The organism is Flavobacterium terrigena, from assembly GCF_900108955.1.
In the GTDB taxonomy this organism is placed as follows: domain Bacteria; phylum Bacteroidota; class Bacteroidia; order Flavobacteriales; family Flavobacteriaceae; genus Flavobacterium; species Flavobacterium terrigena.
The window spans coordinates 403,701-461,371 of sequence record NZ_FNYA01000002.1; the positions used below are offsets into that span (position 1 = coordinate 403,701).

Here is a 57,671-nt window from a genome sequence, read left to right on the forward strand (position 1 = left end):
TCTTTAATTAAAAAATTAGATAAAGTAGAACGAATTGAAGTTGATGAAGACGATAATTCGGTAATGAATATTTCGTTTCCTGTTTCAAAAGTTCCAGGAAGAGTAGTTATTGAAGCGGAACATGTAACCAAAGCCTATGGCGACAAAACCATTTTAAAAGACATTTCTCTTTTAGTAGAACGTGGAAGTAAAATTGCTTTTGTGGGTCAGAATGGTCAAGGAAAATCGACTTTTATTAAAGCGATTGTGAACGAATTTGAATATGAAGGTGAAATTAAATTAGGTCATAATGTACAAGTTGGCTATTTCGCTCAAAATCAGGCGGAATATTTAGATGGAGAAATTACCTTACTTCAAACTATGGAAGATGCGGCAACTGATACGAATCGTGCGAAAGTTCGTGACATGTTAGGTTCGTTTTTATTCCGTGGTGATGATGTGGAGAAAAAAGTAAAAGTACTTTCTGGAGGCGAGCGAAATCGTTTGGCTTTATGTAAGTTGTTGTTGCAACCTATCAACGTTTTGGTGATGGATGAGCCAACAAATCACTTGGATATTAAATCGAAAAATGTATTAAAAGCCGCACTTCAAAAATATGAAGGTACCCTCCTACTCGTTTCTCACGATAGAGATTTTTTACAAGATATGTCGAATTTGGTATACGAATTTAAAGACCAAAAAATTAAAGAATATTTAGGCGATATTAATTATTTCTTAGAACAACGCAACTTGGAAAATATGCGTGAAGTGGAGAAAAAAGATATTGAGAAAAAAGAAGTTTCTGCAAACAATAATTCTAAAGCTTCTTACGAAGATCAGAAGAAAAACAAATCGTTATTAAATAGATTATCAAAAATTGAAAGTCAAATTAAGCAATTAGAAATTGACATTCAGAATGACGATAAAGAATTGGCTTCTAATTACGATAAACACGCTGAAAATGCCGCTTTTTTTACTGCCTACAACAAGAAAAAAGCAGAATTAGACAAGTTATTAGAAGACTGGGAAGTAGTTCAGGAAGAAATAGATAATTTGTAGAAATTATTTTAGCATTAAAAAAAATCCCAAACAATTGTTTGGGATTTTTTTTTGAGGATGGTTTGTTTCGGTTTGGAAGATGCTTATTTCGATTGAGAACATGCTTTGTTCGATTGAGAAGATGCTTTGTTCGATTTGGAACATGCTTTGTTCGATTTGGAAGATGTCTTGTTCGATTGAGAAGATGCTTTGTTCGATTTGGAAGATGTCTTGTTCGATTTGGAAGATGTCTTGTTCGATTGAGAAGATGTCTTGTTCGATTTGAAGTATACTTCCTTACGTCAGTATGTGAGAATTGTGGTGAATTTTGAATGTTGAATTTGGATGACGTGATTCACCAGCAATGTTTTTTTTAACCTTGTAGGTGTTACTATAAATACTTACAAGGTTAAAAAAAACATTGCTGGATTATCAATTACAAGACAATTAAGTTTTGAAAACCAGATTTGCGTTAGTGATGGGAACGGCATCCTTTTTTGTTTTATTGCCTGAGGCTCTCGAAGGCAAGAAAGCAAAAAAGATATAGTGGACAGCACGGCCCAAAGGGAAACGCCCAAAAAATAAAAACCTCGTAAAACAAAAAAGAGTCCCGATTTCTCGAGACTCTTTTTTTATTCTTAAAACTTGAATGAATTATTTCACTAAAGTCATTTCATCAACGATGTGTTTTGCACCAGAGAAATTTTCAATTACCCAAAGTACGTAACGAATATCTACGTTAATTGTTCTTTGTAAGTTTTTATCGAAAATAACGTCACCAGCCATTGCTTCGATGTTTCCATCAAAAGCTAAACCGATTAATTCTCCTTTTCCGTTTAATACTGGAGAACCAGAATTTCCACCTGTAATATCATTATCAGTTAAGAAACAAACGTGTAAAGAACCATCTTTATCTGCATAACGACCGTATTCTTTTTTAGCGTTCATGTCTATTACTTTTGCAGGTAAATCAAATTCTAAATCACCTTTTTTGTATTTTTTAACTTGTCCAGCTAAAGTAGTATAATTGTTAACTTTTGCGTCATTTCTTTTGTCAGCTGGTAAAGAACGAACTTTTCCGTAAGTTAAACGTAACGTTGAGTTAGCATCTGGATATAAAGTTGTACCAATTTTAGATTCTCTTAAACCTTCTACTAATAAACGGAATGAAGCACCGAAATCGTTTTGAGCTTTCATTAACTCATCGCTTCTTTTACCCATGTGAGCAATTAAATCGTTAGATAAAACATATAATGGATCGCTAGTTAACATTGACTCGCTTGGTAAATCTAAGAAAGCTTTAATTCTGTCTTTAGAAGTAAAAATACTTAAATCGAAAGCAGCGTTTACATATTTAGTGAAGTCACCGTTATTTTCCTTAGCTAATTTTTCAACCATTGGCGCTAAAGTATAACCTGCTTTTTTAGCATATAAACTTAACTGTGCAGCTAAGATATCTTTTTCTGCAGGAATGTGTAATTCTTTAAACATTTCATCAGCTTGTTCTAAAATAGCTGGAGCCATTTCAGTACGTTTTGCAGCATCAGCTTTTGTATAGTTCTCTAATTGTTTTCCTAAAGTTCTGCTTACAGCACCGAAAGCAGACGTTCTGAATAATTGAGTTAAGTAGTTATCATGACGAGATTTTTCATTCGTCATTGCGTAAAACTTGTTAATTGTAGGAACTACATTACCATATTTTGCTTTGTTAGCTGATTGATTAGCCCATTTATGGAATTTAGCTTCTTGAGCTGCTTTAGATTTAGCAGTTCCAAATTTAGTTAAAGCATCAATCATACCTTGACGGTTTTTCCAGTAATTCGCAACACCTGCAAATTTTGAAGCATAAATTAAGTTTAAAGCATCAGATTGAACCATGTATTTTTTCATGTTGTCCATTCCTGTTTTAGAACCTTCCACCCAAGCTGGGTAAGCAAATTTTACGTTTTGCTCAATTCCACCTGCTGGCATCCAACGGTTTGTTCTACCTGGATAACCTAAAATCATAGCGAAATCATTTTCTTTTACTCCACTTAAATTAACTGGTAAGTGGTGTTTTGGTTTTAATGGTACATTGTTAGCTGAATATTCTGCTGGATTACCGTTAGCATCTGCATAAATTCTGAACATAGAGAAATCTGCAGTATGACGAGGCCATTCCCAGTTATCAGTATCTCCACCAAATTTTCCTAAACTTTCAGGAGGAGTTCCTACTAAACGTACATCTTTATAATCTTGGTAAACGAAATAGTAATATTCATTACCTTGGAAAAATGGACGAACAGAAACGGTATATTTTCCACCTTCGTTATTTTCTTTTTCAATTTTTGCAATTTCTTGATTGATTGCTTTTTCTCTATCAGCTTCACTCATACTTGGGTTAACCACTGATAAAATTCTTTTTGAACAATCGTCCATACGAACGAAGAAACGTACAAATAAACTAGAAGGTTTTAATTCTTCTTTTCTGTTTGCCGCCCAATAACCATCTTTTAAATAGTTTTTTTGTGCAGTAGATAATTCGGCAATAGCATCATAACCACAGTGGTGATTTGTTAATACTAATCCGTCTTTAGAAATTAATTCAGCTGTACAACCTCCATTAAATTGCACGATGGCATCTTTTAAACTGTGATTGTTAATACTGTAAATTTCTTGTGGCGTTAATTGTAACCCCATTTTTTGCATATCGCGGTGGTTTAATCTTTCGATAAACATTAAAAACCACATTCCTTCGTCAGCCTTTACACTAAATGGAATTAGCATAAATGCAGCCACTAAGGATACAATAAATTTTTTCATAATTAGTTAATTTAAATTTAAAAACCTGTGTCTACAGATTTCATAAAATAGTTTGTTATTTGCGATGCGAATATACTTTATTTTTAAAAAAAAATCTAAAATTTCAGTAATCAATAGAGGCAGTTACCTAAATTTTAACTTTTAGTTATAAAAAAAGCGTCCTTATAACAAGAACGCTTTTAAATATATAAAAAATTACCTATTCTATAATTATTTTTTTAGTGATCAAACCATCATTAGTTTTAATATTCATGAAATAAATTCCTTTGCTAATTTCCTCTTGAATCTTAATTTCTTTTACTAAATCTGAATTTTGGTAAAACTCATTAATGTAAACCATTTTACCTGTTACATCAAAAATCTCTACATTAAAATCTGAAACCACTTCTTTAAATTGTAAGTTGAAAGTTCCTTTATTTGGATTTGGATAAAACGCAAAATTTGATTCTAAAAACGAAGTATTACTTAAAACATTTGGTTTAAATTCTGGAAGAATTGTATTGATATAAGCCAAAGCTCTTGTTGCTTGACCAGCTGTAAACATGTACATACAAGGATCATTCACATAATCCATATAATTCATAGTTAAGGATTTCAAAGTTCCACAAGCATTAAGAGAACCAGCAGCAGGACAACCATAAGATTCAAATGTTAATCTAGGCGTATCACAAACTCTATCACCTTCAGTAGCACAATTTGCATTTGCAGGGTTACAACCATTTGATGCAAAAGTATGATCTAAATTAAAAAAATGTCCTAATTCATGCGTAACAGTTCTTCCTAAATGATAAGGTGATTGAGGCACATAACCTGTACAACCAGCACCACTTCCAAAACAAATAGTATTCATAACAACAGTATTTCCTGCTGCTGGAGAACCACCAAGTGGAGAATATCCTAAAATTTGATTTCCTTCATCTCTGACTACAAAATTCATGTAACCAACCCAAGTAGTATCACTATCAGCTCCGCCTAAAAAATCAGTACCAAAAGTTACAGCAACTGTACCATTTGCAATACCAGTTCCGGCAGGATGATTTTGAGTTGCAATAACAAATTGCACATCTAAATCTCCAACATTTACACCTGGATAAAAGGCGCTTGCTGCAGTCCAATTTGAAATATCTGTGTTAGCAGCATTATAATCTGCATTAATTACATCAATTTGAGATTGAGCTAAATTTCTAAAACAAGTTTTAGTAGCTGCATCACTAGCATTTGAAACTGAAGGGAAATGCACTGCTACGGGAATATAAATTGTAGCATTTGGACTCAATAAACTATTTTCTGAAGCTTTTTTGTTCAATAATTTTTGATACTCAACTTCAAATTTAGCTTGTTTTTCCTCGTACTGTTTTTTAAGTACTGGATTGAACATAATTTTGTCCATGTGTTCTTGCATACCGCAAGTTCTTTGTTGTCCAAAACTTATTTGGGAAACAACAAAGAATAATAGTAGTAATTTTGTTTTCATTTTTGGGGATTAATTAAAGTTAATCCCCAAAAATATAAAAAAATTGTTATTATTTGTTAAATGTTTAACATTTTCCACAATTTGTCTTTCAATTCTGTTAAACCTTGTTGGGCAACTGAAGAGATAAACATATAATCAAGACCTTTAAGTTCTTTATCTAATTGTTGTTTCATTTCATTTTGCAATTCTTCATCTAACATATCACATTTAGAAATTACTAACAATCTATCTTTGTCTAACATTTCAGGATTGTATCGTCTTAATTCATCTAAAAGAATTTCATATTCTTTTTTAATATCGTCAGCATCAGCTGGAACTAAAAACAATAAAGTTGAATTTCTTTCGATATGACGTAAAAAATAATGACCTAAACCTTTTCCTTCAGCTGCACCTTCAATAATTCCAGGAATATCAGCAATTACGAATGATTGAAAATCACGATACGCTACAATTCCTAAATTTGGTTTTAAAGTGGTAAAAGCATAATCAGCAATTTTTGGTTTTGCAGAAGTTAACACAGATAATAAAGTCGATTTTCCAGCATTTGGAAATCCAACTAAACCAACATCTGCTAATACTTTTAATTCTAAAATTACGTCCACTTCTTCACCAGGAATTCCAGGTTGTGCATAACGAGGTGTTTGGTTGGTAGAACTTCTAAAATTCCAGTTCCCTAAACCACCTTTACCTCCACGAGCTAAAATTTTAGTTTCTCCATCTTCTGTGATTTCGAATAAAATTTCACCTGTTTCTTTATCTTTTACAACAGTTCCTAATGGAACCTCAATGAATTTATCTTCTCCATCATGACCAGTACTTCTACTGCTTCCACCATCTCCACCATGACCAGATTTAACATGACGCAAGAATTTTAAGTGGAATAAGGTCCACAAATTTTTACTTCCTCTAATAATTACATGACCACCACGACCACCATCTCCACCATCTGGACCACCTTTTTCAATAAATTTTTCTCTGTGTAAGTGAGAAGAACCTTTCCCGCCTTTACCAGATGCAACATATATTTTTACGTAGTCTACGAAGTTACCCTCTGTCATTATATTTTATTTTAAGTATTATTGACTCCGATTTAAAATACCTAACAGCCAATGGCTGTTCTCCTTTTAATTTCAAATCTTCTGTCATTTTGTAATTTTGTAATTAAAAATTAAGATGTAATTCTTAATACAATCAATCTCTGTTTATATTTTTTTTCAATTTGCAAAGATACAATTTTTAGTGTATCTATAAAATAAAGAACAGCTTACTAATGAATTAACATTTTAAGCTGTCCTAATTTATTTTTTATTTTACGATAAAATTATTCCTTATAAGGCTTAACTAAGACTTTATCTATTATTGTGCCTTCCATTTTTAGCACTTCAAATTCTAGCTTATTCCAAATTAGTTTTTCGCCTTGCTTAGGGATTTTACCTAATTCTGTTGCTACGAATCCACTAACTGTAGTAACTTCATAATCATTAGTTAAGTCGTCCATATCAAAATAAGTTAAAAAATCGTGTAATGAATACTGGCCATCAACAGTCCATGTTTCATCCTCATTAACACTAATTTGATATTCATCTTCATCAAAATCTGATGCTTCACCAACTAATGCTTCAAGAATATCATTCAAAGTGATAATACCTTGAAAAATGGCATGTTCATCTACAATAAATGAATTATGCATTTTGGTTTTCTTGAAGTTTTCTAATGCTTTATAAGCAGAAGTTTGTTCAATTAAATAATCAGGTTGCTTACAAAAATCTGATAAATTAAAATTGTTTTTTTCAAAATTTGAAAACAAATCTTTTAAGGAAACAACACCAACAATATTATCTAAATTTTCACTGCAAACGGGATAAAAAGAGTGCAGATCTACAAGTACTTTTTCTTTGATTTCTGTAACAGAATCTGAAAGTAATAGATAAACAATTTCACTTCTGTGTGTCATTAAAGAATTCACTTTTCTATCACCAATATGGAAAACACGTTCCACAATATCTTGTTCAATTTCTTGAACTTCCCCTACTTCTGTTCCTTCTTTAATAATCGCTTTAATTTCTTCTTCGGTAACTTTACCGTCAGCCGTTGGTTTGATTTTAAAAACTTTTAGGATAAATTCTGTAGAAGTCGTTAATAACCAAATAAAAGGCGCTGTGACAATTGACATCACTTTCATTGGAACCGCTACTGATTTCGCAATAGCTTCCGGATAATTTAAACCAATTCTTTTCGGTAATAATTCTCCAAAAACAAGAGAAAAGAAAGTTAAAATAACTACCACCACACTTACTGCTAAAGAATGTGCGTATGGAAAAGTTAATTCATAAGATGTAAAAAAAGTTTCCACATCTGTTGTGATTTTTGCACCAGAATAAATACCAGTTAAAATACCAATTAAGGTAATACCAATTTGCACCGTAGACAAAAATTTGTTTGGTGAATTAGCTAAATCTAATGCGGTTTTTGCACTCGTGTTGCCTTTTTTGGCGGCGGTTTCTAACCTGTTTTTTCTTGCTGATATGAGTGCGATCTCTGACATGGAGAAAATTCCATTGAGCAGTATCAACAAGAATATTATGACTATTTCCAATTTTTATATAGTTGAATTAAATGCAATATAATTAAAATTTATCGATTATTGTGCTTAATCGCTCTGTAATTTCTTCAATTGTACCAATTCCGTTAACAGCATAAAACTTACCTTGTGACTTATAATAGTCCATTAAAGGTGCCGTTTTTTCGTTATATTCTTGGTATCTGTTTCTTATTTTTTCTTCATCTTGATCGTCTGGTCTTCCAGAAGTTTTTCCTCTCTCTAACAAACGTTTTACTAAAATTTCATCATCTGCTTCCAAAGCAACAGTTGCTGTAATTTTATCATTTTTAGATTCTAAAAACGCATCCAAAGCTTCTGCTTGTGCAATAGTTCTTGGAAATCCATCGAACAAAAACCCTTTAGATTCAGGATTTTTTTCCACTTCACTTTGTAACATTTGAATCGTTACAGAATCTGGAACTAAATCACCTTTATCCATGTAGGTTTTTGCTAAAAGCCCTAATTCTGTTTCATTTTTGATGTTAAATCTAAAAATATCACCAGTTGACAAATGTGTTAAAGTGTATTTTTCTTTTAAAAATTCTGCCTGTGTTCCTTTACCAGCGCCCGGTTTCCCGAATAAAACAATATTAATCATTATGTTGTTGTAGTTAAAATAAACGGCAAATTTACAAACTAATGAACATATAAAAATATAAATATTGCTTTTTTTAAAAAATGATTATTTTTACACATATGAATAAAGCATTTTATAAACTTATAGAAGAAAGTACCGCTCATCGATTAAATAGAGAATTTATTCGTGATTATGTATTTCAAAATCCTGATAAACTACAATTTCTAATGCAAATTGGATTGAACGAAAACGACAAAATTCATTTTAAAGCATGTTGGATTTTAGAATTAATTTTCGAACTAAAACTAGAACTTATTCTCCCATTTTTAGATGATTTTATTGCAAAAATTCCGTTTTATAAAAATGATTCTGCAATTAGACCAATTTCAAAAATATGCTTATTTTTATCTAAATCGAAAACCATAAAATTAACCGAAATTCAGGAAACAAAAATCATTGAAACCTGTTTAGATTGGTTAATTCAAGATGAGAAAGTAGCCGCAAAAGCGTATTCCATGAGAGCTTTGCACAATTTTGGCAAAAAACATCAGTGGATTAATGAAGAATTGAAAATGATACTTTCACAAGATTACCCCAATCATTCTGCAGCTTACAAAGCGGCGGCAAAAGATATTTTACGAAAACTAAAATAATTGTCAATTGGCGAAACAATTTCAAATTAGTATCTTTGCGCAAACACAACAATAACAACTAATGACTCGAGCGAAGCGACTGCATGAGACAAATAAAAACAACAACGACGAAATGAATTATTTTTCTTCAGATTTTAAATTAGGAATTTTAGGCGGTGGACAATTAGGCAAAATGCTTTTGACTGAAACCCGAAAATTCGACATTACAACTCTTGTTTTAGACCCAAGTAATGAAGCGCCAGCACAATTTGGTGCAAATAAATTTTACACAGGAAGTCTTTTAGATTATGAAACGGTTTATCAATTTGGTAAAATGTGTCATGCCATAACTATTGAAATTGAAAATGTAAATTTAGACGCTTTAGATAAATTAGAAGAAGAAGGCCATATTGTTTTTCCTTCGCCAAAAACATTGCGATTAATTCAAAACAAAGGAAAACAGAAAGATTTTTATGTAGAAAATAACATTCCGACTTCAAAACATCAAAGATTTGTTGATTTAAATGATTTGAAAAAATCTTTAGAAAAAGACGAATTAGAATTTCCATTCGTTTGGAAATGTGCCCAATTTGGTTACGATGGAAATGGCGTGAAAATTTGTCGTTCTACCATGGATTTAATGCATTTACCGGAAGTGGAATGTATTGCGGAAGAAATGGTTCCTTTCAAAAATGAATTAGCCGTTATTGTTGCCCGAAATGCAAAAGGTGATGTGAAAACCTATCCTGTTGTGGAAATGGAATTTCATCCAGAAGCGAATCAGGTGGAATATGTAATTTGCCCTGCCAGAATTGATGAAAAAGTAGCACAATTAGCAATTGAAACAGCTTTACAAGTTTCGAAAGCTTTTGATCATGTTGGATTATTAGCTGTAGAAATGTTTCAAACAGAAAACGACGATATTTTAGTGAATGAAGTCGCACCAAGACCTCATAATTCAGGACATCACACGATTGAAGCAAGTTATACTTCGCAATTTGAAAATCATTTGCGTTCGGTTTTAAACTTACCTTTAGGAAATACTGATAGCAAAGTCGCTGGAATTATGGTAAATTTGGTTGGTGCAGAAGGTTTTTCTGGTCCAGTTATTTATGAAAATATTGAAAAAATAATGGCAATTGATGGTGTGACACCTCATATTTACGGCAAAAAAGAAACACGACCATTTAGAAAAATGGGACATGTGACTATCGTAAACGAAGATATGACAGAAGCCAGAAAAATTGCTGAAGAAGTAAAGAATAATATTAGAGTGATTAGTTAAAAATAATTATAAATTATGAATTTTAAATTTTGAATGTAATCCGTTTGAGATAATCTAAAATTTAGAATTCAAAATTCAAAACAACAAAATGAGCAAAGTAGCCATAATAATGGGAAGCATTTCGGATATGCCGGTCATGCAAGAAGCCATAGACATTTTAAAAGAATTTAATATTGAAACGGAAGTTGATATTGTTTCGGCACATAGAACGCCAGAAAAATTATTCGATTTTAGTAAAAACGCCCACAATCGTGGTATTTCAGTAATTATTGCTGGAGCTGGTGGTGCGGCGCATTTACCAGGAATGGTAGCATCAATGAGTCCACTTCCAGTCATTGGAGTTCCTGTAAAATCTAGTAATTCTATTGATGGTTGGGATTCAGTTTTGTCAATTCTACAAATGCCAGGCGGAGTTCCGGTTGCAACTGTAGCTTTAAATGGTGCGAAAAACGCTGGAATTTTAGCAGCGCAAATTATCGGAAGTGCTGATAAAAACGTATTAAACAAAATTGTTACTTATAAAGAAGGTTTACGTGATGCAGTTTTAAAAGCTTCTGAAAACTTGAATAAATAAAAAACTCCGACTTATCACTAAGTCGGAGCCAAAAATCTATTCACAATTAAGTGACAACTATAAAAAAAATTCTTACTTGGGGCAAAAAGGGCGATTGTTTTTCGCTCATTTCTTTTACAAATATACACACTTAATCGGTAAAAACAAGCATTTCATCGGATTTTTTCAAAAATTATTCAAGATAATTCAATGAATCTACCGAAACACTAATAAAATAAGGGCTTTCATAATTTATGAAATTTTCAAAAAAATATAATAAAAAGCAATAATTCTAAAAAATATGTCAATTTTAACTCAAGTTTTTGATACAAAACACAATACGGCTCCATTCTCAAAAATAAAAATTGAAGAATATTTGCCTGCTTTCGAAAAAAACATTGAAAAAGCAAGAACTGAAATCGATGCAATTATTCATTCGACTGAGAAGCCAACTTTCGCAAATACGATTGAAGCTTTAGATTTCGCTGGAGAACAATTGGATCGTTTATCAAGTGTGTTTTTCAATTTGAATTCGGCTGAAACTTCAGATGAAATGCAAAAAATTGCTCAAGAAGTTACGCCGTTAATTACTGAATTCGGAAATGACATTGCTTTAAATGAGAATTTATTTAAAAAAGTCAAAGCCGTTTATGAAGATAAGGAAAACTTGAATCTGACCACAGAACAAGCGACTTTATTAGACAAAAAATATAAAGGTTTTACTCGAAATGGAGCCTTACTTTCCGAAGATAAAAAAACACGTTTACGTGAAATTGATACAGAATTAGCCAAATTACAACTGACCTTTGGCGAAAACACTTTAGCGGAAACTAACAATTTCCAATTACACATTACCAACGAAGCCGATTTAAAAGGTTTGCCTGATGGCGCGAAAGAAGCTGCGGCCGATTTAGCGAAATCGAAAAATGAAACAGGTTGGATTTTTACATTAGACTTTCCAAGTTATATGCCGTTTCTAACTTATATTGAGAATAGAGAATTACGAAAAAATATGGCGATTTCGTATGGTAAAAAAGCCTTTCAAAATAACGAATACAACAACGAAGAAATTACCAAAAAAATTGTCGAACTTCGTCATGAACGTGCGAATTTGTTAGGATATGAAACACATGCTCATTTTGTTTTAGAAGAACGAATGGCTCAAAATCCGACAAAAGTATTATCTTTTTTAAATGATATTTTAGAAAAAGCGAAACCAGCTGCTAAAAGAGAATTCGAACAATTATCGGCTTTTGCGAAGGAATTAGACGGAATTGAGCAATTAGAAAAATGGGATGGTGCGTATTATTCGGAAAAATTGAAACAAAAATTATTCAATTTAGATGATGAAGTATTGAAACCATATTTCAAATTAGAAAATGTTTTAAATGGTGCTTTTACAGTAGCAGAAAAACTTTTTGGAATTACATTCAATGAAGTTTTTGATATTGACAAATACCATCCAGATGTACAAACTTTTGAAGTTTTAGATGAGAACAAGAATTTAGTAGCGATATTTTATACCGATTTCTTTCCAAGAAAAGGCAAACGAAATGGAGCTTGGATGACGTCATTCAAACCACAATATATTAAAGGAGGAAATAACGAAAGACCACATGTTTCTAATGTGTGTAATTTCACACCGCCTACCGCTACGAAACCCTCTTTATTAACGTTTAATGAAGTCACAACTTTGTTTCACGAGTTCGGTCATGGTTTACATGGTATGTTAGCGAATACTACCTACCCTAGCCTATCTGGAACTTCAGTTTTTTGGGATTTTGTAGAATTACCTTCTCAAGTGATGGAAAACTGGTGTTACGAACCTGAAGCGTTGGCTTTATTTGCGAAACATTACGAAACTGGCGAAATCATTCCACAAGAATATGTGGAAAAAATTAAAGAATCGGCGAGTTTTTTAGAAGGAATGGCCACTTTACGTCAATTGAGTTTTGGATTATTAGACATGGAATATCATGGAAAAAATCAAACTATTGAAAATGTAAAAGCTTTTGAAAAACAAGCGATGGGCGATACGTCTTTATATCCAGATGTTGCTGAAAACTGTATGAGTGTTTCTTTTTCGCATATTTTTCAGGGAGGTTATTCTTCAGGATATTACAGTTATAAATGGGCGGAAGTTTTGGATGCCGATGCGTTTGCGTATTTCCAAGAAAACGGAATTTTCAATAAAGAAATCGCAACCAAATTTAAAGACAACGTATTATCTAAAGGAGGAACGGATCATCCAATGACATTGTACAAACAATTTAGAGGTCAGGAACCAAAACCAGATGCATTGTTAAAACGAGCCGGTTTAATATAATTTACAATCCCAAATAAAAAATCCTGTTTCGAAATTCGAAACAGGATTTTTTTATTAAACTTTAAAAATATTTATTCTAATTATTCTATAATAATTCTTTTTGAAACTTGTTTTCCTTCTGTTTTCACATTTAATATATAAACTCCAGCTTGAGTCGCAGAAAAATCAAGTTCTTTTGTAAATAAAGCGCCTTGAGCTTCAAAATTATTTTGATAAATTGATCTTCCTCTTAAATCGAATAATTCAACAGCAACTTTATCAGAAGTTGGCAATGAAATATTTAATTTACCTTTTGTTGGATTTGGATACAATGCAAAACCATCAATTTGATTAGATTGAGAAGATAATGCACCTTGAATTATAAAATTATCAATCATTACACCTTCTTGATTTGCTGCATCATCAGAAACAAAAGTAAATCTAAAGATAGCATTAGAAGTGCTTCCCAAATCTGTTAATGAATGTGTATAAGTTCGCTTATTACCATTAACACCTGTTCCACCTGTAGGTGCAGTTGCATAATTACCTGTCCATTGTTTTCCGATACAGTTGAAACAATCTGTTCCATCTGGTAATCTTGAACTATTGTACCAACTAGCATCATTAGAAGTCCCTAACACATTCCAAGTTGCACCTGAATCTGTAGAATATTCAAAATAAATAATATCCCAATTAGATTCTAAATCGAAAGCCATGTCAAAACTAACAGTAGGGCTAGATAAGTTTGTTAAATTATAGCATTGAGAAACTAAATAAGAAGTTGTCGCATCAGGATAATTCCCAGTTAATTTAGTTGCATAAACATTTGATCCAGCAACTGTATTTGTCAATAAAGTCTTGTTTACAGCACCACGTTGCCAAACAGAATTTGTTTTCCCATTTTGATCAATTGAAACTAAAACATCTGAAGCTGAATTAAATGTATTGGTAACATTTATTGTTCCTGCGTCATTGACAACAATTAAAATTGATTTTGTATTATTGGCTGCATTTCCATCACTTGTAACAGTTGTTGTAACATTTAAAACATGAGTTCCTCTTGTTAACCCTGAAACAGGAATTGTATAACTTTGTACTGCACAATTTGACAATGTTCCTGTCCAATTTGCAGTAGTATTTGCACCACCGTCAATATTATATGAAATAGAAACACTATTTATAACTGCAGTTCCTGAATTTTCAAAAATAATAGCTGGACTATAAGTTGCACCACAAGCTACATTTACATTTCCACCAGAAATCGATTTTAATGCAACATCATTTGCGTAACCAACATAATTAGCACCTACATTTACTGCTTTCCAAGCTTTAGTTACAGATTGAACTTCAGGACTTGTAGCACAATATAGTGAACTTGCAACAGCAATTGTAGCATTTCTCATATCCATAAAAGTTGCGTTAGAAGTCAAATAATCTCTTTCTGCATAATATGTAATTTGAGAAGATTTTGCCATTCCAATACCACTTACATTATAAGCAAATGGACCACCAGATGAAGCTGGAGCATTGTTTGTTCCCGCTTTTCCTGCTGTTACTATATAAAACCAATGGTTTAATACACCACTATTATTATGAACACCACAATTATCATTTGCTTGAGATGGAGTACAAGTTCCATCATCAGCTGTAGCTGAATAAGATGTTCCTTTAAAAGTATCTGGATTTCCTTTTGATCTTGGATAACTTACAGAACGTAATGCGGTTGAAGTTATATCTTCTCCAATTTTCCAAATAGCTGAAGTTCCTGGATTTGCTGTATCAACTGGAGAATTTAGATTTCCATTTCTACCATATTGTTCAATACAAACTCCCCAAATATCAGATAAACCTTCATTCATTGCTCCTGATTGATTTTGGTATGCTAAATTAGCTGTGTAAGAACAAACGGCATGTCCAATTTCGTGACCACAAACATCAATAGCTGTTAATACATTCCAAGTACTACCGTCTCCGTATGTCATAACACTTCCATTCCAAAATGCATTTTGGTAACCAGCTGTAGTTGCTGGAGTATTGTCATAGTGTACGTAACTTTTTATTTGAGCACCTTCATCATCAAAACTATTTCTGTTAAAAATTTCTTTCCAAAAATCATATGTTTTTTCAGCTCCCCAATGTGCATCTAAAGCTGCATTGTCTTTATTTGTATTGTTATGTTCTATCCAATTATTATCATTATCAACAAAATTTGTTGTTGGATACGTGTCTGTTTTCTCACAGTTATATGTCACTATTCCGTTACCATTTCCTCTTGTAGCTTCGTTTAAAACATAAGAATTCGGACCAGTTTGTGTTGTCTCAATTGTTCTTGTTCCGCTATATCTTGTTGCAGCACTAGCCGCAACAAAAGGAGTAAAAAGAGCATTTTCTTTATTCAATGCAATTTTTTCGAATTTTTTTGCATTTTGTTCCACCTCATATTCAGAAACCAAATGAGTTGCATGCTTAATAATTGGATTCTTATAAAGAATTTCCCCAGTATTAGCATCTACAAAAATTTCATCTCTAGAAATTGGTGTTTTTGCATAAATGTCAAACTTATACGCTAGCCTAACTTCCCCACTATTAACTATAGGAAAAACAACTAACTCACCTTTAGGTTTTGTATAGTTCATTGCTTCAGCAGAAACTGAATCTTCCCACAAATAAGTTTGTGCGTTTACGAAAGTTAGTGCTTTATTAAAAGCTTCTGTAGCTAAAAGTGTTGAATTTAAATTCAATCCCTCGGCATTATACAACTCACCATTTACAGAAACGATATTTCCATCTTTCATATGAGTTATTAATGTTCCGAATTCAACCTTTATTCCATTATAGAATTGTTGAAATCTTTGGTGTGTAAAACCCGCTTCATCTGAAGTTGATTTTTTTGGCACGAACGAATTCAAGTTATTTAAAGAATATAACTTAGAGAATTCTTTAATGGCAGTTTCACTTGAGTAAAACCCATTTAAGTTGATTGTTTTTTGGAAGGCTTGATCTCCATTGTATTTCTCATTCTTTTGAGAATACGCAGATGAAGATAGCAATAATGCCAATCCAAAGGCTTTTAAGTAGTTAATTTTCATAATTTTAGTAAATTTGGTTTACAATATTAATTAATTTAATTTAAATAAAAAAATTCACAATAAACTTTCATTTATTTTTGAAAGTTTAAAAACTTTTATATATCTTTGTGGTATCAAAATGAAATTACTTTCAAAAATGGAATTCAAAGAAGCTAAAAATAAATTCGTACAAACTTGGGGAGCGTTAGGTTCTCAATGGGGAATTAACAAAACGATGGCGCAAATCCACGCTTTGTTAATGGTTTCTAGCGAAGCAGTTTCTATGGAAGACATTATGGAAGAATTACAAATTTCTCGTGGAAATGCCAGTATGAATATTCGTGCATTAATGGATTGGGGAATTGTATATAAAGAATACAAAGTGGGCGAAAGACGTGAATTTTTCACAGCTGAAAAAGATTTGGACGAATTAGCCGTAAAAATCTCCAAAGAAAGAAGTAAAAGAGAAATTAAACCAGCTTTAAAAGTCTTAAAAGAAGTTTCTTCAATTAATGCGAACGCAACTTCAGAAGAAAAACATTTCGTAGATCAAACCAAAAAATTATACGATTTCGTTTTAAAAGCCGATAACGTTTTAGATAAAATTACAGAATACAAAGACAATTGGTTGGCGCAGATTTTAGTTAAGTTTATGAAGTAATAACTTGAATTAAAAAAATTTAATCAGAACTTTCATTTTTTTCTGAAAGTTTAAAAATAAAAAGAATCGTGAAAACCTTAAAATATATAAACACTTTCGCAATTGGTTTCCCAATAACATTACTACTTATAGGAATTATAATAAATGATGCCGCAGGAAACTGGATTGGGTTTGCATTATTCTCAACAATGTTAACAGGATTAATTCAAGTACTATTAGGATTGTTTCTTTTATACAAAAATCCAAAAAACAAACATTTAAGAATATATATCATTTCCGTAATTCTGTTTTTTCTTTTATGGTTTATAAATGCACAAATCAATTATTTGAACATTATAACATTTATCTTATTTCCAATTCCGTTGATTTTAGCAACTTACTTATCATTAATAATCTATAAAAAACTTTATTTATGAACCTCAACATCATCGGATATATTATTTATCTAAGTCTCACCAGCATAATCATCATCAAAGTTGGGAAATTATGCTACGATAACGGAAACATATTTGTGTCGCAATTGATTCCGAATCATGAAGAATTGTGTCTCCAAATAAACAAAATGCTTTTAATTGGGTACTATTTATTGAATTTAGGTTATTGCGCCATGACCATCATTTCCTGGGAAAAAATTCAAACCATAAATCAGCTTATTGAAATCATAGCAACCAAATCGGCAATAATCATTCTTACCATCGGCATTATGCATTACATCAACATAATATTATTAACTAAATACATTAAAAAATTAATTTAAACATTCAACATTATGGAAACTACAAAAATTCTAGTCGGATATGCAATTTACTTACCAATTGCTTTATTTTTAACTTATTACGTAAGCAAAACATTATTCAAAAACAGTAAAATATTCATGTTAGACATTTTTAAAGGTCGAGAAGAAATTGCTTTTGCAACTAATAAATTATTTGAAACTGGGTTTTATTTACTTAATTTGGGTTTTGCTTTGATGATTTTAGAAATGACCATCTACAAAGACGATTATCAAAGTTTAATTGAAGCCTTAAGTTATAAAATTGGTGGATTTGACATTTATTTAGGAATTATGTTATTCATAAACTTATATTTCTTTTTCAGAGGAAAACGCAAAGCCAACCAAGCACAAGTAGAACAAAGAGTTGTAACTAACGGGTAATTTAAAATGAATAGTCTAAATCCAGTCTTTCAAATAAATAGAGTTATATATGTAATTAACCTATTACTATATTTAGCAATAACTCCTGGAATGGCATTTCAAATAATTTTAGGAATAACTCAATTAGTCAGTGCGATTTATTTGACAATAAACTTTTATAAAAAAGTGTCGAATTTTTTAAGAAATTTATTAAAAACATATTGGTTATTGACTATATTAATTTTCATTGCTTTAACATTTAATGAAAAAATGCATACAACTATAGGAATTATAATTTATTTTATTGTTCCAATGCTAACAGCAACTCTCTTTATGTTTATATTTTATAAATGCAGAAAAGAAATTAACGGATAAAATAAATAATCCTGACAGGTTTCTAAAACCTGTCAGGATTAAAAACATAAACAAAATGACAACTATAAAAATCACAACGCATTACTTCGCACCGATTGAAAAAGTTTTTGACACGAATAGAGATATTAGTATTCACCAACAATCGGCGAGTAAAACCAAAGAAATTGCCATTGCTGGAATTACATCTGGATTAATTAATAAAAATGAAACCGTGACTTGGAAAGGCAAACATTTCGGGGTTTATATTACGCATCAAAGTGTTATTTCTGAAATGATTTTTCCCACTTATTTTGTGGATGAACAACTAAAAGGAAAATTTAAAAAATTCAAACATCAGCATTTTTTCGAACAAAAAGAAAATTATGTGGAAGTCAGAGATCTTTTAGAATATGAAACGCCGTTTGGAGTTTTCGGAAAACTTTTCGATAAATTATTTTTAAAAAAACATTTAACTAATTTCATCGTTCAGAGAAATGCCGTTTTGAAAGATTTAGCTGAGAAAAATTAACCGCAGATTACTTCGTCGAATCGAACTTTGTTCTTGTGTCGCAAATTATTAAAAAGATAAAAAAATCCTCGAATCTGTGCCGATTATCAACTTAAAAATATCAATAAAAGCCACCAAAAAATCGGTATCGCTTCCACCCAAAAACTCGCATAATATCTCGATCTGTTTTGATTCGCAAAATATAAAAATATCGCAATGGAACCCGAAACTATAAATTTAAAAGCCAGTGGAATATAATGCTGATTGGTGTGATACAAAAATTCTAAAAGAAGTAGAACCATCAAAAGCATGTAGCCTAAAAATTTAGTTTTTTCAACACCTATTTGTTGTGGAACTGTTTGTAAATGTGGATCATCGGTATTAATATCAATAATTTCAAAAATTAAAACCAACACGAAAATCAGGATAAATCTTTGGATACTCATTAATAAAACATCGAGCGTAAATCCGACTTTAGCATTTATCAACGGAAGTATTACCGTAACGCCAACCCAACATAAACTCACTATATAAATTTTAATGCCTTTCCAATTTCTGGCATTTTGTTTATTCGGAAAAAAGGGCAAAGTATAAAGCAATACCAATACAAAAAACACCATCCCTAAAGATTTTGTTATCCATTGCAATTTCAGAAAATAATATAAACAGGCTAATGCACTAAAAATACTTAAAATGATAATCAGTCTTAATTCTTTTTTGATGTTGATTTTGTTTAATCGCGCTAATGCATCATATTTCACAAAATTATAACCTACAATAGTTCCGAAAAACGCAAAGGCTTTGACTTCAAAATTCTCTGAGATATTGAAAAAATACATTGTCATACAAACCAATGCATAAGCCGATAAAGCAACGTGTAAACTGCTTTTAATATAAAAATCTAATATTTTCTTCAATAGCATCATTTAACAAAATTAATCAAACTGTTAATAAGAAGACTTATAAGTTGATAAAAATCATAAAATTTCAACTCAAAAGCCATTATTTTTATCAGATTAATAATTACTTTTGTATCCAAATTATAACACAACATATTTTTATATATAATGAGAACAGATGCTTTTGCTTTAAGACACATTGGAACTGGTGAAAACGACCTAAGTCACATGTTAAAAACTATTGGAGTTGAATCAGTAGATCAATTACTTTACGAAACGTTTCCTGATGGAATTCGTTTAAAAAAAGAATTGAATTTAGATGAACCTATGTCGGAATATGAATACTTAACTCATATTCAAGAATTAGGCAAAAAAAATAAAGTTTTCAAATCATATATCGGTTTAGGATATCATCCTGCAATCGTACCAGCAGTTATTCAAAGAAATGTTTTTGAAAACCCAGGTTGGTATACTGCTTACACACCTTACCAAGCAGAAATTGCACAAGGTCGTTTAGAAGCGATTTTAAATTTCCAAACTACAGTTATCGAATTAACTGGAATGGAAATCGCTAATGCTTCTTTATTAGATGAAGGAACAGCTGCTGCAGAAGCAATGGCATTATTATTTGATGTTCGTTCTCGTGACCAAAAGAAAAATAACGTAAATAAATTCTTCGTTTCAGAAGAAATTTTACCACAAACACTTTCTGTTCTTCAAACACGTTCTACACCAATTGGAATAGAATTAGTAATTGGAAACCACGAAACATTCGATTTTTCTAAAGAATTTTTCGGAGCGATGTTACAATATCCTGGAAAATATGGTCAAGTTCATGACTATACTGCATTTATAGCTAAAGCGGCAGAAAATGACATTAAAGTTGGTGTTGCTGCAGATATTTTATCTTTAGTGAAATTAACTTCTCCAGGAGAAATGGGCGCTGCAGTTGTTGTTGGAACTTCTCAACGTTTTGGTATTCCAATGGGTTACGGTGGGCCACACGCCGCTTTCTTCGCAACAAAAGACGAATACAAACGTTCAATGCCAGGAAGAATTATTGGTGTTTCAATCGATGTTAATGGAAACCGTGCTTTACGTATGGCATTAGGAACTCGTGAACAACATATTAAACGTGAAAAAGCAACTTCAAACATTTGTACAGCTCAAGTTTTATTAGCGGTTATGGCTGGAATGTATGCGGTGTATCACGGGCCAAAAGGTTTACAATATATTGCTGATAAAGTTCATGCTTCTGCAAATACAACTGCTGAAGAATTAAATAAATTAGGTATTTACCAAACAAATACTTCTTTCTTTGATACGATTTTAGTAAAAGCGGATGCTGCTAAAGTAAAAGCGATTGCTGAAAGAAATGAAGTGAATTTCTACTATGTAGATGCTGAAACGATTTCAATTTCATTCAACGAAACGACTTCAATTGCTGATGTCAATCAAATTATTGGAATTTTCGCTGAAGCGGTTGGTAAGGAATTTACACCAGTTAAAATCCTTTTACCTTCTGGTAGAATTGCGGAAAGTTCAGTAAGAACATCAACTTTCTTACAACATGATGTTTTCAACAATCATCATTCTGAAAGTCAATTGATGCGTTATATCAAAAAATTAGAGCGCAAAGATTTATCGTTAAACCATTCGATGATTTCTTTAGGTTCTTGTACAATGAAATTAAATGCTGCTGCCGAAATGTTGCCTTTATCTATGGCAAATTGGAACAGCATTCACCCTTTTGCTCCAATCGAACAAGCAGAAGGATATATTACAATGCTTAAAAAATTAGAACAACAATTAAATGTTGTTACTGGTTTTACAGGTACAACTTTACAACCAAATTCTGGTGCGCAAGGTGAATACGCTGGTTTAATGGCAATTCGTGCTTATCACGCCTCTCGTGGAGACGAACACAGAACAGTTTGTTTAATTCCTTCTTCTGCTCACGGAACGAATCCAGCTTCTGCAGCTATGGCTGGAATGGACATTATCGTTACAAAAACAACTCCAGAAGGAAATATTGATGTGGAAGATTTAAGAGCAAGAGCGATTGAATTTAAAGATAGATTATCATGTTTAATGGTAACTTATCCATCAACTCATGGTGTTTACGAATCGTCAATTATCGAAATTACACAATTAATTCACGATAATGGTGGATTAGTATATATGGATGGTGCAAATATGAATGCGCAAGTTGGATTAACAAATCCGGCTACAATTGGTGCTGATGTTTGTCACTTAAACTTACACAAAACGTTCGCAATTCCTCATGGTGGTGGTGGACCAGGTGTTGGACCAATTTGCGTGAACGATAAATTAGTTCCATTTTTACCATCAAATCCTGTAATTCACGTTGGTGGAGAGCAAGCAATTACTGCTATTTCATCTGCTCCTTATGGTTCTGCTTTAGTATGTTTAATTTCTTACGGATACATTTGTATGTTAGGTGCTGAAGGTTTAACCAATTCAACTAAACATGCGATTTTAAATGCGAATTATATGAAGGCGCGTTTAGAAGCACATTATCCAATTTTATATTCTGGAGAAATGGGACGTGCGGCACACGAAATGATTTTAGATTGCCGTGCTTTTGAAGACAATGGAATTAAAGTTACAGATATCGCAAAACGTTTAATGGATTATGGTTTCCACGCACCAACGGTTTCTTTCCCAGTTGCTGGAACTTTAATGGTTGAACCAACTGAATCAGAAGACTTACCAGAATTAGACCGTTTCTGTGATGCTATGATTTCAATTCGTAAAGAAATTGAAGCTTCAACTAAAGATGACGTTCAAAATATTTTGAAAAATGCACCCCATACTTTAGCAATGGTTACTTCTGACGAATGGGTTTTCCCATACACAAGAGAAAATGCAGCTTTCCCATTAGAGTATATCGCTGAAAACAAATTTTGGCCATCAGTTCGTCGTGTTGATGAAGCGTATGGAGATAGAAATTTAGTTTGTAGCTGTGCTCCTATTGAAGCTTACATGTAATATTGATTTACGATTTAAGAAATACGATTTAAGATTTCGAAATTCATAATACTAAAAATCCCAAGTTCATTAAATTGAATTTGGGATTTTTTTATGAAACATGATAAATATCAATTTCTTCCAAAAGTATTGTTGTAAATTTGAATATTGAAAAATCAATACAATGAGAGATATAGAAACTCGAGAGGATATACTTTTAATCATTAGAAACTTTTACGATAGATTACTAAAAGATCAATCTATCAATTTCTTCTTTACACAAGCCACTCACGTCGACCAACATTTAGAAGAACACTTTGAAACTTTAGCCACATTTTGGGAACAAGGATTGTTTTTAAAAGGTGGATATAGTAACAACATGTTTCAAATTCATAAAAACATTCACGACAGACATCCTTTTACTCACGAACATTTTGAAATTTGGTTAGATCACCTTTACACTTCTATCACAGAAAATTTCGATGGTAATAAAGCGGATCAAATGAAAACTATGGCATTAAACATGGCAACTGTTATGCAAATAAAGTTTACATAAATTTGGATATCAATAAAAAAATAGAGAAATATTAACAATTCCGTAATAATTTTTTAATTTACAACATGTTAAACCATTTATGTTTATCATTTTAGTATTTTAGATTAAAATTTCCCGAAATGAATATTAAAATTACTGGCTCAGGAAGCTATATACCTACAGAAAAAGTTACCAATTTAGATTTCGCAAAGCATTCTTTTTTAAACGAAGACGGATCTCTTTTCCCATATTCAAACGAAGTGGTTGCAGAAAAATTCTTAGAAATTACTGGAATTCAAGAACGCAGATATGTTAGCGACAATTTACTAACTTCAGATATTGCCTTAATTGCCGCTCAACGCGCTATTGAAGATGCAAAAGTTGATCCTGAAACTTTAGATTATATTATTTTCGCACATAATTTCGGAAATGTTAAACACGGCGCAATTCAAGCGGATGCGGTGCCAACTTTGGCTTCTCGTGTCAAACAAAAATTACGTATAAAAAACCCATACTGTGTGGCTTATGATATGCTTTTCGGTTGTCCAGGTTGGGTGGAAGGTGTCATTCAAGCACAAGCCTACATAAAAGCAGGAATGGCAAAAAAATGCTTGGTCATTGGTGCTGAAACCTTGTCTAGAGTTGTTGATATTCACGACAGAGATTCGATGATTTATTCTGACGGAGCAGGCGCAACAGTAATTGAAGCTACCGAAGAAGAAGGTGGAATAATTAGTCATGCTTCTGCGACTTACGCAACTGACGAAGCCGACTATTTATATTTCGGAAATTCCTTTAATAAAGATTTAGATGAAGATGTGAGATACATCAAAATGCACGGTCGAAAAATTTACGAATTCGCACTAAACAATGTTCCAAATGCTATGAAATTATGTTTAGAAAAAAGCGGTTACAAAATTACAGATATTAAAAAAGTATTAATTCATCAGGCAAATGAAAAAATGGATGAAGCTATTATTCATCGTTTCTTCAAATTATACAACCAAACTCCTCCAGAAGGTGTGATGCCAATGAGTATTCACAAATTAGGAAATTCAAGCGTGGCGACTGTTCCAACTTTATATGATTTAATCATAAATGGAAAAATAGAAAATCAAGAATTAAACAAAGGCGATGTTATCATTTTTGCTTCTGTTGGAGCTGGAATGAATATTAATGCGATTGTTTATAAGGTTTAATTATTTTTGTTTAAAGTTTCAGGTTCGAAGTTTCAGGTTTATTTACTATTTTTACACTTTTGTTTTAAACTTGAAACATTAAACTTGAAACAATATTAAAATGTACGAAAAAACATATCCAAGCAAGCGCTTCAATATCACTTTAGAATTTCTAAAAAAACATATTTCCACTTCAGAAACCATTTTCGATTTAGGTGTTCCTAATCCGTTTTCGAAAATTATGGTAGAAAACAACTATAAAGTTATTAATACGAAAGGGGAAGATTTAGATGCAAATCAAAACGCTTTACGTGAAGAAAATTACGATGTTTTTACTGGTTTTGAAATTTTCGAACACTTATTAAATCCGTATACTGTTTTAGAAAACGTAAAATGTGATAAAGTTTTAATTTCTATTCCATTACGTTTATGGTTTTCATCGGCATATAGAAGTAAAACCGACAAATGGGACAGACATTATCATGAATTTGAAGATTGGCAATTGGATTGGTTGTTAGAAAAAACAGGATTCAAAATTATGGATCGCGTTAAATTTACACATCCGGTTAAAAAAATTGGTTTCCGTCCGCTTTTGAGATGGTTTACACCGAGATATTATTTGGTTTACGCTGAAAGAGTGACTAACAAATAGTAATCAGTCTGATGAAATATTACATTATCATTCCCGCCTATAACGAAGAAGCTTTTATGGCTTTAACCTTACAATCTTTGGTAGAACAAACTGTTTTGCCATCGAAAATTATTGTGGTGAATGATAGTTCTACGGATAGCACAGCTGAAATTGTGACTTCTTTTTCAGAAAAATATCCATTTATTACTTTGGTAAATAAAAAATCTGATGCAATTCATCTTCCAGGAAGTAAGGTAATTCAAGCTTTTCACGAAGGCGAAAAACATATTGATGACAATTACGACATTATCGTAAAAGTCGATGCTGATTTAATTTTTCCTAACAATTATTTCGAAACGATTATAAAGCATTTCCAATCTGATGCAAAAATCGGAATGGCTGGTGGATTTTGTTATATCGAAAAAAATGGCGATTGGATTTTAGAAAACTTAACCGACAAAGACCATATTCGTGGCGCTTTAAAAGCCTACAGAAAAGAAACGTATAAACAAATTGGTGGTTTAAAACCTGCTATGGGTTGGGACACGGTTGACGAATTATTATGTAAATTCTATAATTGGAAAGTGGTTACTGATGAAAGTTTACACGTAAAACACCTAAAACCAACTGGAGCAAGTTATAACAAAGCAGCACGCTACAAACAGGGTGAAGCTTTTTATAGTTTAGGTTACGGATTTTTCATTACTGCAATTGCTTCTTTAAAATTAGCTAGTAGAAAAGGAAAACCTTTCTTGTTTATCGATTACATCATGGGTTTTTGGAAAGCCAAAACTTCTGGAAAACAATTATTTGTCACACCTGAACAAGCCAAATGGATACGAAACTACCGTTGGAAAAAAATGAAAGAAAAGTTGTTTTAAACTTTTAAGGTAAAATTCAAACAAAAAATAGTATTTTTACTGCATACTATAATCTGAAAACTGAACACAAACAAATGATGTTGATTAGATATTTATCGCAAATTGGTCGCTATTTCATTATGCTGAAAGACGTTTTCAATCGTCCCGTGAAATGGAGCGTGATGAAACAACTTATCTTTAAAGAAATTGATGATTTAATTATTGATTCATTAGGAATTGTGTGTTTCATTTCGTTTTTCGTTGGTGGAGTTGTAGCTATTCAAACCGCATTGAATTTAACCAATCCTTTAATCCCAAAATATTTAATCGGTTTTGCTACGCGTCAATCGATAGTTTTAGAATTCGCTCCGACATTTATTTCTATCATTATGGCAGGAAAAATGGGTTCGTTTATTACATCAAGTATTGGTTCTATGCGTGTTACCGAGCAAATTGAAGCGTTAGAAGTAATGGGTGTAAATGCTTTAAATTATTTAGTTTTCCCTAAAATGGTTGCCGCAACGCTTTATCCGTTTGTGATTGGAATTGCCATGTTTTTAGGAATATTTGGTGGTTATTTAGCGGGTGTTTATGGCGGTTTTACTACAAGTCAAGAATTTATTACAGGTTTGCAAAATGAATTCATTCCTTTTCATATTGCCTATGCTTTCATAAAAACATTAGTATTTGCCTTTTTATTAGCAACAATTCCTTCTTTTCACGGTTTCTTTATGAAAGGTGGCGCTTTGGAAGTTGGTAAAGCCAGTACAGTTGCCTTTGTTTGGACATCTGTAGTGATTATTTTGATGAATTATATTTTAACCCAATTACTTTTAAGCTAATGATTGAAGTACACGACATTAAAAAAAGCTTTGGAGACCAAATGGTTTTAAAAGGTATTTCTACAAGTTTTGAAGCTGGTAAAACTAGCTTAGTAATTGGTCAAAGTGGCTCTGGAAAAACGGTTTTCATCAAATCATTACTTGGTGTTCATCATATCGATAGCGGACATATTTCTTTTGACGGCAGAATTTATGAAGAAATGAACAAAGATGAAAAACGTGATATCCGTACAGAAATTGGTATGGTTTTTCAAGGAAGTGCTTTGTTTGATAGCATGACTGTGGAAGAAAATATCGGTTTTCCATTGAAAATGTTTACCAATAAAACCCCAGCAGAAGTTAAAGAACGTGTAAATTTTGTAATTGACAGAGTTAATCTAATTAACGCTAATCATAAAAAACCATCTGAAATTTCGGGCGGAATGCAAAAACGTGTAGCGATTGCCAGAGCAATTGTAAACAATCCAAAATATTTATTCTGCGATGAACCGAATTCTGGTTTAGACCCGAAAACAGCTATTGTTATTGATAATTTAATTCAGGAAATCACTAAAGAATACAATATTACAACCGTAATTAACACCCACGATATGAACTCGGTAATGGAAATTGGCGAGAAAATTGTTTTTTTAAAAAACGGTTTATTAGAATGGGAAGGTACAAATAAAGAAATTTTCAAAACGGATAATGAAGCCGTTACTGACTTTGTTTATTCAAGTGAATTATTCAAACGTGTACGAAAAATGTATTTAGAAGATGATATTTAAAATCGCTTATCTTGTTACATAAACCCAACCCGTTTTTGATTCTCCTGAGTCCAATGTTATAGCGTAAAAATAAGTAGCATCTGGCAAAATATTACCATTATCAGCCTGACCATACCATTCTTTAGCATAACCATTATCTTTTGAATACACTATTTTACCATATCTGTTGTAAATTTTAATCGCATTTACATCAAATCCTGACAAATCGAAATACTCATTTAATCCATCACCATTTGGAGAAATTCCTTTTGGAATTTCACAAGCCATAGTTGCAACTGTAATATCCTCTGAAATATCACAACTATTTTTATCAATAGTTAGCAAATAATTACCTTCATCTTCTATTTGAACTGGATTTAATGAACTCGTAAAACCATTTGGTCCTGTCCAATTAAAATTGATACTTGAATCAAAAGTTCCAGTTAAAGGAATTGCAGCTAATGTTTTTATATTGTTTTCACAGGTTTCGCTAATATAAAATTCAGGTAAGCTTGTAACTTCAATGACAAAACTAAACGGATCTGAAAAACAACCATTATTACCTACTACTAAGCTATATTGTCCATTTGAAATACTTTGAATAACATTAAACTGTAAAAAACTATTGGTTGATGAAAAACTATTTGGACCTGTCCATTGGTAAGAATAATTCAAATTATTCAATCCTGGATTAACTAGTAAATCGTCACCACTACAAACTGAATAAGAAGGTAATAAAGCGCTAATAATAGGTTTTTCATTAATATTTATCGTAATAATAGCTTCATCTGTACTATTACAAAAACCAGTAACTGTATATTTAAATTTATAAACCCCGTAACTAACGGCAGTAACATCCCAAATTCCGTTACTTAATATTCCATTTGAAGTTGTTATTTCTTCCCAAGTTCCATTTAAATCAAATGTTCCAGATAAATGCGAATTCAAATTTATTGAACTTTGCAAACCACAAAAATTAACAGTATTATCTAATCCGGCCATTGGAGAAGCTTGTCCTGAAATAGTATAAGTCATAATGTTATTTAAACACGAAGTTGGATTTCCAATATGAGTTATTTTTAAATGATAAATTCCACTATGAGTTGAAGACAAAAATGGATTGAAAGTTAAAATATTTGTTGAACTTAAGATAGTTGAAGGACTTCCATCTTTCCACCATTCATATTGTAAAAAAGAATAATTATCAGCTGACAAATTAGATAATTGATTTTCACATAAATTAGGCGTAATTTGAATTGGAAAACTGGTATTAATTTGAATTTGATGGTTTAAAATATTACCGCAACTATCTTCAATTTGGAAATTATAAATCGCAGGTTGCAAATTAACAAACACATTATTTGTACCATTATTTACAAGAAATGGCTGATTATCTTTTAGAGTAATTCTATAAATTAATTGCCCAATTCCAACTGCATTTAACTGCACTACAGACACACCACTTCCGCAATTTACAACATTATGATTTAGAACTTTTGGTTGTCCTAACACTTCAAATTCTTTAATTGATTGAATACAAAAATCTAAATTTAATTTTCTGTACGATTTTATAATTCTGAATTTACCTAAAAAACTTAAATTTATATTCCATTGATTATGACTTAAAGAGTAAAAATTACTTGCGTCAATTTGATTGTTTATAATTTGAAAACCAGTAATTGGATGTTCCCAATTACCTGTTACTTCATTTAATTTTTGAAGTCCATATGCAACTTGAAATCCATTTCCTTGATGACTAAATCTTAAATTAAAAGAACTACAAAACTGTTGAATTTCTAATGTTGTACTAGTATTAACAAAACCTACAACATTAAAAATATTGGTTTGCACATTTCCACAATCCGTTGTCATTTGAATCGTATAACTACCTTCTGGCATATTTTCTAAAGTAAAAGCCGTGGTAGTAGCATTGGTAATCGTATATGGTAAAGGAAACGGAAAGCCACTTGGTGCATTTAAAACTTTTAAATCGGTAATTGTTACACCTGAATATGACACATAAAGCGAACCTCTACCTAATTCACACTCAGGATAGTACACAGTCGAAACACTAACCGATTGACCTGGTCCAACAGTGATATTTTTCACATGCAAAACACCACAAGAATCAAGTATATGAAAAACATAATTACCAGGTGGAAAACCAGAATGAAACCAGTTGTAACCATTCATATTAATATAAACAGATAAATCTTGTGGTAAATTACCCGAATAAGCAGGTGGTGCAGAAACTAAAGTTACGTTTTCAATGGTAACCTCGTGAATTTCATCAACTGAAAATGAAATTCCTCCACATCCATTATTTGCAGCAACAGCCAATATTGGTGTTTCAGGGTTTGATACTTGAAAATTAACAATATGTGTTTTTAAACATGCATCGGTTAATTTAATAGTAAAATTTCCTAACATTACATTTAATACTAAATCAGGTACAGAATATGGGCCTGGAAAACCAGGATTTACTGCCGCAGGGTTATAACCTGCAGGTGCGATTAGAAATTCTACAGTATAAGGATATATTGCATTTACTGTAGAAATATTAATTTTCGGAGAACAACCTTGTAAATTAGCTACAGAAAAACTAAAAACTATATTAATTAAGTTGTTATTTTTTGTAGTAACATTTCCACATGCGTCAATAATTTTAACATCGTAATAATAATCACCATCATATCTTGGAACAATTTGTTCAATACCTTGATTGTTATATGACGTTAAGGTTTGCGAATAAATTATCGGAGTTGCGTTATTTGGCGGATACACTTTAAATTCAACATTCAAAGGATATGCAACTCCTCCATTGGAGTAATTTGTACTTGCTATTAAGTTAATTGTACTACAAGTTAAATCTTCCTCACTAACTCCTTGAATCGAAAAAGGTGTATAGTTTCCAGTCAATGTAAAACTATTAACAACTGCATTTCCACAAGTATCAAATACTCGTATAGAGTAGTTTCCAATTGGCAAATTATTAAAAACATTTGAACTTTGAACAGGCGTAGTAACAGGTCCAGTTAATAATTGATAGCTAACTGCTGTTCCAGAAGTAACATTTGCTGTAAGAATTCCATCATTGCCACATTTAACTTTTTGATGAGAAATAGTGAATGTTAAATTTTGAATTTGATTAGAAATTGAAACATTTTGTTGTTGCGAATTAGTATCTGCTCCTAAAGATTGAGTAGCAACAACTTGATAATTCCCTGCACTCAAGCCTGTTAATGTAGAATTTGGAGTTATTGCAATTGGAGTAGTTGTATTTGGTAATAAATAAACACTATATACTATTGACGCGCCAACAGTAGTATTTGTTACTGAAAAGCTAAGAGCACCATTACCTGAACAAGTTTCATTAGTGGTTGTAACTTGTAAATTAAAATCTGGTAATTGGGAAAAACCTAATTGGAAAAACCCTAATAATATAAGTATGTAAAATTTCTTCATTGTAATAATTTCTTACAAGATACTGAAATACTGAAATAGTTGCGTAAAGCTTTAACTTTTTTAACAAAAAAAAGGAGAATAATTGTTTTTTAAAACAAAAACCCAACTTGCTTTAAATCATCCCAAAATGCAGGATATGATTTTGAAACCACCTCTGCATTTTTGATAATAATTGGAACTTTTAATGCTAAAGGCGCAAATGCCATAGCCATTCTGTGATCTTGGTATGTTGTAATGTTGATGTTTTTATTTATTTCTCCAGACGACTGAAGTGTTAGTGAATCATTTGTTACGGAAATATCAGCACCAAGTTTAGTTAGTTCTGTTTTTAAAGCTTCTAATCTATCTGTCTCTTTAATTTTTAATGTATGTAAACCTGTTAAATGACAACCCATTCCTAATCCGAAACAAGTAACTGCAATAGTTTGAGCAATATCTGGTGAATTTTTTAGGTTATAGATTATCTGTTTTAGGTTATGTGGTTCAACCTTTTTTAATAAGATGTTATTATTTTCAAAAGTAGTTTCAACTCCGAATTCTTTATAAATTTCAACCAAAACAGCATCGCCTTGTAAACTATTTTTTTTATAGCTTGACAATGTAATTTCTGTACCGATTTCTGATAAAGCTACGATGGAATACCAGTAAGATGCCGAGCTCCAATCTGATTCTACAACTAATTGAGATGTTGATCTCGTTTCATCTAACGAGACTGTGTGACTAACATTTATTATATTTCCTTCGAATGAAGTTTTTACACCAATTTCGTTCAATAAAGCTAATGTCATTTTGATGTATGGAACAGATGTAATTTCACCTTCAAGGGTTAATTCTAATCCGTTTTCCAATTTCGGAGCAATTAATAATAAGGCCGAAATATATTGACTACTCACATTTGCTGGTAGCGAAATTTTATTTTTAGCAATCTTTTTTCCTTTGATTCTTATAGGTGGAAAACCTTCATTTTCTACATACGAAATTTCCGCTCCCAATTGATTTAAGGATTCTACTAAAATTTGAATTGGGCGTTCTTTCATTCGAGAAGAACCGGTTAAAACCACTTCATTTCCTTCTTGAATGGCGAAATATGCTGTAAGAAATCGCATAGTTGTTCCAGCATGATGCACATCAAAAAGCTGGGAGTTGGAAGCTAGAAGCTGGAAACTATTTAACACATCCAACATTACTTCCGAATCATCTGAATTGGAACTGTTTTCTAAAACCAAGTTTGGATATAAAGCTTGTAACAACAACAAACGATTAGTTTCTGATTTAGAACCTGTTATTGAAATTTCAGATTTCAGCCTTGAGATTTGAGATTTTTTAAGTTGTAAGTCCATTAGTGAGATACAAATTTTAATCCTACAATAGAAGCAATTAAGGTGAACATAAAGAATATTCTCCAAAAAGTAGCTGGTTCATTAAATATCAAAATCCCAATAATGGCACTTCCAATGGCGCCAATTCCTGTCCAAACTGCATATGCCGTTCCGATAGGTAATTCTTTGGTAGCTTTCACTAATAAAATCATACTTATAGTTAAGCAAATTAAAAATCCGCCATACCAAAGTAAAGAAGTATTGCCTGAAGTTTCTTTAGCTTTCCCTAAACAAGTAGCGAAACCCACTTCAAATAAACCAGCAATTATTAGTAAAATCCAGTTCATATTATTTTAGTTTTTCGTTATTCTGATGACGATCGTGATCGCGATTGGTTTTTAAATCTAGTTTTTTATCAAATGCTTCTTGTAAATTGATTCCTGTTTGATTGGCCAAACATAAAACCACAAAAACCACATCTGCTAATTCTTCACCTAAATCTTTATTCTTATCTGATTCTTTTTCAGATTGTTCTCCATAACGACGTGCGATAATTCGGGCAACTTCACCTACTTCTTCTGTAAGTTGCGCCATATTAGTTAATTCGTTAAAATAACGAACACCGTGATTTTTTATCCAATTATCAACTTCTAGTTGTGCGTTTTGTATGTCCATTTTATTGCTTTTTTTTGAATTTTGGTAAGATAAAAGTATAAAAAATAGACATCGCTAATCCGAAAGCGGCTCCAAATTTTAATGATTTTATCCAATCGTGATATTGTAAAAAATTAATTAATACAGTACAAATTGTAGCGTTTAGTAAAAATTCTAGAAATGGTTTTTTAAGATTATTCATCATTACTATTGTTTTTTCAATACAATTTTTTCATTCATTTTTAAATACACATGATTAAAAAAACCTTTTAATGAATCATAATATTCTGAAGAAATTAAAGCCGAATTAATATAAAAATTAGAAACAATCTGTACTTTATTTCCCATATTTCCAGTTAAGAACGAGAATGAAGCTAAATTATCTTCCGTAGTAATATTTATTTTTTCTGGCATCGACTCTACAACATAACCTTGAGGCAAATTATAAGTAATGGTATAACTATCATGCATTGGATATTTAAAATCGATAGGATAATCTCTTTTATCTTGCTTAAAAGGGTTTTCGTCAATTGCAAAAAACATCAATGGTTTAAAAAATAGTTTATCATTAATTACTTCAATTTCGTTCGTTGCAGTAAAATAATAATCTTCTTTTAAAGGTTCTTTTTCATTAGTTTTGTTTTCAATTTTATATTCAGTTATTTCAAAACCTGTCATATTTTTTTCAATATTTTCTAAATAAGTATCTTCAGAAATTGAACTATTTTTAGTTCTGAAATTATAAGCTCTGTTTTCTGTTAAAGTTTCCTTTATATTTCCTTTAATAGTTTGATTATCTATAGAAGCAAAAATCATAACCGAGCTTTTGGCATGTAATTTTGGAGACAAATCTATTTCCAATGAAGTACTATTTTGTCTTACTAATCTTCCAATATAATTTAACGCTCTAGTTGGAAGCACATCTGGTTTTAACAATTTATCTGTAGCATCAAGAAACATTACTTTATCTCCAATTTCAACACCACAAATCACATAATTAAAAGCAGTTGTAGTAGGGAATAAATTGATAGCCTGACTACGTGTTGTTAATACAATTGGATTTGCATTTAAACCTGCTTTTCGTAACATGGCAATTAAGGTGAAATTAATTTCAGCAACATTTCCGACTTTATCTTTATAAGCTTTATTAACACCAACATCTGTATAAATACCTGTCATTTCATTCCACTTATAATGATTTTTAACGAAATCATAAATTTTATTTATTTTATCTTCATTCGTTAAATCTTTACCGTTAACTAAAGTCGCATAATCATTTTCAAAATAATTATCCTTCTTTAATTCTTCACCAAAACTATTATTCTCATTTATATTTTTCGCAACGTCTTCCCAAGTTTTTGAAAAAACCTTAACCAATTCATTTGGATAATGTGTTGACGCTAATTGATATTGAATACTGGAAAGATAGTTTTCAATATTATTTGCATAATCTTCTTCAATTAATGCTGGAACATTTTTCGCATCAATAATTGTAACATTTTCAATTAAACTAATTCTATCAACCGACTTTTCATATGATGTTACTCTTCCTTTTCTAACCAATTCTTTATTACTAATCTCGACAGTTCTGTTTTTTGTTTCTTTTTTGGTATTTAACACTAAACTACCTCTATTATAAAAATTATAATTATAATATTCAGGTATAATTGTTTCATAAACTGAATAATCAACTGGTATTGTTTGTTGAAATTTCCAATCTTGTAAATTAGAAAAATAAGGCGACTTAATTGTATATTTGTATTCAATTATAGAACCTTCTTTTACATTAGGCATAGTGATTTTTTTACTTACCCAAAATTTATTTACATTCTCTTTAAACTCACCGTCACTATTTAATTTTGTTTTTTCAATTTTACCATTTACTAAATTGTAAGTAATGGCTTTATTGACAATTACGTTTTCATCAGCTTCACCACCAACATAGTAGGCAATTTCTTTATTTGCCCAATTTAAACCCTCTTTTTTATAAATTTTAATTTTTACTTCTACTTCTGTTACCAAAACAAAATGACTATTTTCAACAAAATCAAAATAAGTTTTCCCTTTATTAAATAAAATTGCAGCAACTGCAGAAGTATCGGTTGGGTGCTGTTTTTGACTTAATTCTTGAATAGTTACTTTTCCCAATTCATAATCTTGGGCTAATGATAAAATTGGAAATAGTAAGGCTAAAATTAATTTTTTCATAAGTTGTGTTATTATTGTTTTACGTCTATTATTATTTTTATGTTATCTGATTTACTAATTTGCTCAATAAATTTTCTGTAAGTTTCATAATCCTCTTTGGCATAAACTCCATCATTGATTGTTAGCTTTCTTTTATAAATTAACTTATTATCTTCGAATACAATATTTGCATCATACTCTCCAAATTTTTCTTTTAAATTAATTTTTCCAGGTAATTGTGTAATTGAATAATTTTGAGGCAAAACTATTTCAATTTCATCAGAATCTATAAATCCATATTCTATTTCAAATGAAAACTTTTTATTTCTGTATTTAAATGGTATGCGAGAATACCTATTTAACACATTTAAAGGTAATACAATTGAATTTAATCCTTTTTCATAATAATTTTCAGCTTTAAAATTGAATATCTCCGAAAACGAAAAATGCTGTTTAATATTATTTAACTTAAGATTTGAAATTTCTAAATTATTTAAATGACCAAAGTGATTTTTATAATAATCCATCTGATCTTTTGCACTCTTTGTTTCTAAAAGAGAAACGTTTTTGTATTGTAAGTTTTTTGAAACAATTTCAGCATTCCCAGAAATAGTTCCATTTTCTAATACAACAATTTTAGATTTTGTTGCCTGGGTATTATTTTCAGTTTTATACTCGGATGTTTTTACAATTTCTGCACCTGTAGGCTTTATGATTAATGCATTTCTGTTTGACGTAAAATCGCCTAAATATCCAAAGGGATTAGTTTGACTAGTACATTCCAAAAAAATATAATTTTCATCATTAGGCACCGATAAAATCGCATGATTACCTTGCATAGAAACAACTTCTTCATCAAGCTTCCTCTTATCGCCACCATATAAAACGGTATAATAAGATTCAATATCATATGCTTTAAGAATTGAACGCGTGAAATTACTTAATGCTTTACAATCTCCATAGCCATATTTCTCAACGTCGGATACTTCCATTGGTTTCCAACCACCAACACCAACTTGAACACTTACATATCTGGTATTATCTTGAACGTATTTGTAAATCTTTTTTATCTTATCCAGTTTTGAATCATTTACAGAAATAATATTATCTAATTTTAGCTTTGTATTTTCTGAAATCGTACTATTATCTTTTATGAAATAATCATAATAAATTTTACCAAATTCAGCCCAAGAACTCATATTTAATTCATAACCCTCCAAAGAAGCTTTACGTAAATACATTTTAACCAATGGAAATTCATTGGAATAGTTTGTATAATTTTCTGGTTTGATAGCCATTATATTTTTAGCGATAAAAATAGTTTTAGTATCTGATTCCAATTTTTCAACATTAAACTCATCCAATTTTTGAAGCTTTAAACTAACTTCAAATTCTGGATTTTTAACAATTTCCAATGTAGCTTCCAAAACTGTTTCGTGTAAATTTGAAATAGGTGTCCATGCATTTAAAAAAGCTGTATTTACAGATTCTGTTTCACATTCATATTCTAACACAAAAGGGTAAACAGTTGGCGTGTAATCTAAATACAACATTCTATTATCTGAAAACATTGTGGAACCATCTAATAGACTTCTATCTTTAAAATCTGTTCTCCCAAACTGTTTTACTTTTCCACCAAAAGTGTTATAAATAGTTACACTCAGCTTTTTAATTTTATTCGATTTATTATAATCTTCAGATAAATCTATACTATTAAAACCAATTTCATTTAAAACTAAAACAACATACTTCCTTGAAATATTTACTTTGTTATAGCTTTTATATTCAATAATTTGAAAGTCGGAAATTTTAATTGTATTGGCATTTTCTTTTTGTTCAGGTGTAATTACTGGAATTTTTATATTTTGACTAAACGCAAAATTGATCCCTAAAAAAACAATTAAAAAAACGATTCTCATATTACTCTTTATTTTTACTATCGATAATTATAGTGACTGGCCCATCATTGACTAAAGCCACTTTCATATCTGCACCGAATTGTCCGGTTTGGATTTTTTTACCTAATTCTGCTTCTAATTGTTGTACGAATTTCTCATACATGGGAATGGCAATATCTGGTTTTGCTGCTTTGATATAACTTGGTCTGTTTCCTTTTTTGGTTAAAGCATGAAGTGTGAATTGACTCACCGCAATAATTTCACCATCAATATCTTTAACAGAAAGATTCATGACCTCATTTTCATCAGCAAAAATGCGAAGATTTATAATTTTCGAAACCAACCAATTGATGTCTTCTAAATTATCTTCCTCTTCGATTCCGACTAAAACCAATAAACCTTGATTTATTTGTGCAACTATTTTTTGTTCAATTTCAACTGAAGCTTCAGAAACACGTTGAATAACTATTCTCATTTGTAAGTAAAAAATTTATTTATTAGATTCTGATCTCGTTAAAAAACGAGACAAAATGACAAAATCTAGCTAACTTTTTCTAGTTTCATCGCTGGCAATACGGTCTTCACCATAAATATCATTACGATAATGCTCTTCGTCGCCTTCTAATATTTTTAAATAACTTTGGTATCTGCTCCAAGCAATCCTATCTTCATCTAGTGCTTTTTTAACTGCACAATGTGGTTCTTCTTTATGTAAACAATTATTGAATTTACAATCTTCTTTTAATGCAAAAAACTCAGGAAAATAATCGGAAACTTCTTGTTTTTCCATATCTACCATTCCGAAACCTCTAATTCCAGGTGTGTCAATAATTCGAATATCGTTAGACAAATCAAACATTTCGGCAAAAGTGGTGGTATGTTGTCCTTGCGAGTGCGTATTTGAAATTTCTTTAGTTTTTAGATTTAAAGTTGGTTCAATAGCGTTGACTAATGTCGATTTTCCAACACCAGAATGTCCAGAAAACATCGAAACTTTTCCTTTCATTAAATCCATTAATTCAGCAACTCCTTTATTATCAGTAGCCGAAACTCGCAAACATTTATAACCAATTTGCTCATAAGTATGTTGCAAATACAATTGCTCATCTAAAGTAGCATCGTCAAAAGTATCAATCTTATTAAAAATCAAGATAGCTTCAATTCCGTACGCTTTTGCAGTTACTAAAAACCTATCGATAAAACTTGTTGTTGTAATTGGATTATTAATTGTTACAATTAAGAAGCCAATATCGATATTGGAAGCAATAATATGTGTTTGTTTCGATAAATTCACCGATTTACGAACGATATAATTCTTACGATCATGAATATTTGTAATGATTCCGTTTACTTCATCCACTGTTTCATCTAAATCAAAATCCACCACATCGCCCACCGCAATTGGATTGGTACTTTTAATACCTTTCATGCGGAATTTACCTTTGATACGACAATTGTAAAATTTATTTTCGGTAGATTTTACGTAATACCAACTTCCGGTAGATTTATAAACGGTTCCTGTCATTTTTAATTTTGATTTACGATAATTGATTCTGATTTATCGTAAGTTAGAACAAAGATAGTATTTCTTCTTTTATTTGTTAATTATTTTTTCCTGATGTGCAATACTTTCTTGGTGAATGGCTTTGTAAATTTTTAATACAAACTCTTCTGTTAAACCTTTATCTTCTCCATCCAAAATCATACGCCCTAAAATTTCGTTCCAACGTTTGTTTTGTAAAATCGCCACGTTTTTCTCTTTTTTAAGTTGTCCGATTTTTTCGGCTAACTTCATACGTTTTCCTAAAATCTCAAGTAATTTCGTGTCTAATTCATCAATATAAGCACGTTGTAAAGCCATGGCTTTGTTCCATTCTGCATTTTCATCTGTTTCTTTTCTCATTTTCAAATCGACGAAAATTTGTTTCAAAGTATCAGGAGTTATTTGTTGTGACGCATCGCTCCAAGCATTATCTGGATCAATATGTGTTTCAATAATTAAGCCATCGTAATTTAAATCTAACGCTTGTTGCGAAACTTCCTGAATCATATCTCTTTTTCCAGTGATGTGTGAAGGATCACAAATTAGTGGTAAATCGGGAAATTTATTTTGCAAATCAATTGCAATTTGCCATTCTGGATTGTTTCTGAATTTCGTTTTTTCGTAAGTTGAAAACCCTCTATGAATCACACCTAATTTCTTAATTCCAGCATTATATAAACGTTCCACACCACCAATCCATAAAGATAAATCGGGATTTACTGGATTTTTTACTAAAACAATTTTATCTGTATTTTGTAAAGCATCCGCAATTTCTTGAACCGCGAATGGATTTACAGTCGTTCTTGCTCCAATCCACAACACATCAATATCATGTTCCAAAGCTAACTTAACGTGATGCGCATTAGCGACTTCAGTTGCCATTAATAAACCCGTTTCGGCTTTTGCTTTTTGCAACCATTTTAGTCCAATTTCACCCACACCTTCAAATCCACCCGGACGTGTTCTTGGTTTCCAAATTCCCGCACGAAAAATCGATACATCAGAATTTTTCAATTCGTGTGCAATTTTCAACACTTGTTCTTCGGTTTCAGCGCTGCACGGACCAGCAATTACTAGTGGATGATTTAAATTAAAATCGACCAACCATTGTTTATTTTCTTTTGTAATTTCCATAGTATAATTGTTTTACAAAGGTAACTCCTTTTATATTTTATTTAATATTTCTTTAATTTTTTCTTCCGAAACGCAAAGCGAAAAACGAATGTAATTTTCTCCATTTGTTCCAAAAATTGTTCCTGGCACCACAAATAAATTTTTCTCTCTCAATAATATATTGACAAAATTTTCTGCAGATTTTTCTCTATTTGGAATTTTCGCCCAAACAAATAATCCAACACTTTTGGCATCATACGTACAGCCTAATTTATCTGCTAATTGAAAAACCAATTCACGTCTTTTGCTATACATTTTATTTAAATCATTAAACCAATCTTTTCCAGATTTTAAAGCTTCAATGGCGCCTTTTTGAATCGCATAAAACATACCGCTATCCATATTGCTTTTCACTTTTAAAATTGCCGAAATTAATGTCGCATCTCCGCTCACCATTCCGACACGCCAGCCTGCCATGTTGAACGTTTTACTCAATGAATTCAATTCTAAAACCACTTCTTTTGCGTCTTTAATTTGTAATAATGAAATCGGATTATCGTTTAAAACAAAGCTATATGGATTGTCATTTACTAATAAAATTTGATGTCTTTTAGCAAATTTCACTAATCTTTCAAACAAATCAACACTTCCTTTTGCGCCTGTTGGCATGTGTGGATAACTTACCCACATTAGTTTCACTTTTGACAAATCTTGTTGTTCCAAAGCTTCAAAATCAGGTTCCCAATTCGTTGCTTCTTTTAAATCATAAAAAACTGCCTTTGCTCCTACTAATTCGGTTACCGATTCGTAAGTTGGATAGCCTGGATTGGGAATTAACACTTCGTCACCCACATTTAAAAAAGCCATAGAAATATGCATAATTCCTTCTTTAGAACCCATTAATGGTAAGATTTCCGAATCGGAATTTAATGTAACTTCAAATTGTGTTTGATAAAAATTAGCCATTTCTTTTCGCAATTCTGGTAAACCTTGATAGCTTTGATATTCATGTGCTTTCACATCAAATAGTGCTTTCTGAATCGCTAACATTACTCTGTCTGAAGGCGCGCAATCTGGACTACCAATTCCCATATTAAGAATCGGTTTACCTTCGCTAACCAACTGACTAACTTCTTTTAATTTTCTTGAAAAATAGTATTCCTGAACACTATGTAATCGATTTGCTGTTACTATCATTGGTCTCCTTTCGTGTATTCGCCTAAAACTTTTAAATTTTTGGTCATTAATTCCAAAATCTCTTTTGCTCTTTCATAATATTTATACTTTTCAAAAACCACATCTATAAAAAACGAATACTGAAAAGGCGTATCAATAATAGGCAATGATTGAATTTTTGTTAGGTTGAGTTGGCAAACATTCAATGCGTTTAAAACCGTTGCCAAGCCACCTTGCAAGTCGTCCAATTCAAATTTTATAGAAGCTTTATTGATTTTTTCTTTCAGAAACACTTTGTTTTCATTCTTTAAAATCACGAATCGGGTTTTATTGCTTTTTACCGTATGAATTCCTGCCGCAATAATTTCTAAATCGTACATTTCTGCAGCAATTGGTGCGGCAACAGCTCCAATTCCTTTTAATTGTTGTTCTTGAATTCGTTGAGCAGTTTCGGCCGTATCAACACTTTCAACTAGTTTTATATGTGGATATTGATTAAAAAAAACAGCACACTGTAAAAGCGCAATCGGATGCGAATGCACTTCTGTAATATCTTCAATTTTTTGCCCTTTCAACACCATTAAATTCATATGAATATCAAGATAATACTCCCCAATAATGTGCAAATTGTTTTGGTCAATTAGTGCATAATTTGGAATAATTGTGCCTGCAATAGAATTTTCTAAAGCCATTACTCCTTTATGTACTTTGTTTTGTTTCAGGCTTTTCACTAAATCAGGAAACGACAAACACTCATCTAACTCAATATTAGATTGGAAATAGTTTTGTGCGACTTGATGGTGAAATGAACCTTTGATACCTTGAATTGCAATTTTTGTTTCCATATGGGCAAAAAAAAATCCCGATTTACATCGGGATTGTTTATATATAGTTAATTATCTTTTTAAATTTTTACATCAAATAATACCATAACAATCCCTGTCCTCGTTCCAGAAGAAATAAAATGAATTGTTATAATATGTAGAATTTGTGTTCATTATTTTGTTGTCGAAAGAGCAAATGTAGAAAAAAAATTGATATAACCTAAAAAAATTTTAATAACTTAAACTTACTAAGCCATTATCTTGTACAATTATTTGTCCAGTTATTCCGTTAGAATCTGAAGAAAGCAAAAAACAAGTGGTTTTTGAGACATCTATTGGATTTAAAATCCGTTTTAGCGGGTGTTTCGCAATCATATTTTCTTTTATTTGATCTGAACGTAAAATCCCAGAAGCTAATGTCGTATCGATGATAGATGGCGCAATAGCATTGACTCTAATTTTCGGAGCAAATTCTGCAGCTAAACTTTTTACTAAACCTTCAACTGCTCCTTTTGCTGCAGCAATACTAGCATGATAAGGCATTCCAGATTGAACCGCAACTGTACTAAACATGACAACACTAGCTTGTTCCGATTTTTTTAAAGTTGGCAAATAATGTTGAAACACTTTTAAAGCTCCAAAAAAATTCACGTTTAAATCGGTATTAAAATCTTCTAAACTTAAGCGATTAAAAGGTTTCAAATTGATACTTCCTAAACAATACACCAAACCATCAAGAAATTCGATTGTTGGTAATTCACCTGACAAAGCATCCAATTCATACCAATTCCCATTAAATGAATAAGATGGTTCTGAACGAGAAATTACGTGACAAAAATTACCTTTTTCGGATAATTCTTTTACAATTTGCTCACCAACACCTTTACTTCCACCAATTACCAAATAATTTTTCATCGTTTACTAATTTTATTCTGAGTAATAGTTCTTTGCAAATTACATTTAAAATTTCCAGTTACAAATTCTCTTAATTTTAAATGTTTCGTTTTTCTACCTTGAACTCGAGCGCGCCATAATTTAAAACTTGAAGGTTTCAATTCCATTCGCATTAAATCAATAACTTCTTTTTCAGACAAGCCAAATTGAATTTTAATAGCTTCAAAAGTAGTTCGGTCTTCCCAAGCCATTTCAATAATTCTATCTATTTCAAGATCACTTAATTGATTTACCATTAATTAGATAAATATTTTTTAAAATCGTTAATTTTCACTTTTGCTTTGATGTCGAACATTAAACTGTATAAACCAAAAAAGGTGCGGTTCACATAAATAAAATGTTTAGAGCCTCTGTTCCCATTCATTTTTCTTAGTGTTTTGTCGCTTGCGAATTTCTCACTCAAAGCTGCAATTTGATTTTGAAATTCGGGTTGTGCAAAATCAAAGACATCAGATTGAATTGGTTGTGTAAAAACACTTAATAATTCGTGAAACATATCCGTGAAAAATTCTAATTCTTTGGGCTTATCCGTAGTTTTTAAAATTTCTAATTCATACAGTTTTTTTGTAAAATATTCCATATCATTTAAAGAATCCGGTGTAGAAACTTCAAAATAAGGCACATAAAAATCATTTGGAATTTCCTTCATACAGCCAAAATCAATCGCAATTAAATTGTCGTTTGTATCTACTAAAAAGTTCCCTGGATGTGGATCTGCGTGAAATTTTTTCAATTGGTGAATTTGATACATATAAAAATTCCACAACGTTTGTCCCACTTTATTGCGTTGTTCTTGAGAAGCATTGCTCGAACAAAATTCAGATAAATGAATGCCGTTCATCCAATCCATTGTGATGATTTTGTCTGAAGAAAATTCTGGATAGTAATGTGGAAATAGTAAATTTTCGATTTTCTCACAATCTTCAATGACTTTCATCGATTGCGAAATTTCTAATTTATAATCTGTTTCTTCTGTTAATTTATCTTCTACTTCTTGGAAATATTCATCCGAAGTTCCTTGTAAATTGAACATTCTAATCGCAATTGGTTTTACCAAAGCAATATCAGAACTAATACTTTCACGAATGCCAGGATATTGGATTTTTACTGCAAGTTCTTTTCCGTTTTTCTTCGCTTTATGAACTTGACCTATACTTGCCGCATTTATGGAATCTGGAGAAAAACTATCAAATAATTCTTCTGGATATTGTTTAAAATATGTTTTAAATGTTTTTCGAACCAAAGGCGCCGACAAAGGTGGAACAGAAAACTGCGACAACGAAAACTTATCTACATAAGATTGCGGTAGCAAATTTTTTTCCATACTTAGCATTTGAGCTACTTTTAAAGCACTTCCTTTCAATTCTTTTAATCCATCATAAATATCCGCAGCATTATTTTCGTGTAATTTATCTTTAGTTAAAGACGGATTTACAACTTTTTCTCCATAATATTTTAGGTAATTTCCTCCAACTTTCACACCAGTTGTAACTAATTTCGTTACACGCTCAATCTTTCCTGTTGGAATACTGTCTATTTTTTTCATTATTTTATTTTGAATTTATGATTTAGAAAACATGCCATTCATTTGTTCTTTCCATAAAAATTTTCCAAAATCAATTACACTTTGTGTTGGAATGTTATAGGCTAAATCGAAACTAGCTTTTATTGATTTTTCAATAAAAACATCTGTTTTTTCGAAATTTGGAGATTCGTCATGCATCCAAAAATTGAAAATGGAAAGGAATTGCAACCAAGAAGCTTCTTGTAAGACTTTGTCTTGAATTTTTACAACCGTTTCTTGTTCAATTTTGATTGGTTTTTCTAAAATAGTTAAGGCATATTCCAAATACACTTCACGAAGTTTTGACAATTTGCCTAAGTTTTTCATTGGGTTTTTATCTTCTTTAAGTAAGTAAATGACAAAGCTTCTGTTTGCAGTTGCCATTTCGAAAAAAGTAAAATAAAATGCTGATAATTTATCTGCACTTTCATACGACTGATATGCTTCATTTTTTTCTAACAATTCTAAAGTATAAGCAAACATAGAAACAAAATATTGTTTTTCTAAAAATTCAAAAGAAGCAAAAAATTGATAAAATTCACTTTCCTCCATATTGTTTTGTTTGGCAAATTCATAAACCGAATTTGGTTTTTTACCATGCGTTAAACAATAATCAGTATATGCAGAAACAATTACATCTTCAGTAATCACTTTCTTTTTTTTTGGTGCAGCCATAAGTCGTTAATTTTGTTCAACAAATTTACAGAAAAACTCAACAACAAAATAAACATTAACTTATATTTATCTATCGTTGTATTACATTTATTTATTATTTTTGTGGAAAACAAGAACATGTCAATAGAAGTAAAAAACATTACCAAAACATACGGAACACAAAAAGCGTTAGATAACGTAAATTTTTCTGTAAAGAAAGGCGAAATTGTAGGTTTTTTAGGTCCGAATGGAGCTGGAAAATCGACTTTAATGAAAATATTGACTACGTATTTAACTGCAGATGAAGGTGAAGCGACTGTAAATGGTTTTGATGTGACTTCAGCTCAAAAAAGCGTACAACAATCGGTTGGTTATTTACCAGAACATAATCCGTTGTATTTAGATTTATATGTTCGTGAGTATTTAGAGTTTAGTGCTGATGTACATAAAACAGATAAATCTCGTATTCAAGAAGTGATTGAATTGACAGGTTTAACTCCAGAATGTCATAAAAAAATTGGCGAACTTTCTAAAGGATATCGTCAACGTGTGGGTTTAGCAACAGCTTTACTTCACAATCCAGATGTTTTGATTTTAGACGAACCAACAACAGGTTTAGATCCGAATCAATTGGTTGAAATTAGAGAATTAATTAAGAATATCGGGAAAGACAAAACCGTATTTTTATCTACACATATTATGCAAGAAGTGGAAGCTATTTGCGACAGAATTATCATTATTCACAAAGGAAAAATTGTAGAAGACGCTCAAATTTCGGACTTAGGAAACAATTTAGAAAAAGTTTTTAGAGAGAAAACGAAGTAGGTTTAACCTCTATAATACTTCATAAAAAAATCTCTTCATAAAGTTTATGAAGAGATTTTTTTTATATTTTCTTTATTAAATTTAAGCTTAAAAAAGCATTAGTTCTTAACAAACTTAAAGATTTGCTTGAATCCGTTATTCATTTCTACGTTAGCAAAATAAACTCCATCACTCATGAAATTTAAATCAAATGCAACAGAATTTCCTGATACATTTTCGCTATACACTTGTTTTCCTTCAACAGAAATAAAAGTTACATTTTTAATTGAATTTTCTGCATTCGTTTCAATACTTAATGTATTATCAAATGAGTTATAAAATTGATTAATAAAATTATTATTTAAATTGACATCAGCTGTTGATAATAAACTTAACGATTTTAAAATTGTCCCTTGAGAGCCACAAAGTAAAGCATCACCATTAGCAAAAAACTCTATATCATATAATGTGCTTGTAGAAGAACTAGAAGTATTCAATGGTGTCCATGTACTTCCAGCATCTGACGAATAGTAAATATTACTATCCGTACCTGCAGTAATTATTTTGTCATTATTATAGTATTTTAAAGCATAGAAGTTTTCATAAGAAGTAGATAAAGCCTGTGTCCAAGTTGCACCACCATCAATAGTCTTTAAAATTTCACCATCTTCACCACTAACTACTCCGTTTAAATCATCTTTAAAACTTGTACTGAAATAAACCATCTGAGGGATTCCGTTTTTAATGGTTGTCCAATTATTTCCAGCATTAATAGATTTTGAAATTTTTTGATCATAACCAACAGAATATAAAATATTCTCCGATGCATAACCTATTTCCATAGTTTGAAGATTAGTGGTACTTGTAACAGGAGTCCATGTTTCACCAGAATCTACTGTCTTATACGACACTAATTGATCGCCATTTGTAATGGCAGATAAAATTCCATTATTTGCATCAAAAAAATCTATTTGATTGTAGTAATAAATATCACTTTGCACAGTCACATTCGTCCAAGTTGCACCACCATCAATAGTTTTTAAAAGTGTGTTATCATATCCGACTAAAAAACCTCTTGTTGGAGAAACAAACTTAATTTTTGTTAGACCTTTGTTTAAAGTGTAAATCGTTGACCAAGTTTCACCACCATCAACAGTTTTGATAACAACACCATTATTGTTGGTTGTGTATTGAGAACCAGTTGCATAAGCCACAAGATTTTGTCCAGTAGGAATCGTTATATCATATAAAATATAACTCGTTCCAGATGGCTTGATATCAAAAGTTTGTGAAAAAACAGTTGTTGAAAATAGAATAATAGCAAAAATGCTTTTAAAGTATTTGTTTCTCATAATTTTGTAAATTTAGATTAATGTTAGTTCACAAATCTACAAGATTAAAGATATTAAAATATAACAAATTTGTTATAAATACAACAATTACAATTATTTTAAAACATATTAGAAGAAAAAATCAGACTAAACTATTTACAATTTTTCACTTCAATTAATTTATAAAACACAAAAAAATCTCTTCATAATATAGTTTTATGAAGAGATTTAAATATCAATTAACGCATTAATTGATTAGTTTTTTTCTTGATACGTAACGTATTTATTTCTTAGCCGAGTAAAATCATTATATAATTCTGCAATTGTAATATCGGACAATTTAGAATCCAATACTTTATTATATATTAAGTCTTCTTCGGTTAATCCGTATCTTTTAATTGACTTTTTTAATGTTTTTACCGCCATTTTGCTATCGTTATTTTTGTAATAACAATTAGCAAATTCAAAATACACGTCTTTTAAATCGTCGTTTTTAGCTATTTTAACATACGCTTTATACGATTGAATTGCTGCATTATAATCTTTATCTAGAGCAAATTGCCTCGCTTCTTTCAAAAGTAAATCTTTATCTTTTGCAAAAGTTATTTGACCCACAAACAACATAACGAATAGGAAGATAATTTTTTTCATAATACACGAGAATTTTGGGTTATATTCTTAAAGTTAAAAATATAATTTTAATTCACCAAACGTGAAACCCTTGCAAAGTCACGTTTTTACTTATTCAGAAATTGTTTTTTGAAGCATATTCTAACTATTCGGCAATATTGCTACAATAAATTTTCTGATATTAAACAAAAATCAGCATAACTAATAAAATTGCAACAATATGATAAAAATTTACTTTAATTTAAAAAAACAAAAAGCCTCATTAAATTCTTACAAACTTAATGAGGTTTTAAAATATTAATAGTTTTTAAATGTTTTTAAAATATTTTGCTAGCGATGGCTTTAATATTATCCGCTTTACCCATTGAATAATAATGCAACACCGGAATTCCTGCAGCCACTAATTCGGTACTTTGTTGGATACACCATTCGATACCAATTTGTTTTACCGCTTCATTATCTTTTGCTTTTACAACTGCCATAATTAAATCGTCAGGTAATTCTAAACTAAAACGGTGTGGAATTAAATTCAATTGTTTTTTCGTTGCGATAGGTTTCAATCCTGGAATAATTGGAACTGTAATTCCGGCTGCTCTGCATTTCGCAACAAAATCGAAAAACTTCTGATTGTCGAAAAACATTTGAGTAATAATGTAATCGGCTCCGTTTTTAATTTTTTGTTTTAAGAAATGAATGTCGCTATCTAAACTCGGCGCTTCCATATGTTTTTCGGGATAACCCGCAACTCCAATACAGAAATCAGTCTTAGAAGAATTTTGTAAATCGGCATCTAAATAAATTCCGTTATTTAAATCATTAATTTGCGAAACCAATTCTGATGCAAAAGCATGACCTTCCTTTTCTGGCTTGAAATAAATTTCACTTTTAACCGCATCACCACGAAGTGCTACCACATTATTGATTCCTAAGAAATCTAAATCGATTAATAAATTTTCCGTGTCTTCTTTTGTAAATCCACCACACAAAATATGCGGAATAGCATCTACATTATATTTATTCTGAATTCCAGCACAAATACCAACAGTTCCAGGACGTTTTTTTACAATTTTCTTTTGTAATAATCCGTTTGGTAATTCTTTAAATTCGTATTCTTCACGATGATACGTTACGTCAATAAATGGAGGATTAAATTCCATTAACGGATCGATACTATCATAAATCGATTGAATATTTTGTCCTTTTAATGGCGGTAAAATTTCGAAAGAAAACAAGGGTTTTCCGTTGGCTTTTTCTATATGTTCGGTTACTTTCATGTTAAGTTTTGAGTTATTAGGGACAAGGGATAAGGGATAAGTTTTGGATTATTCCTATACTTATGCCTTGTGCCTTTTCCCTCTTTACTATTAGTCTGCAATGTTTGGCGCTAACCATTTGGTTGCTATTTCTGTTGAAATTCCTCTTCTTTTCGAGTAATTTTCTACTTGATCGTTTTTAATTTTTCCTAATCCGAAATATTTACTTTCCGAATTCGCAAAATAATATCCTGAAACCGAAGAAGCGGGCCACATTGCCATACTTTCCGTTAATTTCACTCCGATATTTTCTTCTACATTTAGAATATTCCAAATTGTTGGTTTTTCTAAATGGTCTGGACAAGCTGGATAACCTGGCGCTGGACGAATTCCTTTATAATTTTCTTTAATTAATTCGTTGTTTGTTAAGTTTTCATCTGATGCATAACCCCAAATTTCTTTACGCACTTTTAAGTGTAAATATTCGGCGAAAGCTTCCGCTAATCTATCGCCCAATGCTTTGGTTAAAATCGAATTATAATCGTCTAATTGGCTTTCAAATTCAGCAGCTTTTTCATCGACACCAAATCCTGTTGTGACACAAAAACAACCCATATAATCTTGTTTATTCGATTCTTTTGGAGCAATAAAATCAGATAATGCGATATTTGGCGCACCAACTGTTTTTTGAGATTGTTGTCTAAGAGTTAGAAATTGGTAACTAGAATCTGGAAGACTCACTTCGATATCATCATCATTAACTGTATTAGCAGGGTAAATTCCTAAAATACCTTTAGCTTGAAACCATTTTTCAGAAACAATTTTAGCTAACATAATTTGTGCATCTTTGAACAAATCTGTTGCTTGTTCACCCACAACCTCATCCGTTAAAATCGCTGGATATTTTCCGAACAATTCCCACGATTGAAAAAATGGCGTCCAATCGATAAAATCAACTAATTCTGAAAGTTCGACTTCTACAATTTTTGTTCCGATAAAATTCGGTTGAACAGGTTCGAAAGCATCCCAATCTATCTTGAATTTATTCTTACGCGCTTCTTCAATCGTTAAGAAATTTTTCTCTCTTGCCCTATTCAAATAACCTTCACGTAACGTGTCATATTCTTCGCGCAAAGCGATAGAAAAATTAGCATTTGTTTCCGTATTTAATAAATTCGAAGCAACAGTTACAGCTCGAGAAGCATCATTTACGTGAATTACAGTCGCAGAATATTCTGGAGCAATTTTCACAGCCGTATGCGCACGAGAAGTTGTTGCACCACCAATCATCACTGGGATTTTGATGTTCAACTTATCCATTTCTTTGGCTAAATAAACCATTTCATCTAACGAAGGCGTAATTAATCCGCTTAAACCGATAATATCAACGTTTTCTTTTACAGCCGCTTCAATAATTTTTTCTGGCGGAACCATCACACCTAAATCGATAATTTCGAAATTATTACAGGCTAAAACTACTGAAACAATATTTTTACCAATATCGTGAACGTCACCTTTTACTGTCGCCATCAATACTTTTCCAGCAGATGACGAAGCTGTAGAATCTTTTTCAGCTTCAATAAACGGTAATAAATACGCCACGGCTTTTTTCATCACACGCGCCGATTTTACTACTTGAGGCAAGAACATTTTTCCGCTTCCGAATAAATCTCCCACCACATTCATTCCGTTCATTAAGCTGATTTCGATAACTTCGATTGCTTTTTTAGCGTTTAATCGGGCTTCTTCAACATCAATTTCTATAAATTCGTCTATTCCTTTTACTAAAGAATGCGTTAATCTTTCTTGAACTGGATCATTTCGCCATTCGGCAATTGCTTTTTCGTTTACTTTATAATCGCCTTTAAAACTTTCCGCTAAATCTAGAAGTCTTTCCGTTGCATCTTCTCTTCTATTTAAAAGAACATCTTCAACATGTTCTAGTAAAATCTTGTCAATTTCATCGTAAATTTCTAACATTTCCGGATTTACGATTCCCATTGTCATACCATTTTGAATGGCGTGATATAAGAACGCAGAATGCATCGCTTCACGAACTTTATCGTTTCCACGGAAAGAAAACGAAACATTACTTACTCCGCCCGAAATATTGGCATACGGTAAGTTTTCACGAATCCATTTTGTCGCTTGGAAAAAATCTAAAGCGTTTAATTTATGTTCGTCCATTCCAGTTGCGACTGGAAAAATATTAGGGTCGAAAATGATATCTTCGACAGGAAAACCAACTTGGTCCACCAAAATATCATAACTTCTTTTACAAATTTCAATTCTTCTTTGGTAATTATCTGCTTGTCCGACTTCATCAAAAGCCATCACAATTACAGCCGCACCATATCGTTTAATTAATTTTGCGTGATGAATAAACGTTTCTTCACCTTCTTTTAATGAAATAGAATTTACAACGGCTTTTCCTTGCACGACTTTTAATCCAGCTTCGATGATTTCCCATTTCGAGCTATCAATCATCACAGGAACACGAGCAATATCTGGTTCGGCGGCAATTAAATTTAGGAATTTTGTCATAGCATACACGCCATCTAACATTCCTTCATCCATATTAATATCAATAATTTGGGCACCACCTTCCACTTGTTCACGCGCAACAGAAAGTGCTTCATCGTATTTTTCTTCTTTAATTAATCGAAGAAATTTACGAGAACCTGTTACATTCGTTCTTTCACCAACATTAACGAAAATTGATTCTTCGGTAATGAAAAGTGGTTCTAATCCTGAAAGTTGTAAATTTATTTTATTGTTTCTTGACATCTTTTTTATAATCTCGCGGCTTAAATTTTATAACACGCTATTTATTCTTTTATAATTTTTCGCAACATCTCTCCAAAAGATTTTGCTTTGACTTATATATTGATTGAATCTATTTTTTTTCGATTGTATAAAACTTTCTAATTTTATTTTTATGCTATTGTTTTTCATTTCTTTTACAAGTCCTACTTGCTTTTTTTAAACCCGTTTAGGGTTTAAAAACTCTAAATAGGCTGATTACTCTCTAATTTTCTGGGTTCAAATTCTGCAGAAACTTCTGCAATTAATTTGATGTGTTCTGGTGTTGTTCCGCAGCAACCGCCAATAATATTTATCAAATTATCTTGTAAATATTCCCTAATTAGAGCTTGCATTTCTTCTGGTGTTTGATCATATTCTCCGAAAGCATTTGGCAAACCAGCATTTGGATGTGCCGAAATGTTTAATTGTGTGTTATGCGCTAATCGTTTTAAATACGGTTTCAATTGATCTGCACCTAACGCGCAATTGAATCCAACACTTAACAGCGGAATATGTTGAATCGAAATTAAAAAGGCTTCTACCGTTTGTCCTGATAATGTTCTTCCTGAAGCATCCGTAATTGTTCCTGAAACCATGATTGGAATATCTAAATTTCTTTCTTCTTTGACTTCTTCAATGGCAAAAAGTGCTGCTTTAGCGTTTAACGTATCGAAAATGGTTTCTACTAAAAGTACATCTGAACCACCATCAATTAAAGCGTTTACTTGTTGTTTATACGCAATTCGTAAATCGTCAAAAGTTACGGCGCGATAACCTGGATCATTCACATCAGGCGACATAGATGCCGTTCTGTTTGTTGGTCCGATGGAACCTGCAACAAAACGAGGTTTGTCAGTAAACTCATCGGCAACTTCACGAGCAATTTTGGCAGATTGATAATTCAATTCGTATACCAAATCTTCCATATAATAATCGGCCATTCCGATGGTTGTTCCAGAAAATGTATTGGTTTCCACAATATCTGCTCCCGCTTGAAAATACAAACGATGTACTTCTTTTACCGCTTCTGGTTGTGTAATTGAAAGTAAATCGTTGTTTCCTTTTAATGGATGCGGAAAATCTTTGAAACGTTCTCCACGAAAATCTTCTTCTTCAAATTTATTGCGTTGTAACATCGTACCCATAGCTCCGTCAAGAATTAAAATTTTTTCGTTAATGGCTTGATAGATGTTACTTTTAACTTCTAAAGTTGATTTTTTGCTTGTGTTTGACATTTTCAATGATATTATGTTTTTATATATTATTCATACACTTTTACACCCGTTAAAAATGAAACGCGTGTAAACTTAATATTGATATCAGCGAAAAGTGGTGAAAATTTTCTGGTTATCTGCTTCCGAAAAAATCGGAATAGAATGTAGCACCTTCTACAAGCGTAGGGTTGCTAAGGTTTCGCTGGGTCTAATCCCTCCACCTTTCGTGATAACAATCATTATGTTTATGAACGCTGCAAAGGTAATAAAAAATTATAAAAAAGAAATATTTTCTAAATTTTAATTAAAAAAAGAATATAAATAGATTTTTATTCTTTTAAAACATTAAAATTACGAACAAAAAACTATTAAAATTTCTTTTGAGTTATATTTTATCAATAATTCTTAATATATCTCCAAAAACACCACGAGCTGTTACCGACGCTCCTGCTCCTGCTCCTTGAATTACGATTGGTCTTTCTCCATACGATTCTGTATAAATTTCAAAAATCGAATCCGAACCTTTTAATTGTCCTAAAGCTGAATTTTCAGAAACAGAAACCAATTTCACATCTAAATTTCCTTTATCTTGCTGTAAATCCCCAGACAATTCACCAATATAACGCAGTACATTTCCTGGTTCTTGATTGCCTTTAATGGTTTTATAATGGAAATCTAAAAGTTGTAAATTATCTAAGAAATTTGCAGTTGTTAAAGATCTCAACTCAGCTGGAATTAAATTCTGAATATTAATTTCATTGAATTCGTTTTGTAAATCTAATTCACGAGCTAAAATCAACAATTTTCTTGCTACGTCATTTCCGCATAAATCTTCACGAGGATCTGGCTCCGTAAAACCTAAAGCAATCGCTTCTTTCAACACTTCACTAAACGGTTTTTCTTCCACAGAAAAATGATTGAAAATATAACTCAACGTTCCTGAAAACACACCTTTAATTTTTGTGATATTTTCTCCAGAAAGGTGTAATAATTTAATGGTATCAATTAACGGCAAACCCGCACCAACATTCGTTTCGTATAAATAATTTTTCTGATTATCTTCTAATGCATGACGAATTTCTCTGTAAAAACCATAACTTAACGTATTGGCAATTTTGTTAGATGAAACCACATCGAAACCGCTTTCAATTAGTTCTACATAATTTTCCACAAAACCGCTACTTGCAGTATTATCTACTGCGATTAAATTTTCTAAATGATTTTCTTTTGCGTATTTAATAATATCTTTAACATCATAAGCTTCACCATTTTCAGCAATTTCAGCTTTCCAATTTTCATTTAACCCAGCTTCATCAATCACTAATTTGGTTGAATTCGCAATGGCGAAAATATTTAGCTTAATTCCTTTTTTGATTTCAATGTTTTTTGCTGAAGATAAAACCTGATTAATTAAAGTTGAACCTACTAAACCATGTCCGAAAATAGCAATATTTATCTTTTTGGTTAATCCGAAAATTTCTACATTAATCACATTTAGTGCACGTTTTAAATCGGTTTTCTTCACTACCAAACTCACACTGTTTCCAGTTATAATATTATTGAACAAGATTGGCGTAATTTTATTTCGAATTAAAGACGAATATAATTTGTGAAACGTACTTAAATCTTGACCAGTAATTGAGATTGCTGCAATATTATTATCCACAGAAACCCTACTAACATCTCCAAAAAGCAACTCATTTGAAAATTCTTTTTCCAAGCCTTGAAGCGCTTCTGAAGCTCTATCCGTACTCACAACAATTCCAATTCCTCTTTCTGATGAACCTTGAGAAATGATACTAACACTAATTTTATGATTTGCCATTACACTAAAAATTCGTGCATCGACACCAGCTTTACCAAGTAAACCTTTCCCTTCTAAATTGACTAAAGAAACATTATCTAAAACTGATAATTCCTTAATTCCTTTGTACTTAAATCCTTTTTCTTCTGATTTTAAAATTGACATAATTAAATTGTGTGTTTAGTGTTAAAAATTGTTTTTAAAATGTTGTTTAATCTTTCATATTCTATCAAGAATGCATCGTGTCCGTGAATGGAATTTATTTCGTGATAGGTTAAGTTTTTTGTTGTGCTGCTTAATAAATTATGCGTTTTGATATTTTCATTTGGCGCGAAAAAATAATCGCTATTAATGGCTATTTGATGTATTTTTGTTGTGGAAATTTTTGCAAAATCTTGTAAATCGTTTTCCGTGCTACTTTCTCCAATCGTCTTTAACAAATGATTCATTAATTTGTAGGCACTTAATTCAAATCTTCCGGTTAATTTTTCACCGTGATGCAACAACCAAGATTCGACTTTATAACTATTTTGATTGTCATTTCTTTCCGAATTAAATTTCGCCGATAATGATTGTGGCGTTCTGTACAATAACATGGCGTGCAATCTGGCATCGTGAATTGGATTTTTCGAATTATTCAGAATCACATCTTGCACCAAAACATTTCCGATAAGCCAATCATTTGCTTTCCAGTTTGTTGCTATTGGAATTAAATTCTGAATAGCTTTTGGCTTTAAAAGCGCCATTTCCCATGCAATTGCTCCACCTAAACTTCCACCAATTACGGCGAAAAGTTGGTTTATTTTTAAATATTCTAATCCTTTCCAAAACAAAGAAGCGACATCTTTTGTGGTGAAACTTTTATAATTTTCAATTAAATTCTCCACTTCATTATCGTACCCATTTCCTGGAATATTAAATGCGATTATGGTGTTTTTTTTTGTATCGATTACTTTGTTTTCTCCAACTACATCATTCCACCAGCCGTTTTGACCTTCTACATTTGAATTCCCAGTTAAAGCATGATTGACCAACACAATTGGCGCCATTCCTATAGGTAAACCAAAAGTTTGAAACGATAAATTTATTTTACTCACTTCACCAGATTGAAGTAAAAAATTTGATATTTTAATATTTTGTAATGCTTTCATTTATTTTTAAACTGCTATTATTTTATGAGATTCTGAAACTGGTTCAGAATTAAAAAACCCTCTTGGAACATTTACCAAAAGGGTTTTTTAGTTGAACTAAAACTAAATTTTACTCTTTCACTTTTGGCAATACTTATTTGGCACATACATGCACATCATCATTCGTCTCATCATCATATAATTGTTTAATGCTTTCATGTTTTTATTTAAGTTGATTTTAAAAAAAAGCCTCTGCGTTGGCAGAGGCTAAATGTTGCATTGTGTTTAGTAGGTTAAATTTATGCAATACTATCCTCTGTGTGGAAATCCACACATTGTCATTCGAATATTATATGTTATAAATCTCATCTATCGTTGTTGTTTTTGATGGGGCAAACTTAGAGAAATATTTCTCCATAAAAAAACTTTATAGATAAATTTTCTAAATTTTGTTATTTTAAATCATTAAAATAGATTTTTATTCTATATAAATCATTTAATCGTCAAAAAAAATCTAGTGATTAGAAATATTTAACTTAAACTATTTTCAGTAACATTCTGATACTAAAAACAATAACTAAAAACGCTACTAATAATAAAGCAATTTTCTGAGGTAATCTTCCTGCAAGCCTTGCACTTAAAGGCGCTGCAATTGAGCCACCAATAATTAAACCTAAAATTATATACCAATGACTAATTCCTAATGAAGTGAAAAAAGTGATTGAAGCAGCTAATGTGACAAAAAATTCCGCCAAACTTACTGTTCCAACAACATAACTTGACTTTCTTCCTTTCGATAAAAGTGTTGAAGTTACAATTGGACCCCAGCCACCGCCTCCAAAAGCATCGAAAAAGCCACCAACAAACCCTAACAAACTCGTGTTTTTAAGTTGTTTCTTTTCGATTCTCTTTTTGCACGCTAAAATGATCAATCGAATTCCGATTAATAACGTATAACTTGCCAGAATTCCGTACGTAATGACTTCATATTTATTTCCTAGATAAATCAATAACAAAGCTCCAGCAACTGCTCCAATTACACCCGGAATGGCAATCCAGAAAAATAATTTCTTATTTACATTTCCGAATTTATAATGTGAAAAACCACTAATTCCGCTGGAAAACATTTCCGCCGTATGGATACTTCCACTGATTGCGGGAAGTTTTATTCCTAGCAACATCATACTAGTAGAACACGTTACTCCATAGCCTAAACCTAAAGCACCATCTACTAATTGAGCAAAAAAACCAATTAATAACATTCCATAAAATGCATTTGGAATATATTGAGTTTGATGCCATAATTCTTTAAAAGAAATAAATTCAGAAAGTCCAAATCCTAAGAAAAAAAACATAAATAACAACGTGATTTGCAACACCAATCTTTTATATTTTTTAGCCTCTTGTTTTTCTTTTTTCTTTGACGAAAAAACTTCCGTTGCTTTATTTAAATCGGCTAATTTTTGATTAAAATCTCCCTTATGTTGGTTTCTAAATTCGTTTAGTTGTGTGATATTTTCTTCAATTTCATTTGGAATTACTTCTGTAAAATATTCTCGCAATCGCTTGGCTAAAACTGGCGATTTTCCGTTAGTAGAAATCGCAATTTTTAAATTTCCTTTGTTCACAATCGAACCCAAATAAAAATCACATAAATCGGGTTGATCCGCCGCATTTACTTTAATTCCTTTTCC

The 57,671-nt window shown here is 31.4% G+C and carries 47 protein-coding genes, 2 pseudogenes and 1 riboswitch (2 of these 50 cut by a window edge); of the genes and pseudogenes, 18 read left to right on the forward strand and 31 right to left on the reverse strand.

What is annotated here, in order from left to right:
- Nucleotides 1–1,038, forward strand: the 3' portion of a protein-coding gene (locus BMX42_RS05210) for an ABC-F family ATP-binding cassette domain-containing protein (protein WP_091309868.1). Its footprint begins 873 nt before the window's first position; 1,038 of the gene's 1,911 nt are visible here — the last part of the coding sequence; its start codon lies off the left edge, out of view; it ends in the stop codon at nt 1,036–1,038.
- Between the two features lie 633 nt (nt 1,039–1,671).
- Here BMX42_RS05210 and BMX42_RS05215 read toward each other — a convergent pair.
- The 5 genes from BMX42_RS05215 to BMX42_RS05235 all read right to left on the reverse strand — a co-directional run bounded on the left by BMX42_RS05215 (nt 1,672) and on the right by BMX42_RS05235 (nt 8,493).
- Nucleotides 1,672–3,819, reverse strand: coding sequence for a S46 family peptidase (locus BMX42_RS05215; protein ID WP_091309872.1), 2,148 nt, complete (start codon nt 3,817–3,819; stop codon nt 1,672–1,674).
- Nucleotides 3,820–4,018: 199 nt separating this feature from the next.
- A complete protein-coding gene (locus tag BMX42_RS05220; protein WP_091309875.1) occupies nt 4,019–5,293 on the reverse strand; it encodes a zinc-dependent metalloprotease in 1,275 nt (424 codons plus the stop codon).
- Between the two features lie 56 nt (nt 5,294–5,349).
- A complete protein-coding gene (gene obgE / locus BMX42_RS05225; RefSeq protein ID WP_091309879.1) occupies nt 5,350–6,351 on the reverse strand; it encodes a GTPase ObgE in 1,002 nt (333 codons plus the stop codon).
- A 263-nt stretch (nt 6,352–6,614) separates the two neighbouring features.
- The gene (locus BMX42_RS05230; RefSeq protein WP_091309882.1) at nt 6,615–7,889 is read right to left on the reverse strand and encodes a hemolysin family protein; all 1,275 of its coding nucleotides are present in this window, start codon (nt 7,887–7,889) and stop codon (nt 6,615–6,617) included.
- Between the two features lie 31 nt (nt 7,890–7,920).
- On the reverse strand, nt 7,921–8,493 hold the full coding sequence (locus tag BMX42_RS05235; RefSeq protein WP_091309886.1) for an adenylate kinase: 573 nt from the start codon (nt 8,491–8,493) through the stop codon (nt 7,921–7,923).
- A gap of 80 nt (nt 8,494–8,573) precedes the next feature.
- Here BMX42_RS05235 and BMX42_RS05240 point away from each other — a divergent pair, with 80 nt between their 5' ends.
- The 4 genes from BMX42_RS05240 to BMX42_RS05255 all read left to right on the forward strand — a co-directional run bounded on the left by BMX42_RS05240 (nt 8,574) and on the right by BMX42_RS05255 (nt 13,268).
- A complete protein-coding gene (locus tag BMX42_RS05240) occupies nt 8,574–9,125 on the forward strand; it encodes a hypothetical protein (protein ID WP_245748249.1) in 552 nt (183 codons plus the stop codon).
- A gap of 112 nt (nt 9,126–9,237) precedes the next feature.
- Nucleotides 9,238–10,389: a 5-(carboxyamino)imidazole ribonucleotide synthase gene (locus BMX42_RS05245; RefSeq protein ID WP_091310906.1), complete on the forward strand. Its 1,152-nt coding sequence runs from the start codon at nt 9,238–9,240 to the stop codon at nt 10,387–10,389.
- An 88-nt stretch (nt 10,390–10,477) separates the two neighbouring features.
- The gene (gene purE / locus BMX42_RS05250) at nt 10,478–10,963 is read left to right on the forward strand and encodes a 5-(carboxyamino)imidazole ribonucleotide mutase (protein WP_091309889.1); all 486 of its coding nucleotides are present in this window, start codon (nt 10,478–10,480) and stop codon (nt 10,961–10,963) included.
- A 280-nt stretch (nt 10,964–11,243) separates the two neighbouring features.
- Nucleotides 11,244–13,268, forward strand: coding sequence for a M3 family metallopeptidase (locus BMX42_RS05255; protein WP_091309893.1), 2,025 nt, complete (start codon nt 11,244–11,246; stop codon nt 13,266–13,268).
- An 80-nt stretch (nt 13,269–13,348) separates the two neighbouring features.
- Here the strand turns inward: BMX42_RS05255 and BMX42_RS05260 are convergent, their stop codons facing one another.
- Nucleotides 13,349–16,336, reverse strand: coding sequence for a M4 family metallopeptidase (locus BMX42_RS05260; RefSeq protein WP_091309897.1), 2,988 nt, complete (start codon nt 16,334–16,336; stop codon nt 13,349–13,351).
- A 136-nt stretch (nt 16,337–16,472) separates the two neighbouring features.
- Here BMX42_RS05260 and BMX42_RS05265 point away from each other — a divergent pair, with 136 nt between their 5' ends.
- The 5 genes from BMX42_RS05265 to BMX42_RS05290 all read left to right on the forward strand — a co-directional run bounded on the left by BMX42_RS05265 (nt 16,473) and on the right by BMX42_RS05290 (nt 18,994).
- Entirely contained in the window at nt 16,473–16,976 is a 504-nt protein-coding gene (locus BMX42_RS05265) for a GbsR/MarR family transcriptional regulator (RefSeq protein ID WP_091310909.1), read from the forward strand.
- Between the two features lie 68 nt (nt 16,977–17,044).
- On the forward strand, nt 17,045–17,392 hold the full coding sequence (locus BMX42_RS05270) for a hypothetical protein (protein ID WP_091309902.1): 348 nt from the start codon (nt 17,045–17,047) through the stop codon (nt 17,390–17,392).
- Nucleotides 17,389–17,733 (forward strand): hypothetical protein, encoded by a 345-nt coding sequence (locus BMX42_RS05275; RefSeq protein WP_091309905.1) that lies wholly within the window; start codon nt 17,389–17,391, stop codon nt 17,731–17,733. Before BMX42_RS05270 ends, BMX42_RS05275 begins: the two co-directional genes overlap by 4 nt.
- 12 nt (nt 17,734–17,745) lie before the next feature.
- Nucleotides 17,746–18,132, forward strand: coding sequence for a hypothetical protein (locus BMX42_RS05280; protein WP_091309909.1), 387 nt, complete (start codon nt 17,746–17,748; stop codon nt 18,130–18,132).
- Nucleotides 18,133–18,541: 409 nt separating this feature from the next.
- Entirely contained in the window at nt 18,542–18,994 is a 453-nt protein-coding gene (locus BMX42_RS05290) for an SRPBCC family protein (RefSeq protein WP_091309916.1), read from the forward strand.
- An 86-nt stretch (nt 18,995–19,080) separates the two neighbouring features.
- On the opposite strand, the gene BMX42_RS05295 is transcribed toward BMX42_RS05290, so the two are convergent.
- On the reverse strand, nt 19,081–19,896 hold the full coding sequence (locus BMX42_RS05295; RefSeq protein ID WP_317040029.1) for a UbiA prenyltransferase family protein: 816 nt from the start codon (nt 19,894–19,896) through the stop codon (nt 19,081–19,083).
- 144 nt (nt 19,897–20,040) lie between these two features.
- Between BMX42_RS05295 and gcvP the strand changes: the two genes are divergently transcribed.
- The 7 genes from gcvP (at nt 20,041) to BMX42_RS05330 (ending at nt 27,676) form a co-directional block, all read left to right on the forward strand.
- Entirely contained in the window at nt 20,041–22,884 is a 2,844-nt protein-coding gene (gene gcvP, locus BMX42_RS05300; protein WP_091309923.1) for an aminomethyl-transferring glycine dehydrogenase, read from the forward strand.
- Between the two features lie 163 nt (nt 22,885–23,047).
- Nucleotides 23,048–23,419, forward strand: a complete 372-nt coding sequence (locus tag BMX42_RS05305; RefSeq protein ID WP_091309927.1) for a group III truncated hemoglobin — start codon at nt 23,048–23,050, stop codon at nt 23,417–23,419.
- A 119-nt stretch (nt 23,420–23,538) separates the two neighbouring features.
- Nucleotides 23,539–24,597: a 3-oxoacyl-ACP synthase III family protein gene (locus tag BMX42_RS05310; protein WP_091309930.1), complete on the forward strand. Its 1,059-nt coding sequence runs from the start codon at nt 23,539–23,541 to the stop codon at nt 24,595–24,597.
- Between the two features lie 100 nt (nt 24,598–24,697).
- Nucleotides 24,698–25,228, forward strand: coding sequence for a methyltransferase (locus BMX42_RS05315; RefSeq protein WP_091309934.1), 531 nt, complete (start codon nt 24,698–24,700; stop codon nt 25,226–25,228).
- Between the two features lie 11 nt (nt 25,229–25,239).
- Nucleotides 25,240–26,088 (forward strand): glycosyltransferase family 2 protein, encoded by an 849-nt coding sequence (locus BMX42_RS05320; protein ID WP_091309938.1) that lies wholly within the window; start codon nt 25,240–25,242, stop codon nt 26,086–26,088.
- A gap of 74 nt (nt 26,089–26,162) precedes the next feature.
- Nucleotides 26,163–26,909, forward strand: a complete 747-nt coding sequence (locus BMX42_RS05325; RefSeq protein WP_091309941.1) for an MlaE family ABC transporter permease — start codon at nt 26,163–26,165, stop codon at nt 26,907–26,909.
- The gene (locus tag BMX42_RS05330) at nt 26,909–27,676 is read left to right on the forward strand and encodes an ABC transporter ATP-binding protein (protein ID WP_091309945.1); all 768 of its coding nucleotides are present in this window, start codon (nt 26,909–26,911) and stop codon (nt 27,674–27,676) included. Before BMX42_RS05325 ends, BMX42_RS05330 begins: the two co-directional genes overlap by 1 nt.
- Before the next feature lie 6 nt (nt 27,677–27,682).
- Here the strand turns inward: BMX42_RS05330 and BMX42_RS05335 are convergent, their stop codons facing one another.
- The 16 genes from BMX42_RS05335 to BMX42_RS05410 all read right to left on the reverse strand — a co-directional run bounded on the left by BMX42_RS05335 (nt 27,683) and on the right by BMX42_RS05410 (nt 45,027).
- Nucleotides 27,683–31,120 (reverse strand): T9SS type B sorting domain-containing protein, encoded by a 3,438-nt coding sequence (locus tag BMX42_RS05335; RefSeq protein ID WP_091309949.1) that lies wholly within the window; start codon nt 31,118–31,120, stop codon nt 27,683–27,685.
- A gap of 89 nt (nt 31,121–31,209) precedes the next feature.
- Entirely contained in the window at nt 31,210–32,460 is a 1,251-nt protein-coding gene (aroA, locus tag BMX42_RS05340) for a 3-phosphoshikimate 1-carboxyvinyltransferase (RefSeq protein ID WP_091309952.1), read from the reverse strand.
- Entirely contained in the window at nt 32,460–32,786 is a 327-nt protein-coding gene (locus tag BMX42_RS05345) for a DMT family transporter (protein ID WP_091309957.1), read from the reverse strand. Before BMX42_RS05345 ends, aroA begins: the two co-directional genes overlap by 1 nt.
- Nucleotide 32,787: 1 nt before the next feature.
- A complete protein-coding gene (locus BMX42_RS05350; RefSeq protein WP_091309962.1) occupies nt 32,788–33,114 on the reverse strand; it encodes a nucleotide pyrophosphohydrolase in 327 nt (108 codons plus the stop codon).
- A gap of 1 nt (nt 33,115) precedes the next feature.
- Nucleotides 33,116–33,298 carry a hypothetical protein gene (locus BMX42_RS05355; protein WP_091309966.1) on the reverse strand — a complete coding sequence of 61 codons (183 nt, stop codon included), beginning with the start codon at nt 33,296–33,298 and terminating at the stop codon, nt 33,116–33,118.
- A 2-nt stretch (nt 33,299–33,300) separates the two neighbouring features.
- Complete coding sequence (locus tag BMX42_RS05360) at nt 33,301–35,301, reverse strand: DUF3857 domain-containing protein (protein WP_091309969.1); 2,001 nt, start codon at nt 35,299–35,301, stop codon at nt 33,301–33,303.
- Nucleotides 35,302–35,312: 11 nt separating this feature from the next.
- The gene (locus BMX42_RS05365; protein ID WP_091309971.1) at nt 35,313–37,199 is read right to left on the reverse strand and encodes a DUF3857 domain-containing protein; all 1,887 of its coding nucleotides are present in this window, start codon (nt 37,197–37,199) and stop codon (nt 35,313–35,315) included.
- Between the two features lies 1 nt (nt 37,200).
- A complete protein-coding gene (gene dtd, locus BMX42_RS05370; RefSeq protein WP_091309974.1) occupies nt 37,201–37,653 on the reverse strand; it encodes a D-aminoacyl-tRNA deacylase in 453 nt (150 codons plus the stop codon).
- Between the two features lie 69 nt (nt 37,654–37,722).
- On the reverse strand, nt 37,723–38,703 hold the full coding sequence (gene rsgA, locus BMX42_RS05375; RefSeq protein ID WP_091309976.1) for a ribosome small subunit-dependent GTPase A: 981 nt from the start codon (nt 38,701–38,703) through the stop codon (nt 37,723–37,725).
- Between the two features lie 69 nt (nt 38,704–38,772).
- The gene (locus BMX42_RS05380) at nt 38,773–39,855 is read right to left on the reverse strand and encodes a bifunctional 3-deoxy-7-phosphoheptulonate synthase/chorismate mutase type II (protein ID WP_091309979.1); all 1,083 of its coding nucleotides are present in this window, start codon (nt 39,853–39,855) and stop codon (nt 38,773–38,775) included.
- 30 nt (nt 39,856–39,885) lie between these two features.
- Complete coding sequence (locus BMX42_RS05385) at nt 39,886–41,031, reverse strand: pyridoxal phosphate-dependent aminotransferase (protein WP_091309981.1); 1,146 nt, start codon at nt 41,029–41,031, stop codon at nt 39,886–39,888.
- A complete protein-coding gene (locus BMX42_RS05390) occupies nt 41,028–41,855 on the reverse strand; it encodes a prephenate dehydratase (protein WP_091309984.1) in 828 nt (275 codons plus the stop codon). The genes BMX42_RS05385 and BMX42_RS05390 overlap by 4 nt, the downstream gene beginning before the upstream one ends.
- Before the next feature lie 210 nt (nt 41,856–42,065).
- Nucleotides 42,066–42,749 (reverse strand): SDR family NAD(P)-dependent oxidoreductase, encoded by a 684-nt coding sequence (locus BMX42_RS05395; protein WP_091309988.1) that lies wholly within the window; start codon nt 42,747–42,749, stop codon nt 42,066–42,068.
- Nucleotides 42,746–43,024, reverse strand: coding sequence for a TIGR03643 family protein (locus tag BMX42_RS05400; protein ID WP_091309991.1), 279 nt, complete (start codon nt 43,022–43,024; stop codon nt 42,746–42,748). The genes BMX42_RS05395 and BMX42_RS05400 overlap by 4 nt, the downstream gene beginning before the upstream one ends.
- Nucleotides 43,024–44,334, reverse strand: a complete 1,311-nt coding sequence (locus BMX42_RS05405) for an ABC1 kinase family protein (protein ID WP_091309995.1) — start codon at nt 44,332–44,334, stop codon at nt 43,024–43,026. Before BMX42_RS05405 ends, BMX42_RS05400 begins: the two co-directional genes overlap by 1 nt.
- 15 nt (nt 44,335–44,349) lie before the next feature.
- Nucleotides 44,350–45,027, reverse strand: coding sequence for a TetR family transcriptional regulator C-terminal domain-containing protein (locus tag BMX42_RS05410; protein WP_091309998.1), 678 nt, complete (start codon nt 45,025–45,027; stop codon nt 44,350–44,352).
- 117 nt (nt 45,028–45,144) lie between these two features.
- Between BMX42_RS05410 and BMX42_RS05415 the strand changes: the two are divergent.
- Nucleotides 45,145–45,798: pseudogene (locus BMX42_RS05415) on the forward strand (ATP-binding cassette domain-containing protein); the annotation flags it as partial.
- A gap of 131 nt (nt 45,799–45,929) precedes the next feature.
- On the opposite strand, the gene BMX42_RS05420 reads toward BMX42_RS05415, so the two are convergent.
- The 8 genes and pseudogenes from BMX42_RS05420 to BMX42_RS05455 all read right to left on the reverse strand — a co-directional run.
- The gene (locus tag BMX42_RS05420; RefSeq protein WP_091310002.1) at nt 45,930–47,162 is read right to left on the reverse strand and encodes a YCF48-related protein; all 1,233 of its coding nucleotides are present in this window, start codon (nt 47,160–47,162) and stop codon (nt 45,930–45,932) included.
- Between the two features lie 234 nt (nt 47,163–47,396).
- Nucleotides 47,397–47,792 (reverse strand): outer membrane protein assembly factor BamD, encoded by a 396-nt coding sequence (locus BMX42_RS05425; RefSeq protein WP_143055606.1) that lies wholly within the window; start codon nt 47,790–47,792, stop codon nt 47,397–47,399.
- A 296-nt stretch (nt 47,793–48,088) separates the two neighbouring features.
- Nucleotides 48,089–49,045 (reverse strand): methylenetetrahydrofolate reductase [NAD(P)H], encoded by a 957-nt coding sequence (metF, locus tag BMX42_RS05430; protein WP_091310009.1) that lies wholly within the window; start codon nt 49,043–49,045, stop codon nt 48,089–48,091.
- A 90-nt stretch (nt 49,046–49,135) separates the two neighbouring features.
- Nucleotides 49,136–51,823 carry a methionine synthase gene (gene metH, locus BMX42_RS05435; RefSeq protein ID WP_317040030.1) on the reverse strand — a complete coding sequence of 896 codons (2,688 nt, stop codon included), beginning with the start codon at nt 51,821–51,823 and terminating at the stop codon, nt 49,136–49,138.
- A gap of 209 nt (nt 51,824–52,032) precedes the next feature.
- On the reverse strand, nt 52,033–53,064 hold the full coding sequence (locus tag BMX42_RS05440; RefSeq protein WP_091310035.1) for a homocysteine S-methyltransferase family protein: 1,032 nt from the start codon (nt 53,062–53,064) through the stop codon (nt 52,033–52,035).
- Nucleotides 53,065–53,173: 109 nt separating this feature from the next.
- Nucleotides 53,174–53,279, reverse strand: a riboswitch (SAM riboswitch).
- Nucleotides 53,280–53,428: 149 nt separating this feature from the next.
- Nucleotides 53,429–54,973 (reverse strand): annotated as a pseudogene (locus BMX42_RS05445) (ACT domain-containing protein); the annotation flags it as partial.
- A 41-nt stretch (nt 54,974–55,014) separates the two neighbouring features.
- A complete protein-coding gene (locus BMX42_RS05450) occupies nt 55,015–55,998 on the reverse strand; it encodes an alpha/beta fold hydrolase (RefSeq protein WP_091310043.1) in 984 nt (327 codons plus the stop codon).
- Between the two features lie 515 nt (nt 55,999–56,513).
- Nucleotides 56,514–57,671: the 3' portion of a TSUP family transporter gene (locus BMX42_RS05455; protein ID WP_091310048.1), read on the reverse strand. The gene runs 297 nt beyond the window's last position; only the last 1,158 of its 1,455 coding nucleotides appear in the window; its start codon lies beyond the right edge, outside the window; it ends in the stop codon at nt 56,514–56,516.

What these genes read in the sequence shown, in the direction of transcription:
- BMX42_RS05215 (WP_091309872.1), bottom strand. Translation starts at nt 3,819, where the DNA reads ATGAAAAAATTTATTGTATCCTTAGTGGCTGCATTTATGCTAATTCCA.
- BMX42_RS05220 (WP_091309875.1), bottom strand. Translation starts at nt 5,293, where the DNA reads ATGAAAACAAAATTACTACTATTATTCTTTGTTGTTTCCCAAATAAGT.
- obgE (WP_091309879.1), bottom strand. Translation starts at nt 6,351, where the DNA reads ATGACAGAGGGTAACTTCGTAGACTACGTAAAAATATATGTTGCATCT.
- BMX42_RS05235 (WP_091309886.1), bottom strand. Translation starts at nt 8,493, where the DNA reads ATGATTAATATTGTTTTATTCGGGAAACCGGGCGCTGGTAAAGGAACA.
- BMX42_RS05240 (WP_245748249.1), top strand. Translation starts at nt 8,574, where the DNA reads ATGATTATTTTTACACATATGAATAAAGCATTTTATAAACTTATAGAA.
- BMX42_RS05245 (WP_091310906.1), top strand. Translation starts at nt 9,238, where the DNA reads ATGAATTATTTTTCTTCAGATTTTAAATTAGGAATTTTAGGCGGTGGA.
- purE (WP_091309889.1), top strand. Translation starts at nt 10,478, where the DNA reads ATGAGCAAAGTAGCCATAATAATGGGAAGCATTTCGGATATGCCGGTC.
- BMX42_RS05255 (WP_091309893.1), top strand. Translation starts at nt 11,244, where the DNA reads ATGTCAATTTTAACTCAAGTTTTTGATACAAAACACAATACGGCTCCA.
- BMX42_RS05260 (WP_091309897.1), bottom strand. Translation starts at nt 16,336, where the DNA reads ATGAAAATTAACTACTTAAAAGCCTTTGGATTGGCATTATTGCTATCT.
- BMX42_RS05265 (WP_091310909.1), top strand. Translation starts at nt 16,473, where the DNA reads ATGGAATTCAAAGAAGCTAAAAATAAATTCGTACAAACTTGGGGAGCG.
- BMX42_RS05275 (WP_091309905.1), top strand. Translation starts at nt 17,389, where the DNA reads ATGAACCTCAACATCATCGGATATATTATTTATCTAAGTCTCACCAGC.
- BMX42_RS05280 (WP_091309909.1), top strand. Translation starts at nt 17,746, where the DNA reads ATGGAAACTACAAAAATTCTAGTCGGATATGCAATTTACTTACCAATT.
- BMX42_RS05290 (WP_091309916.1), top strand. Translation starts at nt 18,542, where the DNA reads ATGACAACTATAAAAATCACAACGCATTACTTCGCACCGATTGAAAAA.
- BMX42_RS05295 (WP_317040029.1), bottom strand. Translation starts at nt 19,896, where the DNA reads ATGCTATTGAAGAAAATATTAGATTTTTATATTAAAAGCAGTTTACAC.
- gcvP (WP_091309923.1), top strand. Translation starts at nt 20,041, where the DNA reads ATGAGAACAGATGCTTTTGCTTTAAGACACATTGGAACTGGTGAAAAC.
- BMX42_RS05305 (WP_091309927.1), top strand. Translation starts at nt 23,048, where the DNA reads ATGAGAGATATAGAAACTCGAGAGGATATACTTTTAATCATTAGAAAC.
- BMX42_RS05310 (WP_091309930.1), top strand. Translation starts at nt 23,539, where the DNA reads ATGAATATTAAAATTACTGGCTCAGGAAGCTATATACCTACAGAAAAA.
- BMX42_RS05315 (WP_091309934.1), top strand. Translation starts at nt 24,698, where the DNA reads ATGTACGAAAAAACATATCCAAGCAAGCGCTTCAATATCACTTTAGAA.
- BMX42_RS05320 (WP_091309938.1), top strand. Translation starts at nt 25,240, where the DNA reads ATGAAATATTACATTATCATTCCCGCCTATAACGAAGAAGCTTTTATG.
- BMX42_RS05325 (WP_091309941.1), top strand. Translation starts at nt 26,163, where the DNA reads ATGATGTTGATTAGATATTTATCGCAAATTGGTCGCTATTTCATTATG.
- BMX42_RS05330 (WP_091309945.1), top strand. Translation starts at nt 26,909, where the DNA reads ATGATTGAAGTACACGACATTAAAAAAAGCTTTGGAGACCAAATGGTT.
- BMX42_RS05335 (WP_091309949.1), bottom strand. Translation starts at nt 31,120, where the DNA reads ATGAAGAAATTTTACATACTTATATTATTAGGGTTTTTCCAATTAGGT.
- aroA (WP_091309952.1), bottom strand. Translation starts at nt 32,460, where the DNA reads ATGGACTTACAACTTAAAAAATCTCAAATCTCAAGGCTGAAATCTGAA.
- BMX42_RS05345 (WP_091309957.1), bottom strand. Translation starts at nt 32,786, where the DNA reads ATGAACTGGATTTTACTAATAATTGCTGGTTTATTTGAAGTGGGTTTC.
- BMX42_RS05350 (WP_091309962.1), bottom strand. Translation starts at nt 33,114, where the DNA reads ATGGACATACAAAACGCACAACTAGAAGTTGATAATTGGATAAAAAAT.
- BMX42_RS05355 (WP_091309966.1), bottom strand. Translation starts at nt 33,298, where the DNA reads ATGATGAATAATCTTAAAAAACCATTTCTAGAATTTTTACTAAACGCT.
- BMX42_RS05360 (WP_091309969.1), bottom strand. Translation starts at nt 35,301, where the DNA reads ATGAAAAAATTAATTTTAGCCTTACTATTTCCAATTTTATCATTAGCC.
- BMX42_RS05365 (WP_091309971.1), bottom strand. Translation starts at nt 37,199, where the DNA reads ATGAGAATCGTTTTTTTAATTGTTTTTTTAGGGATCAATTTTGCGTTT.
- dtd (WP_091309974.1), bottom strand. Translation starts at nt 37,653, where the DNA reads ATGAGAATAGTTATTCAACGTGTTTCTGAAGCTTCAGTTGAAATTGAA.
- rsgA (WP_091309976.1), bottom strand. Translation starts at nt 38,703, where the DNA reads ATGACAGGAACCGTTTATAAATCTACCGGAAGTTGGTATTACGTAAAA.
- BMX42_RS05380 (WP_091309979.1), bottom strand. Translation starts at nt 39,855, where the DNA reads ATGGAAATTACAAAAGAAAATAAACAATGGTTGGTCGATTTTAATTTA.
- BMX42_RS05385 (WP_091309981.1), bottom strand. Translation starts at nt 41,031, where the DNA reads ATGATAGTAACAGCAAATCGATTACATAGTGTTCAGGAATACTATTTT.
- BMX42_RS05390 (WP_091309984.1), bottom strand. Translation starts at nt 41,855, where the DNA reads ATGGAAACAAAAATTGCAATTCAAGGTATCAAAGGTTCATTTCACCAT.
- BMX42_RS05395 (WP_091309988.1), bottom strand. Translation starts at nt 42,749, where the DNA reads ATGAAAAATTATTTGGTAATTGGTGGAAGTAAAGGTGTTGGTGAGCAA.
- BMX42_RS05400 (WP_091309991.1), bottom strand. Translation starts at nt 43,024, where the DNA reads ATGGTAAATCAATTAAGTGATCTTGAAATAGATAGAATTATTGAAATG.
- BMX42_RS05405 (WP_091309995.1), bottom strand. Translation starts at nt 44,334, where the DNA reads ATGAAAAAAATAGACAGTATTCCAACAGGAAAGATTGAGCGTGTAACG.
- BMX42_RS05410 (WP_091309998.1), bottom strand. Translation starts at nt 45,027, where the DNA reads ATGGCTGCACCAAAAAAAAAGAAAGTGATTACTGAAGATGTAATTGTT.
- BMX42_RS05420 (WP_091310002.1), bottom strand. Translation starts at nt 47,162, where the DNA reads ATGAGAAACAAATACTTTAAAAGCATTTTTGCTATTATTCTATTTTCA.
- BMX42_RS05425 (WP_143055606.1), bottom strand. Translation starts at nt 47,792, where the DNA reads ATGAAAAAAATTATCTTCCTATTCGTTATGTTGTTTGTGGGTCAAATA.
- metF (WP_091310009.1), bottom strand. Translation starts at nt 49,045, where the DNA reads ATGAAAGTAACCGAACATATAGAAAAAGCCAACGGAAAACCCTTGTTT.
- BMX42_RS05440 (WP_091310035.1), bottom strand. Translation starts at nt 53,064, where the DNA reads ATGTCAAACACAAGCAAAAAATCAACTTTAGAAGTTAAAAGTAACATC.
- BMX42_RS05450 (WP_091310043.1), bottom strand. Translation starts at nt 55,998, where the DNA reads ATGAAAGCATTACAAAATATTAAAATATCAAATTTTTTACTTCAATCT.